The 53,608-nt window shown below is 71.2% G+C and carries 62 protein-coding genes and 1 pseudogene (2 of these 63 running past the window's edge); 34 read left to right on the forward strand and 29 right to left on the reverse strand.

Annotated elements, in window-relative coordinates:
• Positions 1-298, forward strand: partial view of a GH92 family glycosyl hydrolase gene (locus ACERZO_RS44475; RefSeq protein ID WP_372672021.1) — the final stretch only. 2,942 nt of this gene lie to the left of the window's left edge; 298 of the gene's 3,240 nt are visible here — the last part of the coding sequence; the start codon falls outside the window, past its left edge; the stop codon is at positions 296-298.
• 42 nt (positions 299-340) lie between these two features.
• On the opposite strand, the gene ACERZO_RS44480 is transcribed toward ACERZO_RS44475, so the two are convergent.
• The 5 genes from ACERZO_RS44480 to ACERZO_RS44500 all read right to left on the reverse strand — a co-directional run bounded on the left by ACERZO_RS44480 (position 341) and on the right by ACERZO_RS44500 (position 4,072).
• Entirely contained in the window at positions 341-601 is a 261-nt protein-coding gene (locus ACERZO_RS44480) for a hypothetical protein (RefSeq protein WP_003105220.1), read from the reverse strand.
• Positions 601-1,566, reverse strand: a complete 966-nt coding sequence (locus tag ACERZO_RS44485) for a TNT domain-containing protein (RefSeq protein ID WP_372672022.1) — start codon at positions 1,564-1,566, stop codon at positions 601-603. The genes ACERZO_RS44480 and ACERZO_RS44485 overlap by 1 nt, the downstream gene beginning before the upstream one ends.
• A 109-nt stretch (positions 1,567-1,675) precedes the next feature.
• Positions 1,676-2,605, reverse strand: a complete 930-nt coding sequence (locus tag ACERZO_RS44490; RefSeq protein WP_372672023.1) for a hydroxymethylglutaryl-CoA lyase — start codon at positions 2,603-2,605, stop codon at positions 1,676-1,678.
• Positions 2,605-3,189, reverse strand: a complete 585-nt coding sequence (locus ACERZO_RS44495; RefSeq protein WP_372672024.1) for a PH domain-containing protein — start codon at positions 3,187-3,189, stop codon at positions 2,605-2,607. The genes ACERZO_RS44490 and ACERZO_RS44495 overlap by 1 nt, the downstream gene beginning before the upstream one ends.
• 85 nt (positions 3,190-3,274) lie before the next feature.
• Positions 3,275-4,072 (reverse strand): biotin--[acetyl-CoA-carboxylase] ligase, encoded by a 798-nt coding sequence (locus ACERZO_RS44500; protein ID WP_372672025.1) that lies wholly within the window; start codon positions 4,070-4,072, stop codon positions 3,275-3,277.
• Between the two features lie 81 nt (positions 4,073-4,153).
• On the opposite strand from ACERZO_RS44500, the gene ACERZO_RS44505 reads away from it, so the two are divergent.
• The 3 genes from ACERZO_RS44505 (at position 4,154) to ACERZO_RS44515 (ending at position 6,546) form a co-directional block, all read left to right on the forward strand.
• Positions 4,154-5,179 carry a C40 family peptidase gene (locus ACERZO_RS44505; RefSeq protein WP_372672026.1) on the forward strand — a complete coding sequence of 342 codons (1,026 nt, stop codon included), beginning with the start codon at positions 4,154-4,156 and terminating at the stop codon, positions 5,177-5,179.
• A gap of 95 nt (positions 5,180-5,274) precedes the next feature.
• Complete coding sequence (locus ACERZO_RS44510) at positions 5,275-5,739, forward strand: hypothetical protein (protein WP_372672027.1); 465 nt, start codon at positions 5,275-5,277, stop codon at positions 5,737-5,739.
• Positions 5,740-5,751: 12 nt separating this feature from the next.
• The gene (locus ACERZO_RS44515; protein ID WP_372672028.1) at positions 5,752-6,546 is read left to right on the forward strand and encodes a hypothetical protein; all 795 of its coding nucleotides are present in this window, start codon (positions 5,752-5,754) and stop codon (positions 6,544-6,546) included.
• On the opposite strand, the gene ACERZO_RS44520 is transcribed toward ACERZO_RS44515, so the two are convergent.
• The gene (locus tag ACERZO_RS44520; protein ID WP_372672029.1) at positions 6,509-7,180 is read right to left on the reverse strand and encodes a response regulator; all 672 of its coding nucleotides are present in this window, start codon (positions 7,178-7,180) and stop codon (positions 6,509-6,511) included. The two genes, ACERZO_RS44515 and ACERZO_RS44520, sit on opposite strands and share 38 nt — an antisense overlap.
• The gene (locus ACERZO_RS44525) at positions 7,177-8,271 is read right to left on the reverse strand and encodes a sensor histidine kinase (RefSeq protein ID WP_372672030.1); all 1,095 of its coding nucleotides are present in this window, start codon (positions 8,269-8,271) and stop codon (positions 7,177-7,179) included. The genes ACERZO_RS44520 and ACERZO_RS44525 overlap by 4 nt, the downstream gene beginning before the upstream one ends.
• Before the next feature lie 186 nt (positions 8,272-8,457).
• Here ACERZO_RS44525 and ACERZO_RS44530 point away from each other — a divergent pair, with 186 nt between their 5' ends.
• Positions 8,458-8,775 (forward strand): DUF6223 family protein, encoded by a 318-nt coding sequence (locus ACERZO_RS44530; RefSeq protein WP_372672031.1) that lies wholly within the window; start codon positions 8,458-8,460, stop codon positions 8,773-8,775.
• 16 nt (positions 8,776-8,791) lie between these two features.
• Here the strand turns inward: ACERZO_RS44530 and ACERZO_RS44535 are convergent, their stop codons facing one another.
• The 3 genes from ACERZO_RS44535 to ACERZO_RS44545 are packed head-to-tail and all read right to left on the reverse strand — an operon-like array spanning position 8,792 to position 9,619.
• Positions 8,792-8,965 (reverse strand): hypothetical protein, encoded by a 174-nt coding sequence (locus tag ACERZO_RS44535; protein WP_372672032.1) that lies wholly within the window; start codon positions 8,963-8,965, stop codon positions 8,792-8,794.
• Between the two features lie 19 nt (positions 8,966-8,984).
• Positions 8,985-9,248, reverse strand: a complete 264-nt coding sequence (locus ACERZO_RS44540) for a hypothetical protein (protein WP_372672033.1) — start codon at positions 9,246-9,248, stop codon at positions 8,985-8,987.
• Complete coding sequence (locus ACERZO_RS44545) at positions 9,212-9,619, reverse strand: oxidoreductase (RefSeq protein WP_372672034.1); 408 nt, start codon at positions 9,617-9,619, stop codon at positions 9,212-9,214. Before ACERZO_RS44545 ends, ACERZO_RS44540 begins: the two co-directional genes overlap by 37 nt.
• Before the next feature lie 64 nt (positions 9,620-9,683).
• Here ACERZO_RS44545 and ACERZO_RS44550 point away from each other — a divergent pair, with 64 nt between their 5' ends.
• A complete protein-coding gene (locus ACERZO_RS44550) occupies positions 9,684-10,535 on the forward strand; it encodes a sigma-70 family RNA polymerase sigma factor (protein ID WP_372672035.1) in 852 nt (283 codons plus the stop codon).
• On the opposite strand, the gene ACERZO_RS44555 is transcribed toward ACERZO_RS44550, so the two are convergent.
• Positions 10,519-11,112, reverse strand: coding sequence for a dihydrofolate reductase family protein (locus ACERZO_RS44555; protein ID WP_372672036.1), 594 nt, complete (start codon positions 11,110-11,112; stop codon positions 10,519-10,521). The two genes, ACERZO_RS44550 and ACERZO_RS44555, sit on opposite strands and share 17 nt — an antisense overlap.
• Positions 11,113-11,303: 191 nt before the next feature.
• Between ACERZO_RS44555 and ACERZO_RS44560 the strand changes: the two genes are divergently transcribed.
• The 3 genes from ACERZO_RS44560 to ACERZO_RS44570 all read left to right on the forward strand — a co-directional run bounded on the left by ACERZO_RS44560 (position 11,304) and on the right by ACERZO_RS44570 (position 13,925).
• Entirely contained in the window at positions 11,304-12,122 is an 819-nt protein-coding gene (locus ACERZO_RS44560) for a class I SAM-dependent methyltransferase (protein ID WP_372672037.1), read from the forward strand.
• Between the two features lie 10 nt (positions 12,123-12,132).
• Positions 12,133-12,744 carry a TetR/AcrR family transcriptional regulator gene (locus tag ACERZO_RS44565; RefSeq protein ID WP_372672038.1) on the forward strand — a complete coding sequence of 204 codons (612 nt, stop codon included), beginning with the start codon at positions 12,133-12,135 and terminating at the stop codon, positions 12,742-12,744.
• A 281-nt stretch (positions 12,745-13,025) separates the two neighbouring features.
• A complete protein-coding gene (locus ACERZO_RS44570; protein ID WP_372672039.1) occupies positions 13,026-13,925 on the forward strand; it encodes a LysR family transcriptional regulator in 900 nt (299 codons plus the stop codon).
• A 26-nt stretch (positions 13,926-13,951) separates the two neighbouring features.
• On the opposite strand, the gene ACERZO_RS44575 is transcribed toward ACERZO_RS44570, so the two are convergent.
• Positions 13,952-14,950, reverse strand: coding sequence for a GlxA family transcriptional regulator (locus ACERZO_RS44575; protein ID WP_372672040.1), 999 nt, complete (start codon positions 14,948-14,950; stop codon positions 13,952-13,954).
• Between the two features lie 71 nt (positions 14,951-15,021).
• On the opposite strand from ACERZO_RS44575, the gene ACERZO_RS44580 reads away from it, so the two are divergent.
• Entirely contained in the window at positions 15,022-15,798 is a 777-nt protein-coding gene (locus ACERZO_RS44580; RefSeq protein WP_372672041.1) for an NAD(P)H-dependent oxidoreductase, read from the forward strand.
• Here ACERZO_RS44580 and ACERZO_RS44585 read toward each other — a convergent pair.
• Positions 15,782-16,522, reverse strand: a complete 741-nt coding sequence (locus tag ACERZO_RS44585) for an SDR family NAD(P)-dependent oxidoreductase (RefSeq protein ID WP_372672042.1) — start codon at positions 16,520-16,522, stop codon at positions 15,782-15,784. The two genes, ACERZO_RS44580 and ACERZO_RS44585, sit on opposite strands and share 17 nt — an antisense overlap.
• A complete protein-coding gene (locus tag ACERZO_RS44590) occupies positions 16,519-17,370 on the reverse strand; it encodes an NAD(P)-dependent oxidoreductase (protein WP_372672043.1) in 852 nt (283 codons plus the stop codon). The genes ACERZO_RS44585 and ACERZO_RS44590 overlap by 4 nt, the downstream gene beginning before the upstream one ends.
• Before the next feature lie 82 nt (positions 17,371-17,452).
• On the opposite strand from ACERZO_RS44590, the gene ACERZO_RS44595 reads away from it, so the two are divergent.
• Entirely contained in the window at positions 17,453-17,818 is a 366-nt protein-coding gene (locus ACERZO_RS44595) for a winged helix-turn-helix transcriptional regulator (protein ID WP_372672044.1), read from the forward strand.
• Here ACERZO_RS44595 and ACERZO_RS44600 read toward each other — a convergent pair.
• The gene (locus ACERZO_RS44600; RefSeq protein WP_372672045.1) at positions 17,784-18,974 is read right to left on the reverse strand and encodes an FAD-dependent monooxygenase; all 1,191 of its coding nucleotides are present in this window, start codon (positions 18,972-18,974) and stop codon (positions 17,784-17,786) included. The genes ACERZO_RS44595 and ACERZO_RS44600 overlap by 35 nt on opposite strands.
• Positions 18,975-19,047: 73 nt before the next feature.
• On the opposite strand from ACERZO_RS44600, the gene ACERZO_RS44605 reads away from it, so the two are divergent.
• Positions 19,048-19,623 (forward strand): TetR/AcrR family transcriptional regulator, encoded by a 576-nt coding sequence (locus ACERZO_RS44605; RefSeq protein ID WP_372672046.1) that lies wholly within the window; start codon positions 19,048-19,050, stop codon positions 19,621-19,623.
• Here the strand turns inward: ACERZO_RS44605 and ACERZO_RS44610 are convergent.
• Positions 19,613-20,173 (reverse strand): flavodoxin family protein, encoded by a 561-nt coding sequence (locus tag ACERZO_RS44610; protein ID WP_372672047.1) that lies wholly within the window; start codon positions 20,171-20,173, stop codon positions 19,613-19,615. The two genes, ACERZO_RS44605 and ACERZO_RS44610, sit on opposite strands and share 11 nt — an antisense overlap.
• Before the next feature lie 78 nt (positions 20,174-20,251).
• Between ACERZO_RS44610 and ACERZO_RS44615 the strand changes: the two genes are divergently transcribed.
• The 7 genes from ACERZO_RS44615 to ACERZO_RS44645 all read left to right on the forward strand — a co-directional run bounded on the left by ACERZO_RS44615 (position 20,252) and on the right by ACERZO_RS44645 (position 26,077).
• On the forward strand, positions 20,252-20,668 hold the full coding sequence (locus ACERZO_RS44615) for a MarR family winged helix-turn-helix transcriptional regulator (protein ID WP_372672048.1): 417 nt from the start codon (positions 20,252-20,254) through the stop codon (positions 20,666-20,668).
• Between the two features lie 31 nt (positions 20,669-20,699).
• Positions 20,700-21,491, forward strand: a complete 792-nt coding sequence (locus ACERZO_RS44620; RefSeq protein WP_372672049.1) for an SRPBCC family protein — start codon at positions 20,700-20,702, stop codon at positions 21,489-21,491.
• A gap of 35 nt (positions 21,492-21,526) precedes the next feature.
• Positions 21,527-22,630: a sensor histidine kinase gene (locus ACERZO_RS44625; protein WP_372672050.1), complete on the forward strand. Its 1,104-nt coding sequence runs from the start codon at positions 21,527-21,529 to the stop codon at positions 22,628-22,630.
• Entirely contained in the window at positions 22,630-23,277 is a 648-nt protein-coding gene (locus ACERZO_RS44630; protein WP_372672051.1) for a response regulator, read from the forward strand. Before ACERZO_RS44625 ends, ACERZO_RS44630 begins: the two co-directional genes overlap by 1 nt.
• Before the next feature lie 88 nt (positions 23,278-23,365).
• Positions 23,366-24,049 carry a hypothetical protein gene (locus ACERZO_RS44635; RefSeq protein ID WP_372672052.1) on the forward strand — a complete coding sequence of 228 codons (684 nt, stop codon included), beginning with the start codon at positions 23,366-23,368 and terminating at the stop codon, positions 24,047-24,049.
• A gap of 175 nt (positions 24,050-24,224) precedes the next feature.
• Positions 24,225-25,862 carry an acyl-CoA carboxylase subunit beta gene (locus tag ACERZO_RS44640; protein ID WP_372672053.1) on the forward strand — a complete coding sequence of 546 codons (1,638 nt, stop codon included), beginning with the start codon at positions 24,225-24,227 and terminating at the stop codon, positions 25,860-25,862.
• Positions 25,859-26,077: an acyl-CoA carboxylase subunit epsilon gene (locus ACERZO_RS44645; protein ID WP_372672054.1), complete on the forward strand. Its 219-nt coding sequence runs from the start codon at positions 25,859-25,861 to the stop codon at positions 26,075-26,077. Before ACERZO_RS44640 ends, ACERZO_RS44645 begins: the two co-directional genes overlap by 4 nt.
• Here ACERZO_RS44645 and ACERZO_RS44650 read toward each other — a convergent pair.
• From ACERZO_RS44650 to ACERZO_RS44660, 3 genes are all read right to left on the reverse strand, one after another.
• Complete coding sequence (locus tag ACERZO_RS44650; protein WP_372672055.1) at positions 26,074-27,453, reverse strand: hypothetical protein; 1,380 nt, start codon at positions 27,451-27,453, stop codon at positions 26,074-26,076. The genes ACERZO_RS44645 and ACERZO_RS44650 overlap by 4 nt on opposite strands.
• A gap of 70 nt (positions 27,454-27,523) precedes the next feature.
• Entirely contained in the window at positions 27,524-27,976 is a 453-nt protein-coding gene (locus ACERZO_RS44655; protein WP_372672056.1) for a MarR family winged helix-turn-helix transcriptional regulator, read from the reverse strand.
• Between the two features lie 9 nt (positions 27,977-27,985).
• A complete protein-coding gene (locus ACERZO_RS44660; protein WP_372672057.1) occupies positions 27,986-28,879 on the reverse strand; it encodes an LLM class flavin-dependent oxidoreductase in 894 nt (297 codons plus the stop codon).
• Between the two features lie 165 nt (positions 28,880-29,044).
• Between ACERZO_RS44660 and ACERZO_RS44665 the strand changes: the two are divergent.
• From ACERZO_RS44665 to ACERZO_RS44685, 5 genes and pseudogenes are all read left to right on the forward strand, one after another.
• Positions 29,045-29,299: pseudogene (locus ACERZO_RS44665) on the forward strand (TROVE domain-containing protein); the annotation flags it as partial.
• A 588-nt stretch (positions 29,300-29,887) separates the two neighbouring features.
• Positions 29,888-30,514: a PadR family transcriptional regulator gene (locus ACERZO_RS44670; RefSeq protein ID WP_372672058.1), complete on the forward strand. Its 627-nt coding sequence runs from the start codon at positions 29,888-29,890 to the stop codon at positions 30,512-30,514.
• Positions 30,495-32,108, forward strand: coding sequence for a DHA2 family efflux MFS transporter permease subunit (locus ACERZO_RS44675; protein WP_372672059.1), 1,614 nt, complete (start codon positions 30,495-30,497; stop codon positions 32,106-32,108). Before ACERZO_RS44670 ends, ACERZO_RS44675 begins: the two co-directional genes overlap by 20 nt.
• A 305-nt stretch (positions 32,109-32,413) precedes the next feature.
• Positions 32,414-33,043: a Maf family protein gene (locus ACERZO_RS44680; protein ID WP_372672060.1), complete on the forward strand. Its 630-nt coding sequence runs from the start codon at positions 32,414-32,416 to the stop codon at positions 33,041-33,043.
• 99 nt (positions 33,044-33,142) lie between these two features.
• Positions 33,143-34,495: a dicarboxylate/amino acid:cation symporter gene (locus ACERZO_RS44685; RefSeq protein ID WP_372672061.1), complete on the forward strand. Its 1,353-nt coding sequence runs from the start codon at positions 33,143-33,145 to the stop codon at positions 34,493-34,495.
• A 7-nt stretch (positions 34,496-34,502) separates the two neighbouring features.
• On the opposite strand, the gene ACERZO_RS44690 is transcribed toward ACERZO_RS44685, so the two are convergent.
• Positions 34,503-35,228 carry a hypothetical protein gene (locus ACERZO_RS44690; RefSeq protein ID WP_372672062.1) on the reverse strand — a complete coding sequence of 242 codons (726 nt, stop codon included), beginning with the start codon at positions 35,226-35,228 and terminating at the stop codon, positions 34,503-34,505.
• Between the two features lie 130 nt (positions 35,229-35,358).
• Between ACERZO_RS44690 and ACERZO_RS44695 the strand changes: the two genes are divergently transcribed.
• The 7 genes from ACERZO_RS44695 to ACERZO_RS44725 all read left to right on the forward strand — a co-directional run bounded on the left by ACERZO_RS44695 (position 35,359) and on the right by ACERZO_RS44725 (position 41,395).
• On the forward strand, positions 35,359-35,634 hold the full coding sequence (locus ACERZO_RS44695) for an SAV_915 family protein (protein WP_086673790.1): 276 nt from the start codon (positions 35,359-35,361) through the stop codon (positions 35,632-35,634).
• Positions 35,635-35,740: 106 nt separating this feature from the next.
• Positions 35,741-37,534 carry an acetyl/propionyl/methylcrotonyl-CoA carboxylase subunit alpha gene (locus tag ACERZO_RS44700; RefSeq protein ID WP_372672063.1) on the forward strand — a complete coding sequence of 598 codons (1,794 nt, stop codon included), beginning with the start codon at positions 35,741-35,743 and terminating at the stop codon, positions 37,532-37,534.
• Positions 37,535-37,592: 58 nt separating this feature from the next.
• The gene (locus ACERZO_RS44705) at positions 37,593-38,135 is read left to right on the forward strand and encodes a DUF1707 SHOCT-like domain-containing protein (protein ID WP_372672064.1); all 543 of its coding nucleotides are present in this window, start codon (positions 37,593-37,595) and stop codon (positions 38,133-38,135) included.
• A gap of 7 nt (positions 38,136-38,142) precedes the next feature.
• Positions 38,143-38,532 carry a DUF1707 SHOCT-like domain-containing protein gene (locus tag ACERZO_RS44710; protein WP_372672065.1) on the forward strand — a complete coding sequence of 130 codons (390 nt, stop codon included), beginning with the start codon at positions 38,143-38,145 and terminating at the stop codon, positions 38,530-38,532.
• A gap of 21 nt (positions 38,533-38,553) precedes the next feature.
• Positions 38,554-39,708: a sensor histidine kinase gene (locus ACERZO_RS44715; protein WP_372672144.1), complete on the forward strand. Its 1,155-nt coding sequence runs from the start codon at positions 38,554-38,556 to the stop codon at positions 39,706-39,708.
• 76 nt (positions 39,709-39,784) lie between these two features.
• Entirely contained in the window at positions 39,785-40,804 is a 1,020-nt protein-coding gene (locus tag ACERZO_RS44720) for a hypothetical protein (protein WP_372672066.1), read from the forward strand.
• 60 nt (positions 40,805-40,864) lie between these two features.
• The gene (locus ACERZO_RS44725) at positions 40,865-41,395 is read left to right on the forward strand and encodes a GNAT family N-acetyltransferase (protein ID WP_372672067.1); all 531 of its coding nucleotides are present in this window, start codon (positions 40,865-40,867) and stop codon (positions 41,393-41,395) included.
• A 265-nt stretch (positions 41,396-41,660) separates the two neighbouring features.
• On the opposite strand, the gene ACERZO_RS44730 is transcribed toward ACERZO_RS44725, so the two are convergent.
• On the reverse strand, positions 41,661-43,394 hold the full coding sequence (locus ACERZO_RS44730) for a glycerol-3-phosphate dehydrogenase/oxidase (protein ID WP_372672068.1): 1,734 nt from the start codon (positions 43,392-43,394) through the stop codon (positions 41,661-41,663).
• 235 nt (positions 43,395-43,629) lie between these two features.
• On the opposite strand from ACERZO_RS44730, the gene ACERZO_RS44735 reads away from it, so the two are divergent.
• A complete protein-coding gene (locus ACERZO_RS44735) occupies positions 43,630-44,379 on the forward strand; it encodes an MIP/aquaporin family protein (protein WP_372672069.1) in 750 nt (249 codons plus the stop codon).
• 34 nt (positions 44,380-44,413) lie between these two features.
• Positions 44,414-45,928: a glycerol kinase GlpK gene (gene glpK / locus ACERZO_RS44740; RefSeq protein ID WP_372672070.1), complete on the forward strand. Its 1,515-nt coding sequence runs from the start codon at positions 44,414-44,416 to the stop codon at positions 45,926-45,928.
• A 101-nt stretch (positions 45,929-46,029) separates the two neighbouring features.
• Here the strand turns inward: glpK and ACERZO_RS44745 are convergent, their stop codons facing one another.
• The 5 genes from ACERZO_RS44745 to ACERZO_RS44765 form a co-directional block, all read right to left on the reverse strand.
• Positions 46,030-46,833, reverse strand: coding sequence for a VOC family protein (locus tag ACERZO_RS44745; RefSeq protein ID WP_372672071.1), 804 nt, complete (start codon positions 46,831-46,833; stop codon positions 46,030-46,032).
• Positions 46,834-46,922: 89 nt separating this feature from the next.
• Positions 46,923-47,558, reverse strand: a complete 636-nt coding sequence (locus ACERZO_RS44750) for a class F sortase (protein WP_372672072.1) — start codon at positions 47,556-47,558, stop codon at positions 46,923-46,925.
• Between the two features lie 76 nt (positions 47,559-47,634).
• On the reverse strand, positions 47,635-48,198 hold the full coding sequence (locus ACERZO_RS44755; protein ID WP_372672073.1) for a hypothetical protein: 564 nt from the start codon (positions 48,196-48,198) through the stop codon (positions 47,635-47,637).
• Positions 48,199-48,385: 187 nt separating this feature from the next.
• Complete coding sequence (locus tag ACERZO_RS44760; RefSeq protein ID WP_372672074.1) at positions 48,386-48,844, reverse strand: hypothetical protein; 459 nt, start codon at positions 48,842-48,844, stop codon at positions 48,386-48,388.
• 72 nt (positions 48,845-48,916) lie between these two features.
• Positions 48,917-50,317: an NAD(P)H-quinone dehydrogenase gene (locus ACERZO_RS44765; RefSeq protein WP_372672075.1), complete on the reverse strand. Its 1,401-nt coding sequence runs from the start codon at positions 50,315-50,317 to the stop codon at positions 48,917-48,919.
• A gap of 127 nt (positions 50,318-50,444) precedes the next feature.
• Between ACERZO_RS44765 and ACERZO_RS44770 the strand changes: the two genes are divergently transcribed.
• The gene (locus ACERZO_RS44770) at positions 50,445-50,897 is read left to right on the forward strand and encodes a gamma-glutamylcyclotransferase (RefSeq protein ID WP_372672076.1); all 453 of its coding nucleotides are present in this window, start codon (positions 50,445-50,447) and stop codon (positions 50,895-50,897) included.
• A 413-nt stretch (positions 50,898-51,310) separates the two neighbouring features.
• Here ACERZO_RS44770 and ACERZO_RS44775 read toward each other — a convergent pair whose 3' ends face one another.
• The 3 genes from ACERZO_RS44775 to meaB form a co-directional block, all read right to left on the reverse strand.
• Positions 51,311-52,612, reverse strand: coding sequence for an amidohydrolase (locus ACERZO_RS44775; protein ID WP_372672077.1), 1,302 nt, complete (start codon positions 52,610-52,612; stop codon positions 51,311-51,313).
• Between the two features lie 197 nt (positions 52,613-52,809).
• Complete coding sequence (locus tag ACERZO_RS44780) at positions 52,810-53,115, reverse strand: hypothetical protein (protein ID WP_372672078.1); 306 nt, start codon at positions 53,113-53,115, stop codon at positions 52,810-52,812.
• 49 nt (positions 53,116-53,164) lie between these two features.
• Positions 53,165-53,608, reverse strand: partial view of a methylmalonyl Co-A mutase-associated GTPase MeaB gene (meaB, locus tag ACERZO_RS44785; protein WP_372672079.1) — the final stretch only. 552 nt of this gene lie beyond the right edge of the window; 444 of the gene's 996 nt are visible here — the last part of the coding sequence; its start codon lies beyond the right edge, outside the window; it ends in the stop codon at positions 53,165-53,167.

Genomic DNA, 53,608 nt, shown 5'->3' on the forward strand with positions numbered 1-53,608 from the left:
CACGGTGACGGTCACCTACACCGACGGCTCGACGCAGCAAGCGCCGTTGGGCCTGTCGGAGTGGTTGCTGCGGGGTGGCGAGGAGACACCGCAGTTCGGCAACTCGGTCGTCGCGACGGTGCCGTATGTGAACTCGGGATTCCCGCGGTACATGTTCCGGCTCCAGCGGCCGTACACGTCATACCTGTTCGCGACGGCGCCGGTGGCCCTCGACCCGGCGAAGCAGGTTCGCAGCCTCACCCTGCCCACGTCCACCGGCGCGGGTCAGGCGCACATCTTCACCTTCGCGGTGGGCTGAGTGGTCGTGAGTGTGAAACAGGGTCAGAACCCTGTTTCACACTCACGACCCGGGCAGCAGGCCGACGGCGCCGCGGGCGACCTGTGCCCAGGCCAGCCGGCCGAAGAGGTAGTGGCACGCCACCTGTTCGCTGGTGAACCGCGCCCAGTCGTAGCGGTTGCCCTGCTCCCGCCAGAAGACCTCCCACGCCTCGTCCTCGCCCTGCATCAGGCACCAGGCGTTGTCGACCTCGGCGCCGAGCGAGACGACCTCCGGCGGCACGCCCAGCACGCCGAGCCAGCGCTGGATCGACTGCGTGTTCATCAGTCATCATCCCCCTTGGCCTCGGCGAGGTAGCCGAGGGTCACCAGTTCGTCGGCCGCCAGCAGCGCACGGTACCGGGTGCCGCCACCGACCTGGCCGAACCAGTTCGCCGTCTCCGACCGCCACATCGGCACGGCGCGCACGACGACGTACCGGCGGTACTCGGCGTCCAGCATCCCGGGCGGCAGCGAGCGTTCCGCGAAGGGCGTCCCGTCGGCGAAGAACACGCGGCCGTACGCCGGGCCGAAGCGGTCGAGCACGGTGTTCATCGGGACCATCACCGGCTCGGCGTGGTCGACGCTGCCCTCGGGGTAGTAGTCGCCCGGCGGCCACGCGTACTCGGGTCCGAGGTCGCTGTGCCCGACGACGAACCGGCGGATCCACACCGCCTGCGTCGCGTGGGCGTACGGCACGTACCCGTCGGTCAGGTGCCGCGGCACCGGCCGCGACGGCGCGGTCGGCGAGCGGCGGAACCCGGCGGTGACGTTGGTGAGCGCCTGGTCGTCGAAGATCAGCCGGGCGTCCGGGTGGTCGTTCGGGCCGAAGCCGTCCGGGTCGTCGGGCAGCGGCAGCTGCAGCGCCGGCTTGTCCATGGCCACCGGGAGGTGCCCGATCGGGAACATGTGCACCAGGAACAGCGCGACAACGCTTTCCCGTTCCGTGCGCGGCGACCCGAGCGGCGGCAGCGGCGACGGCGCACCCGGGCTGAGCGGCGGGCCCGCCACCGGCGGCGGCGGCGCGACCGGCGCGGGAGCCGATACCGGGGCCGGCGGGGCCGGGGGTAGCGGGAACGGCGGCAGCAGTGGCGACACCGCGTGCGGCCACGCCGCCGGGTTGCCCGAGGGCGGGGTCGGTGCCTCCTCGAAGGCACCGGAATCCGTCAGCCCGTAATCGGGCAGCCGGATCGGCCCCGTGTCGAGGTCGGCCTCGACCGGTTCGGAGCCCGCCTCGGAAGGCTCGGTCACACCCATCCTCCGGCTCGGTCGGTGCCCGCGGGCACGTGCTGGTCGACGCGGCCGCGGTGCTGCCGGTCCCCCTTGATACCGCACCCCTCTGGCGCGGGCGCGGGCGAGGTCAGCTCAGCGCGGCGACCACGCGGGACGGGCTCGGGCGGCCGAGCTGTCCCGCCATCCACGTGCTGGCCGCCACCAGCGCGTCCAGGTCGGCTCCGTGAGCGATACCCAGCCCGTCGAGCATCCACACCAGGTCTTCGGTGGCCAGGTTCCCCGTCGCCGACTCGGCGTACGGGCAGCCGCCCAGCCCGCCCGCCGAAGAGTCCACAGTCGACACTCCACATCGGAGCGCGGCCAGGGTGTTGGCGAGAGCCTGACCGTAGGTGTCGTGGAAGTGCACGGCCAAAGTACCGACATCGCCGAACAGCCCGATCAGGTTCTCCACCTGGCCCGCGGTCGCGACGCCGATGGTGTCGCCCAGCGAAAGCTGCGAGCACCCCATGTCGAGCAGGCGGCGGCCGGCGTCGGCGACCTGCTTGGCCGGCACGGCGCCCTCCCACGGGTCGCCGAAGCACATCGAGAGGTAGCCGCGCACGTCCAGACCGGCTTCCCGGGCCCGCGTCACGACCGGCTCGAACATCCCGAACTGCTCGTCCAGCGAGGAGTTGAGGTTCTTCTGCGCGAACGTCTCCGTCGCGCTGGCGAAGATCGCGATGTGCTCGACGCCGGCGTCGAGGGCCCGGTTGAGGCCCTTTTCGTTCGGCACCAGCACGGGGTAGCGGACGCCGTCGCGGCGGTCCAGCCCGGCGAGCAGCTGCTCCGCGTCGGCCAGCTGCGGCACCCACTTCGGGTGCACGAAGCTCGTCGCCTCCAGCGTCGTCAGGCCCGCGCCCGCGAGCCGGTCGAGGAACTCCAGCTTGACCTCGACCGGGACGATCGTCTTCTCGTTCTGCAGGCCGTCCCGCGGGCCGACCTCCCAGATGGTCACCCGCTCCGGCAGTTCCCCCGCCGAGGGGACCCGCTCCGGCAGGCCCAGTTCGCGCGTACCCATCAGCGCCGGCGATCGCCGCGCGGCGGGTGCCCGCCCTGGGGCGGCAGCGGCTCGGTCCGCTGGGGCTGCTGGGTGCCCGGGCGGTAGTCGTCGTACGGGTTGTCGTTGACCTCGCGGTAGATGACCGTGTGCACCTTCTCGACGTGCGGGATGTCCTCGAACCGCAGCGGCTCGTCCGACGCCGACTCGATGATCAGGGTGCCGCAGCCGAAGACCCGGTCGAGCAGGCCGTGCTCGAACTGGACGCTGTTGATGCGGCCCATCGGGATGTCGATGCCGGTGCGCTTCAGCACGCCTTCGCGGGCGATGAGGCGGTCGGTGGTCACGATGAAGTGGGTCGTCCGCCAGCGGACGAGCGGCGCCAGGAACAGCCACACGATCAGCACGAGGGCGACGACCGCGATGGCGATCAGCCCGACCGTGTTCCACGGCGAGCCGGCGTCCTTCGCGAGGATCGCCAGCCAGATGCCGGCGCCCAGGGTGACCAGGAACGCGAGCGTCGGGAAGATCAGCATCTTGAAGTGGGGGTGACTGTGCACCACGACGTGCTCTTGCTCGCTGAGCAAATCGTCCGGATAAGCCACGGCGGACGCTCCCAAGGTCGGTGCGGCGGTGTCGCTTCACCGTACCGGCGAGACGCCCGGCCGGTGAGTGCAACGCCCCGAAGAATCAGGCCGGGCGGACGTGCACCACGTCACCCGCGAACACGGTGTGCCGCTGGCCGCCCACCATGTCGACCTGGAGCTGGCCGGCGGCGTCGATGTCGGCGGCGCGCCCGGTGAGCGACGTGCCGTCCGGCAGCTGCACCTCGACGTCCTGGCCGAGGGTCGCGCAGTGGGCGCGGTACTCGCCGAGCAGGCCCGCCTCGGTGAGGTCGCCGCCCGCGAGCCGCCAGCGCTGCTCGAGCTCGTCGAACTCGGTGAGCAGCGCGATCGCGACGTCCGTGCGATCGGTGTTCGTGGCGCCGAGCTCGGCGAGCGACGTCGCGGGCAGGCCGCCCGGCCCCGGCTGGACGTCGCCGAGCGGCAGGACGTTGAGGCCGATGCCGAGCACGATCGACGGCGGGTTCCCGGCGACGGCCTCGGCGAGGATCCCGGCGCACTTGGCGCCGCCGGAGAGGACGTCGTTGGGCCATTTGAGCGTGGCGTCGACTCCGACGGAGGCCGCGGCCGCCCGGACGGCGAGCCCGGCGACGACGGAGAGTGAGCCCAGCGCCGTGAACGGGACGTCCGGCCGCAGCGCGACGCTGAGGTACAGCCCGGCGCCCTTCGGGGAACTCCACTGCCGGGCGCGCCTGCCGACGCCCGCGGTCTGCTCCTCGGCCAGCAGAACGGTCCGGTCCGCGGCGCCGTCTTCGAGGGCTTTCCGCAGGTCGGCGTTGGTGGAGCCGGTGCGCTCGACGACGTCGATCTGCGCGTACCGATCCTTGAGCGCCGCACTCAGGCGGGCAGCGTCGATCTCAGTCATGTGTCCACCATATGAGAGTCCCCCTAACGTGCAAGCTACTCAGTCGTTCAGTAAGAGGTGCGCTCTTCTAAGTTGGAACCCGTGACGACCAAGCCGACCTCCTGGGCTCGTGGCGCGGCCCTGCGCGGGCTCGTCGCGCTGCCGCTCGTCGCGGGCCTGGTCACCGCGGGCTGGCTGCTGGCCGACCGGTCACCCGACCCCGCGCCGGTAGCGGCGCTCCCGGTTGCGCGCGACGCGGCGTCGGGCCCGTCGGTCCTCGAAGTCAGCGCACCGGTGAAGGCGCAGGAGCCGGGCCAGGGCGCGTCCGGTCAGGGCGGCAAGAGCCCGCTGCAGCAGTGGGCCGACCAGCTGGCGGGGCCGTTGGACATCCCGGCCGACGCGCTGATCGGCTACGCGAACGGCGAGCTGGCGCTGCGGAGCGAAGACCCGTCGTGCCACCTTTCGTGGGTCACGTTGGCGGGCGTCGGCTCGGCGGCGTCGAACCACGGCCGCGGCGGCGGAAACCTGCTGGGTCTGACGTCGGCGCAGGCCAAGAAGTACGGCGGCGAGGCCCCGATCGCGGCCGGCCGCGCGCTGTGCGCGGGCGGCACGGACCTGGGCGCGGGCCCGGGCTGGTGGAAGGCGATCGCGGCGTACCACCCGGGCAGCGACACGGAGCTGTTCCGCCAGCGCATCCTGGGCATGGCCCAGCTGTACGCGACGCTCTCCCTGGACCCGGCGTCGGCGTCCTCACCGCGGGTCCAGGCGACCCGGTTCGCGTTGGGCCAGCTCGGCCTCCCGTACGTCTGGGGCGGCAACGGCCCGGACGCGGGCGCGGCGGGCTTCGACTGCTCGGGCCTGACGAAGGCGTCGTACGACAGCGCGGGGGTGGCGTTGCCGCGGACGGCGGACAGCCAGTTCCGCGCGCTGCCGCCGGTCCCGGCGACGCAGGAGCCCCGCCTGGGCGACCTGGTGTTCTACGGCAGCCCGGCGACGCGCATCCACCACGTGGGGCTGTACCTGGGCAACGGCTTGATGATCAACGCGCCGACCGAGGGCCAGGCGATCCAGATCCACACGTACCACTCGAAGGGCGACGACTACGCTGGCGCGGGCCGCCCGGCCTGAGGAGCTGTCCGCGTCGCTGGGGGTCGTGAGCCATCAATTCGTCCGCGTAAATGAACAATCGGCGCACGGCCTCCCGCATACGAAGGGGAGATCGTATGTCCAGTCGCGCGAAGAGGTATTCAACTCGAATCATTCTCGCCATCGCAGTGCTCGTACCGGCGGGGTTGCTGCTCCCGTCCACGGCAATTGCGGCGCCACGGAAAGTGTCCTACGCGGACGCCGTTCCCGGCCTCGCGCCGCCGGGAGCGCCGGGTGTCGGCGGGTCCGGAAAGGACTCGCGCACACCGGAAGCGCTGGTCTGCACACCGGATACCTACGCCGACAACCCGCATCTGTCGTCGACCCCGGGAGTCATTTCCGGGCACGGTACGGCGAGCGGCATCTACCCCGGCGGCGGCAGCGCCAATCGTTCCGCGGCCAACCGGCCGTGCGATTCCCAGGGACAGGCGATTTCGTGGCGCAACCGCGTCGATGTCGACGTCGAGGGTGAATGGGACACTTCGGAGGTGTTCGAACGGCAGGCTGATGTATCCTGCGTGATCACCGGAGCCGATCAGTAGCGAGGAAATCCGTTGGTCAGCGGCGAGGCTCACCCCGGTTCGGCGCCGGGTTCCCGCGGTATCGCGGGAACTTTGTTCGCCGCGCTTTACGGTGAGCTGACGCCGCGCCCGGACCGCACGCCGGGCACCGGTCGCGACCCCTACATCCAGTTCCACGACCGCGCGCGGGCGATGGGCTGGCTCGACAGCCTGTGGAGCATGAACGACGCCGGCCGGGAGCATCCCCTCGCCGTACCGGGGTCTTCGCTGGTCTCGTGGTTCCAGGCGGGGGTCGATCCGGTGCCCGGCGACCGGCCGTTGCCGGTGCAGCAGTTCCTCCGCTGCGCCGGCGACGTCACGGCCCGGCTCGGTGCGCTGGAGCTTCGGACGGCGCAAGTGCTGGTACCGGCGCAGAACCTGGACGTCTCGGCGCGGCCCCAGCACGCCCGGATGCCGTCGCTGTCCACCGCGGCCTGGTTCGACGACGTGGAGGCCGCGACGCCGGTGCACGTCACACTGGACAGCGGCCAGGACCCCGCCATTCCCGCTGCGGCGCAACGAATCCGCCACTGGCTGGGCGAGCTGCCGCAGAACGTCTTCCGCTCCGGGGCCCCGGCCGAGCGAGCTCCGCTGCCCCCGCCGCTGCCCGACGCACTCTGGGCCGGTCCGCCGCGGCACCGCGTGACGTTCGAAGGCACGCTGAGCGAGTGGTCGCTGGACGCGATCGGCTGGCTCGGCGGGTTCCTCGCCGACCTGGCCGCCCGGGAGGGGGCGGGTGTTCCGCTGCTGCTCACCGTGAGCCGGTCGACGGATTCGCCGGCGAGCTGAGGCCCGACTCGTAGGCGAACACGACCAGCTGCGCCCGATCCCGCGCCCGCAGCTTCACCATGGCCCGGTTGACGTGCGTCTTCGCGGTCGACGGGCTGATCACCATCCGCGCCGCGATCTCGTCGTTGGACAGCCCCCGCGCGACCAGCGCGACCGCCTCCCGCTCCCGGTTGGTCAGCTCGGCCAGCCCCGCCCCTGGCACCGGCGGCTGCGTCACGTACCGGTCGATCAGCTTGCGGGTGATCGACGGCGCGAGCAGCGCGTCGCCCCGGGCCGCGACGCGCACCGCGTGCAGGAAGTCCTCCGGGCGGATGTCCTTCACCAGGAACCCCGCCGCGCCGGCGCGCAGGGCTTCGAAGACGTACTCGTCGAAGCCGTAGTTGGTCAGGATGACGACGTGCACCGCGGCCAGCGCGGGGTCCGCGGCGATCCGGCGGGTCGCTTCGAGGCCGTCGACGCCCGGCATCCGGACGTCGAGGAGCACGACGCCCGGCAGGTGCTGCAGCGCGAGCGTCACGGCTTCGCCGCCGTCGGCGGCTTCGGCCACCACCTCGACGTCGGCCTCGGCGTCGAGCAGCGCGCGGAACCCGCTGCGGATGAGGGGCTGGTCGTCGGCCAGCAGGACGCGGATCATGCCGGGTGGTCCACGGGCAGCTCGGCTTGGACGCTGAAGCCGCCTTCGCGACGTGGTCCGGCTTCGAGCCGGCCACCCAACGCCGTGACGCGTTCGCGCATCCCGGTCAGGCCGACGCCCGGCTTGCTGTCCACTGTGGACTTGCCGTCGTCGTCGACGCGGACCACGAGCGTGCCGGGCCGGTGGTCGATCCGGACCGACGCGGTGGCCGCGGCGGCGTGCCGGGCGACGTTCGTCAGCGACTCCTGGACGATCCGGTAGGCGGTCCGGCCGACCGCCGCCGGCACGTCGTCGCACCGGCCTTCGATCGTCAGCCGCGCGTCGAGACCGCCGGAGCGGGCCCGGTCCACCAGGTCCGGGACGTCGTCGAGCCCGTGCGGCGGGTTCTTGCCGTCGTCGCGCAACGCCTCGAGCGTCGCCCGCAGTTCGCGCGCCGCGTCACGGCCCGCGTCGCGGATCGCCAAGAGTGCTTCCGGCACGTCTTCGCCGCGCTTGGTCGCCAAGTGGACGGCCACTTCGGCCTGCAGCTTGATGACGGAGATCTGGTGGGTGAGCGAGTCGTGCAGCTCACGCGCGATGTGCAGCCGTTCCTCGTCGGCACGCCGTCGCGCGGTCTCCTCGCGCGTTCGTTCGGCCTCGTCGGCGCGGCGCTCGGCCTGGCGCAACGCCTCCCCCGCGGCGCCGGCGGCGATCAGCCACGCGATCTGGAGGACGTCACGGGACTGCGTGAACGCCTGGGCGGTGTCGTGCAGGCCGGAGGCCAGGATCGCGAGCGGAACCGCCCCGAGCATGAGCACCGAAGCGACCACCGCGGCAATCCGGTGTCCCGCCCGGACGGCGGCGTACACCGCGAACAGGTAGGCGACGACGGGAACTTCGAACCCGGCGGCCTGGTAGCCCAGCGCGCACGCCGCGGTCACCGCCAGCACGACGACCGGTGCCCGGCGGCGCGCCACCAGCGCCAGCCCGCCGGCCACGAGGAGCGCGTAACCCAGCACGTCGAGGTCCGTGGGCGCGTGCTGCGCCGAGAGCCCGGCGACCAGCAACGCCGCCGCCACCCCGGCGGCGACCACTCCGTCCACGACCCGCATCCCCGCACCCTAACCGGATGTCCCGGACGGCGAATCCGGCTCGGAGAGCATTCGAGGACTACCGCGAGCGCAGTACATCCGCCGTTCCTGCGCCGGCCGCGGCAGTGCGAAGTGCCCGCGTCCGCACGACGACGGGCGGCGGGTCCGGCGGACATGCTTCCCGGACACCGAAGATGGGAGTACGCCATGACCCTTGCCGCTGTCAGTACTTACGCCCTTACGCCAGGGCGCGTGTGGTCCGTGGTCGCCGCGGTGGTGGGAGTGGCCGGCGTCGTCGCCGGCGTGCTGGCCATGACCCGCGGCCGCGGAGCCGTCGTCGCGCTGGGCACGGGGATCGCCGGCGCGGCCGGCGGCGGGATCGTCGTCGCCATGGCCAAGGGCGGTCCCGGCACCGGGTACGGGATCGTCGGGGGCTGGGCGGCCCTGGTGATCGGGCTGGCCGCCGCCGCGCTGGGCGGCCTGGCACTGGCTCGCTCGCGCGGTTTTGTCGGTGGTCGCCGCTAGCCTCGAGGCGACCGCTCTACCGGGACACCGCGGCCGCCTGCTCGACGTAACCGGCGGCCCCACCGCCGTAGTAGGTCGCGGGATCCCCCGCATCCAGCGGCAGCCCGAGCGCGAACCGCGTCACGAGGTCGGGGTTCGCCACGAAGTGCCGGGCGTACGACACCGCGTCCGCGATCCCGGCCGCAACCACAGCATCCCCCGAGTCGCGATCAAAACCGTTGTTCACGATCAGCGAGCCGCGAAACAGCCGCCGATACATCGAGTGAAGCCACCAGCTCGTCGTACTCGGCGCGCACCGGTTCGTCCACAGTGAACAGTCCGCCGGCCCACCACGGCGAAAGCCATACCCCGACGGCGATCCCGGCCGCGCGCACAGCGTCGACGACGTCCAGCAGCAGTTTGCGCCGCGACCGGCCGTAGGCGTCGGTTCGGCGGTTCAGCCGTGGGTGCAGGAACTGCGCGAGCAGGTACACGCCGTTGGCGCGTCCTGGATTTCGGCCGCGCTCAGCTCGCGCGGGGTCACGGTCGGCTGCCGGCCCGAGGCGGTGTACACGGTTTCCTCCGGATCGACCGCCGACGGCCCGGCCGGCCGCTCGCCGAGGAAGTCCGGGTGGGACACCGCGCCGGTGTGCCACAGCTGCGCCACGATCCGGGCGCCGAGCGCGTGCACGACGTCGGTGACCGGCCGCCACCCGGCGACCTGGTCGTCGGTGTACAACCCGGGAACGCCCTGGAAGCCGACGGCCCGTTCGCTCACCCAGGTGCCCTCGGTGACGATCAGCCCGGCGCCGGCGCGCTGCGCGTAGTAGGCGGCCTGCAGGTCGACGGGGGTCAGCAAGGTCATCGGTCACCTCTGGTCGCCGGGATTCGTCGGGAGTGCGACGGTGGGTGCGGGCGAAAGGTGACCGATGGACGAGCTGGCCGGGGAGTTCGAGGCCGAACGCGGCAGGCTGCGCGGGCTGGCGTTCCGGATGCTCGGCTCACTGACCGAGGCCGACGACGCCGTCCAGGAGGCCTGGCTGCGCCTGAACCGCGTGGACTCGGTCGACAACCTGGCGGCCTGGCTGACGACGGTCGTCTCCCGCGTCTGCCTCGACGTCCTGCGTTCGCGGAAGGCCCGTCGCGAGGACCCGTTCGAGGTCCTGCCGGAGCCGGCGGGCGACGCGGACCCGGCCGCCGAGGTCGAGCTGGCCGATTCGGTGGGCCGCGCGCTCCTCGTCGTGCTCGACGCGCTGGGCCCGGCCGAGCGGATCGCGTTCGTGCTGCACGACCTGTTCGCGGTGCCGTTCGAGCGGATCGCGCCGGTGCTGGACCGCACGCCGGTCGCGGCGAAGAAGCTCGCGAGCCGTGCGCGGCAGCGGGTCCGGGGCACGTCCCCGCTGCCCCCTGCCGACCTGGCGAGGCACCGCCGGGTGGTCGACGCGTTCCTCGCCGCGGCCCGCGGGGGCGACCTCGACGAGCTCCTGGAGGTGCTGGCCCCCGACGTCGTCCGCCGCGCCGACGCGGCCGCGTTGCCGGTCGGAGCGGCCCTCGAAGTGCGCGGGGCGCGGAGGGTCGCCGAGGAGACGCAGGTGTTCGGGAAACGGGCTCACTTCGCCGAAGCGGCCCTGGTGGACGGCGCGGTCGGCGTCGTCGTGGCCCCGTGCGGCCGGCTGCTGCTCGCGCTCGCCGTGGCGGTCGAAGGCGAGCGGGTGGCGGCGTACGAAGTGGTCGCCGATCCCGCCCGCCTGGCCGCGCTGCACGTCACGCTCCTCGCGTGACCCGGTAGGTCAGGTGCGTCACGCCGGTGCCCTCGACGACCTCGGGGCCGGTCAGCGTGATGGTGGCGTCGAGGTTGTCGAAGAACCGGACGCCTTCGCCGAGCAGCACCGGGATCAGGTCGACCTGGATGCCGTCGAGCAGCCCGAGGTTGAGGCACTGCTGCGCGATCGTCGTGCTGGCGACGGCGACGTTCTTGTCGCCGGCGACCTTCTTGGCCTGCTCGACGGCGCTTTCGAGGCCGTCGGTGACGAACGTGAACGGCGCGTCGGGGTGCGGCCAGTCCGCGGGCTCCTCGTGGGTGACGACGAAGACCGGCACGCCCATCGGGTGCGCGCCGCCCCAGCCCTGGGTCAGGTTGAACAGGCGACGGCCGGTGATCAGCGCCCCGACGTTGGCCATGGCGTCGCGCAGCATCTCGGCGCTGGCTTCGGAGGTCTTGAAGGTCGCCCACTCGACGGCGGTCGGGACCTCGACGTCGCCGTTGCCGAACCACCCGAACAGGTGGTCGATGCGGTCCTCGGAGTCGGCCACGAAGCCGTCGAGGGACATGGACATGTTGGCGATGACGTCGGCCATTGCTAGCTCCTTTGTGCTGGTGGGAGGCGGTTTGCCTCGCTGAAGGGAAGTCTTCCGCCCTTCCCCGGCCGGAAGATCTGCCACCTGGCCGACTTCCCGCTCCGGGGTGGCCGATGCCTTGACAGGTCCTGCGGTTCCCGGGACGATGAACAGGTGTTCATGAACGCGTGTTCACTACGGAGGAGATGGGGATGACCGGGATCGTCAACACCGCGCAGGCCGAGGCGTGGAACGGGTACGAAGGGGAACACTGGGCGTCGCACGCCGATCGGTACGACGCCGTGAACAGCGGGTTCAACGGCTACCTGCTCGACCGGGTCGGCGCCGACGACCGGGTGCTCGACATCGGCTGCGGCAACGGCCAGCTGACGCGGCTGGCGGCGGCCCGGGCCCGGTCAGCGACCGGGGTCGACCTGTCCGGGCCGATGCTGGCGACCGCGCGGGCCCGGGCGGCGGACGTGCCGAACGTGACCTTCGAGCAGGGGGACGTCCAGGTGCACGCGTTCGCCGAAGGCGCGTTCGACCTGGCGGTCAGCCGGTTCGGGGTGATGTTCTTCGCCGACCCGGTGGCGGCGTTCGCCAACGTCCGGCGGGCCCTGAGCCCCGGCGGGCGGCTGGCGTTCCTGTGCCTGACGGCACTGGCGAGCACCGACCTCGGCCGGGTGTTCGGCGCGCTGGCCGAGTACCTGCCCCAGCCGACCGGTCCCGACGGCAGCGGGCCGACGTCGTTCGCGGACCCGGACCACACGACGGCGATCCTGACCGAAGCCGGTTTCTCGGACGTGGTGTGCACCCGCGTCGAGGCCGACCAGGTCTGGGGTCGCGACATCCCGGACGCGGCCCGGTTCATCGGCGACTGGGGCCCGGTCCGCCACCACCTGGCCATGGTCGACGGCGAGACCGCGGCCAAGGCGATCGAGGCCCTGACGGCGACACTGGCGCCGTACGCGGGCCCCGACGCGGTCCGCCTGCGCGGAACGGCGTGGCTGGTCACGGGGAGGAGGCCATGAGGCCCTTACGATGGCGGTGATGTCACCGAGGAAAGCCGCGGCGCAGCGGGACGGCCAGTCGCTGCACGACCTGCTGGTCGAGACCGCCCAGAAGATGATCGCCACGCACGGGACGACCGGGATGACCGTGCGCGAGATCGCGCGCATGGCGGGCGTCGCCGACGGCGTGCTCTACAACCACTTCTCCGACAAGGAGGAGCTGGTGGCCCGGGCCTTGCTGGAGCACGTGCGCACGACGGAAGCGGAACTGGGCGACCTGCCGGTGGCGGGCGAAGGCACCGTCGAGGGGAACCTCCACCGCCACCTGGAGTTCGGGCTGGCGCTGCACAAGGTGATCGTGCCGGCGTTCAGCGGCCTGCTCGGTCAGCCGAGGGTGCTGGAGCGCTTCGCGGAGATCAGCGAGCGATCGGGGTACTGGCGCGACCGCCTGCTGGTGTACCTGAAGGAGGAGCAGGCCCTCGGCAGGCTGCGCCCGGAGTCCGAAGTGGACGCGGCAGCGGCCATGCTGGTCGGCTACTGCCACGCGTCGGTGCTGGCGGCGGTCTTCCCGCACACGGGCCCCCTCGACCCGCCGACACCGGAGTCGGTGGTGCGGGCGATGCTCGAGGGCATCGCGCCGTAGCCCCCGGACCCCGCTCCCCCGGCCCGATCCGGCCGAGCTCTTCGGCCCCGGCTCGCGCCGGTCGCGCCCACCGGACCGGCCACTCGCGTTCGGGCCGCCGACCCGCGCCGTGTCCCAGCGCTCGACGATCCGCCCGTCCCGCACCCGCATCGCGTCCGCCACCACGCTCCTCCGCGGCCGCGACCCACCGTCCGTCCTTTGTGGAGTTCTCGACACCAACCCCACCATCCGCCGAGAAAGAAGGGAAAGACCGATGGACTCTGCCGCGATACCCTCGCGGTATGGACGACGTCGAGGTCCGTGAGCTGCGGTACTTCCGCGCGGTCGCCGAGGAGCTGAACTTCTCCCGCGCCGCCGAGCGGCTCGGGATGGCGCAGCCACCGCTGTCCCGCGCGATCCGGTTGCTGGAGCGGCGGCTGGGCGTCCAGCTCTTCGAACGCACCAGCCGGCACGTCGAGCTGACGCCGGCCGGGAACGTCCTGTTCGCCGAGTCGGCGAAGGCACTCGACGCGGTCACGAACGCCGTCCGGCGCACGCGGCGGGTGGCTCAGCAGCCGCCGGCGCTCGTCGTCACCGCGAAAACCGGTGTGGCCACCGAACTGCTGCGGCGGATCGCCGACGGGTTCCCGGGCCCGGTCGAGATCCGGACCAGCGGGCTCGGCGAGCAGACGAGCGTGCTGCGTGACGGCCGGGCCGACCTGGCCCTGCTCGGCTGCCCGGGCGACCACGGCGACCTGGACGTCGAGGTGCTGTTCACCGAGCCGCGCGTCGCCGCGCTGTCCTTCCGGCACGAGCTGGCCGGCCGGTCGGCGCTGACGTGCGCGGACTTCGCCGGGCGGCCGACGCCGTGCTGGCCGGACACGTCGGCCGCGGACCGGGCCTACTGGTCGGGCCAGGACGTGACCGGCCGCCCGGTCACCCCGGGACCGGTGGTGCGCGACAGCGCTCAGCTGCTGGAGACGGTCGCGCTCGGACAGGCGATCGCCTTGCTGCCGGTGTCGTTCGCGGAGTGGCACCAGCGGGCGGACATCGTCTACCGGCCGGTCACCGACGCGACGCCGTACTCGCTCGCCCTCGCCTGGCCGGCGGGCGCGCGAGACCTGCGGATCGCGCGGTTCGTGCGGACCGCCGTCGAGGTCAGCGAAGCACAGCCCCGACGGGGAGCCGTCCCGGCGGGGTGACCGATCGGCTCACCGGCGGCGGAACTTCAGCCCGCCTGCGCCGCCAGTTCGCCGCGGAACGTCGACCGGTACGCGCTCGGCGACACCCCGAGCGCGGCCTGGAAGTGCTGGCGCAGCGAGGCCGCCGTGCCGAAACCGGCTTCGGCCGCCACGCGGTCGACCGGGAGGTCCGACTCCTCCAGCAGCTGGCGGGCGCGCTCGATCCGTTGCTGCGTCAGCCATTGCAGCGCCGAGATGCCGACCTCCTCGCGGAAGCGGCGGGTGAACGTCCGGGTGCTCATCGCCTCGCGGGCGGCGAGCTCGCGCAGCGTCAACGGGCGGTGCAGGTTCTCCAGCGCCCACGCGCGGGCCGCCTTCGTCGACGACGTGCGCGGCTCCGGCACCGGCCGCCGGACGAACTGGGCCTGGCCGCCTTCGCGGTGCGGGGAGACGACCGTGCCGCGGGCGACCTCGTTGGCGACGGCCGCGCCGTGGTCGTGGCGGATCATGTGCAGCACCAAGTCGATGCCCGACGCGACGCCGGCGGACGTCAGGACGTTGCCGTCGTCGGTGTAGAGGACGCACGGATCGACTTCGACCGCCGGGAACCGGTTCTGGAGCTCGTCGGCGGAGCGCCAGTGGGTGGTCGCGCGGCGGCCGTCGAGGAGGCCGGCCGCGGCGAGCACGAACGCGCCGGTGCAGATCGACGCGATCCGCGCGTCCGCCGGGATGCGGTCCATCGCAGCCGCGAGCGGTGGGGTCAGCACGTGCGCCAAAGGTTCGTATTCGGCCCGGGACGCGGGGACGATCACTGTGTCGGCCTCGGCCAGCACCTCGGGCCCGCGGTCGATCGGGATGGTGAAGTCCGAGTCGGTGCGGACCGGGCCGGGTTCGAGGGCGCAGGTCACGACCTCGTACAGCGGCTCGCCCGACGCCGAGCGCGCCTGCCCGAACAGCCGGTGGACGATGCCCAGCTCCATCACCAGCATGCCGTGCCTGACCAGCACGGCGACGTGGTGACGGTCCGGGTGCGCGAATTCGGCCATGGCTCGATTCTTACACATGTTGGCTATCAGGCCACTCGATCGAACGAGTGGCCGGCCTGACCATCGAGGTCATGAACGTGTTGTGGGTTTTCGCGCATCCCGAGCCACGCTCGCTGAGCAGTGCCCTCCGCGACGACGGCGTCCGGACGCTCCGCGAACTCGGTCACGACGTCTGCGAGTCGGACTTGTACGCGATGAAGTGGAACCCGGTGGTCGACGCGGCCGACTTCGGCGCGGAGGCCGGCGACGAGCGGCTGATCATCGGAGCGACGTCGGCCCGCGCGCACGCGAACGGCGAGCTGAGCCCGGACATCGTGGCGGAGCAGGAGAAACTCGACTGGGCGGACGCGCTCGTCGTGCAGTTCCCGCTGTGGTGGTACGGCCTGCCCGCGATCCTGAAGGGCTGGTTCGACCGCGTGTTCGTGAAGGGTTTCGGCTACGGCGTCCGCGCCGAGGACGGCCGCACGGCACGCTACGGCGAAGGCCGCCTCGCAGGCAAGCGCGCGATGGTGGTGCTCACCGCGGGAGCCCGCGAGCCGGCCATGGGCCCGCGCGGGGTGAACGGCGAGCTGAACGAGGTCCTGTGGCCGCTGCACCACGGAACGCTGTTCTACGCCGGAATGTCAGTCCTGACACCGGTCCCGGTGTACGGCGCCGACCGGCTGCCGGCCGAGCAGTTCGCCGAAGCGAGGGAAAGGCTGCGCACGCGCCTGAGCACGCTGGAGACGGCGCACCCGATCCCGTTCCGCACGCAGAACGGCGGCGACTACGACGACGACCTGGTGCTGCGCCCCGAGCACGCCGCAGGCGCGACGGGCTTGGGAGTTCACCTCAGGCCGGCAGGGTGAGCCGCTGGCCCAAGCCGCCGTCCACTGGCAAGTCCGCTCCCGTTGTGAACGTTGCCTCGAACGCCAAGAACAACACCGCCGCCGCCACTTCCTCGACCGTCGCGTGCCTCTTCAGCGGCGTCACCTCGTCGCCCGCTTGCTTGAACGCCGCCAGTACCGAAGCGGGCACTCCCGTCACGCCCATCGTCGGGGTGTCCGTGTAGCCCGGGCTGACCACGTTCACCCGGATCCCGCGCGGTGCCAGCTCGGCCGCGTACGTCAGCGCGAACGACCTGACCGCCGCCTTCGCCGCCGAATACGGGCCCATCCCTGCTATTCCCGCCCCGGCCGCCACCGAGGTCGTGAACACGAAAGATCCGCCGGGCCGGACCAGCCCCGCCAGCCGTTGGGCCGTGAAGTACGCGCCCTTCGCGTTCACGTCGAACGTGCGGTCGTAGATCTCCGGCGTTGCCTCGGAATACGGCGTCAGTGTGGCGAACCCGACGTTGATGAACACCAGGTCCACCGCCCCGAGCCGGTCGAGAGCGACCGTGGCCAGCGAGTCGATGTCCGCCAGCGACGCAGCGTCCGAGGACACCAGGTGCGCCCCCGGGATGTCCAGGCCCGAGACGTCGCGGCCCGTCGCCAGGACCTCCGCGCCGCCGTCGAGCAACGCGCGCACCACCGCCAGGCCCATTCCGTGCGTGCCGCCCGTGACGACCGCCTTCTTGCCCGAATACCTCACCGGATCTCCTCGATGACGCTCGCGATCGCGTGCGCGCCGTGGCCGGAAGCCACCGCGCGATCGAACAACTCCTGCACCGCCGCGGGTACCGACGCCCCGATGCCCTGCGCGCGGCTCGTCTCCACCAGCAGCCCCAGCCCGGCCGCGTTGATGTCCAACGCCGACACATCCGTTTCGTAATCACCGCTCGCCACCTGCGCACCGATCCCCGGCAGGAATCCTTCGACCGCCGAAAGCCACGACAACGCCATCGGCGTGAACGTCGACGGCGCCACGCCTTCCGTGCCGACCAGCGCCAGCGCGTGCAGGTACCCGGCCATCGTCGACCACATGATGCCCAGCAGCGCCAGGTCGTACAGCGCCGCCAGCCCGGCGTCTTCGCCGAGGAACACCGGCTCCCCCAGCACCGTCAGCACGTCGCGCTGACCGTCGAACGTCGCCGGCGAACCGGAGTACAGAACTCGCGCGGCGGGAGTCCCGATGCCCTGCGGGACGGCCATGATCACGCCGTCCACGTACTCGATACCCGCCGACGACGCCCACGAGGCGGCCGAGCGAGCTTCCGCGGGCGTCCCCGAAGTCAAGTTGACCAGCACCTTCGGCGAGGCCACTTCGAGCACCGGCCGTTGAGTGTCGTATGTGGACAGACAGCTGAGGACGACGTCCGCCGAGGCCACCTCCGCGGGCGACGCCGCGAGACGCGCGCCGCGGTCGAGCAGCGGTCCCGCCTTGAGCGGCGACCGGTTCCACACCACGACGTCGTGGCCCGCCCCCAGCAGCGCTCCGGCGAGGGCGGCGCCCATCCGCCCGAGGCCGAGCACGCCCACCTGTTTCTTGCTTTCTCCCATGGCGATCATGCTGCTGACGCGCTTTACGATGGACAAGTACCGACTAATAAGTCAGGTACCCACCAAAACGTAAGGATCCTGGATGCTGGCGAGAACCTACCGCTGCGGACTGGACGCGGCGATCGACGTGGTCGGCGGCCGCTGGAAGGCGCTGATCCTCTGGGCGCTGCACGCCGAGCCGCTGCGGTTCGGCGAGCTGAAGCGGAAGGTGGCCGGCATCAGCGAGAAGATGCTCATCCAGGCGCTGCGGGAGCTGGAGGCGGACGAAGTCGTGCACCGCGAGGTGTTCCACGAGATCCCGCCGAAGGTCGAGTACTCGCTGACCGAGCTGGGTCAGCGGCTGAACACCGCGCTGCTGCCGCTGGGCGACTGGGGCGAGGAGAACATGACCGGCATCGCGAAGCGCCGCGGCGTCACACCGGCGCCCCCGCATACTCCTTCAGCGTGATCGCGTTGCCCGCCTTGAGCGGCAGCTGCTCGATCACCTTGCGCCACGGCAGGTACGGCAGCAGCCTGTAGTTGAGGTTGCGCAGCCGGATCCAGCCGCGGGTCGGCGGGACGAACCACTTCCCGTTGCCCTGGGCCAGTTTCTGGCACGCGTCGACGAAGCCGCGCATCTCGGTTTCGTACGCGCGGAACGCCATGACGTGGTCGCCCCGAGCCGCCGCCAGCTCGCCCGCCAGCACGTACGCGCCGACGATCGCGAGGCTCGTCCCCATGCCCGAAAGCGGCGAGGCGCAGTACGCGGCGTCGCCGACCAGCGCGACGCGGCCGCGTGAGTACGTGTCGAGCACGATCTGGCTGGCCGAGTCGAAGTAGAAGTCCGGTGCCTCACGGAGAGCGGCGAGCAGCGTGGGCGTCTCCCACCCGACGTCGCCGAACTTCTCCTCGACGATCCGGCGCTGCTGCGCGACGTCGCGGTGGTCGTAGCCGAGCGAGTCCGCGCCGAACCAGAACAGCGCCTTCGCCTCGGCGTTGTCCCGCGCGCTGTAGACGCCGACCGTGCGGTTGGGCTCGTTGTAGAACCGGCCGGCGTGGTCGAGGCCGAGGTGGTTCGGCACCGTGCCAATGGAGACGTAGTAACCGAGGTCGCGGCGGTACCAGGATTCGTCGCCGAACACCAGCGAGCGCACGGCCGAGTGCAGCCCGTCGGCGCCGACGACCAGGTCGAACTCTCGCGGCGCGCCGTTTTCGAACGCGACCGTGACGCCGTCACCGCGCTCGGCGATGCCCGTGATCGAGTCGCCGAAGACGTACTCGACGTCGTCCTTCGTGGCGTCGAACAGGATTCGCGTCAGGTCGCCGCGCAGGATCTCCAGCTCGCCGCTCTGGAAGGACGCCGGCGTCACGGCCAGCGGCCGGTCGGCACCGTCCACATAGGTCACTTCGCCCATCCGGGTCGCCGCCGCTTCGACCTGCGCCAGCAGGCCCATCCGATCGAGGACCCGCAGCGACGCGCCGCGGAAGTCGACCGCGTAGCCGCCGTCGCGCAGGCCGGAGACGCGCTCGACGACGGTCGGCGTGAAGCCGTGGCGGCGCAGCCAGAAGGCAAGGGCGGGGCCGGCCACGCCGGCGCCGGAGATGAGGACTCGTCGGTTCGTCATGCCGAGAACCATAACCGCGATTTGGGCGATCGCGCAAGACGATCGCCTAAGGCGTTCGTGCTAGGCTGTCGGCATGGGCAACAAGGAAGCACTGCTGGCCGGCGCGAAGCGCTGTCTCAACGACAAGGGCTACGCCCGCACGACCGTGCGCGACCTGGCCTCCGCAGCGGACGTCAGCATGGCCGCGATCGGCTACCACTTCGGCTCACGGGAAGCCCTGCTCAACACCGCGCTGATCGAAGCGAACGAAGAGTGGGGTGAGACGCTGGCCAAGGTGCTGCAGGTCGAGACGCCCGCGGGCGCGTCACCCGCCGAGCGGTTCGAGCTGATCTGGCGCCGCGTCATCGAGTCGTTCGAGCAGCACCGCCGGATGTGGGCGGTGAGCATGGAGGCGTACTCCCAGCCGGACCTGGACCCCGAGGTGCGCGCGCAGCTGGCGAACGCACTGGAGCTGGCCCGCTTCGGCCTGGCGAACCTCTTCCAGGGTCTCGACGACGGGAGCGACGAGGCCCGGGCCGTCGGCACCGTGCACCAGGCCCTGCTGTCGGGCGTGATGCTCCAGTGGCTGATCGACCCGGACCGCGCCCCCTCGGGCGCCGACCTGGTGCGCGGCCTGCGCCTGATCGCGCAGGACGTCCTTACGCGGTGACGAGGTCCGCACCGGCGAAGAACGTCGAGGCCGCCGACATCGCGTCGGCGTCGAGGAGCACGTCGCCGGGACGGCTGCCGTTGCCCAGGAGCACCCCGCCCCAGTTCATGGCCAGGTACTCCGCACACAGCTCCAGCGTGCCGATCAGCGGCTGGGCTTCGCGCGCCGTCTCGCTGAGGACACTCACGCCCCACAGCGTCTTGCCGCGCATCTTCGGCTTGAACTCGACCGGCAGCCGCATCCAGCCGGACCAGTAGTCCAGGTAGAGCTTCACGCTCGCCGCGACCGAGTACCAGTACACCGGCGACACGATCACGAGGTCGGTCGCCGCGAAGGTCGCGTCCATCAGCAGCTGCTCGTTCTCGCCGGGCGCCGGGTGCGAGCCGGCGCCGTGGCGGCGGTCCTCGAACGGCGGCAGCGGCAGCTCGGGCAGCCGGAGCCACCGCTGCTCGACGTCGGAGGGCAGCTCCTTCGCCGCCCGCCGGGCCAGCATCTCGGTGTTCCCGCCGGCCCGCGCCGCGCCGACCAGGAAGAGGAAGTTCCGCGTCATCGTAGATCCCCTCAGTTACTTGCATGTACATATAAAGACTGCCCATGGACTATCCTGGCGTCAAGAGGAGGGCGGGAAATGACCGTCGACGAACAGTCCTGGGGCCGCATGCTCGTGCTGCACGCCCGCATCGAGCAGGAACTGGGCAAGGCGCTGCAGCGGCGCCACGGGCTCGGCCTTTCCGAGTACCGCGCGCTCGGCAAGCTGGTCGCGGGCCCGCGCGGCGGCCTGCGGATGCAGGAGCTCGCCGAGGCGATCGGGCTCAACCAGAGCTCGGTCAGCCGGATGTGCGCGCGCCTCGAGGACGCCGGCCTGACCATCCGCGACCTGTGCGAAGACGACCGCCGCGGCGTCTACTCGGTGATCACCGACGCCGGCCGCAAGCGCTACGCCGAAACCGAGCCCACGTACTGCGCGGTGCTGCGGACCTCGCTGGACAAGGCCGCGAGCGACCCGGAGCTCACCGCCGCGGTCGCCGCCGTCCGCGGCGCTTGACCCGTATATGCCTCGGTGGTTATATACAGGCATGCCCGCGAAACTGCTGACCGACGAGGAACGCCCCGCCCTCCGGCTGGAACGCCGGCTGAAGCACGCGCCCGAGCAGGTCTGGCGCGCCATCACCGACCCGGGCGAGCTCGAGCACTGGTTCCCGGCGAAGGTCGACGTCGAGCTGCGGGCCGGCGGCGCCATCCGGTTCACCTTCCCCGGCGAGGACACCTCGACGACCGGCCGGGTCGTCACGGCCGAACCGCCGCGCGAGTTCACCTTCGTCTGGAACGACGACACCCTGCGCTGGCTCATCACCCCGGACGGCGACGGCAGCCTCCTGGAGTTCACGCACACCTTCGGCCGCGGCGAACCGGCGATCGCGAAGCTGGCCGCGGGCCGCACCGCCGCCGGCTGGGACGTCTGCCTCGACGCGCTCGACGCGCGGCTGTCCGGCCGGGACGCCGAGCAGCCGACGGACTGGCACGCCCGGATGGCGTCCTATGTGGACGAATTCGGTCTCGGCTATGGGGAAGTGCTCGGCGACGGGACGATCCGCTTCCGCCGTGATCTGGTCTGGAAGCCGGTGGAGGAAGTCCGCGCGCTGCTGCCGGACGAGCCCGGCTGGCACGTGCTGCAGGATCCCCTCGACGGCACCCGCGTCGAACTCACCGAAGCGGCGGAAGCGGACGTCCCCGCTCAACTGGCGCGGCGGCACGAGCAGCTCGACAAGCTGTTCGCCGCGACGCACGGCGTCGACCTGCCGGACTGGCCGGCCGACCGCGTCGAGGCCGTGAAGAAGCACTACGCGGAGCGTCCGACCCAGGGTTGACGCGGGGCGCGCGCGTGGCGCATTACGTTCGGTCCATGCGAATTCGCGTGGCGCTGGACGCGCTCGCGGTCGTGGTGCTGGCGTTCGGGGCCGGCGGCAACCTCGCCGCCGGGGCGTGGGCGCTGCCGCCGTGGCTGCCCGGCTGGCTGGGCTGGACGATCCTGCTGACGAGCGTCAGCCCGATCCTGCTGCGGCGCTGGTGGCCGCGGCCCGCGTACATCCTCTCCCTCGTGCTGACCGCGGCGGCCATCCCGATCGGCGGGCCGGTGCTCGCGGTCGCCGTCGTCGGGGCCGGGTGCGCGCTCTACACGTTCGTCGTCGCGCGGGGCAGCCGGGCGTCAAGGGTCGGGTTCGTGGCCGGGTTGCTCGCGGTCGGCCTGCTCGGCGTCGCGGTGCCGAACCCGAGCGTCGCCACCACCGTGAACTTCGGGGTGTCGGCGCTGATCGTCGGGTTCGCGCTCGGCATCGCCGTCCACGGCCGTCGCGAATACGCCGCGGCCGAGCGGGAAAACCACGCGCGGGAGGCGGTTTCGGCGGAACGGCTGCGGATCGCGCGCGAGATGCACGACGTCGTCGCGCACAGCATGAGCCTGATCGCGGTGAAGGCGGCGGTCGGCAACCACGTCGCGCTGGAGCAGCCCGCCGAAGCGCGCGAAGCGTTGCGCGTCATCGAAGACACCAGCCGCGAGACCCTGGCCGAGCTGCGGCGGATGCTCGGCGTGCTGCGCGACGGCACCGGCGTCCCGGCCCTGGCGCCCGCCCCGACGCTCGACGACCTGCGCGCGCTCACCGAACGCGCGGAACAGGCGGGTGCTTTGGCCGTCGCCCTCGCCGTCGACGGTCTCGAGGAACTGCCGGGCGGCGTCGGCCAGTCGGTGTACCGGATCGTCCAGGAGGCGCTGACCAACGTGGTCAAGCACGCGAGCGCGGCGACGTGCCACATCCGCGTCACCGGGTCCGACGGCGAGGTGACGATCGAGGTCCGCGACGACGGCCGCGGCGGATCCGCGACGCCGGGCCACGGGCTGATCGGCATGCGCGAGCGCGTGGCGGTCTACGGCGGCGAGTTCTCCGCCGGCCCGGCCGACCCCGGTTTCCGCGTGTTCGCACGGCTCCCCTACGAGACGGCGGTGGCTTGATGACCCGCGTCCTGATCGCCGACGACCAGGCGTTGCTGCGCGGAAGCTTCCGCGTGCTGGTCGACAGCGCACCGGGCCTGGAGGTGGTCGGCGAGGCTTCGGACGGCGTCGAGGCGGTGGCGCTGGCCCGGCGGTTCGCCCCGGACGTCGTGTTGATGGACGTCCGCATGCCGTCGATGGACGGCATCGAGGCGACGCGCCGGATCTGCGCCGGGTCGGAGGTCCGGGTCCTGATGCTGACGACGTTCGACCTGGACGAGTACGTGTACGCGGCGTTGCGCGCGGGGGCGAGCGGGTTCCTGCTGAAGGACACGCGGCCGGCGGACCTGCTGTCGGCGATCTCGATCGTGGCGTCCGGCGAGGCGCTGTTGGCGCCATCGGTGACGCGGCGGCTGGTGGCGGAGTTCGCGCGGCTGCCGACGGGGCCGGTGAAGCGGCTGGAGGGGGTGACGGCGCGGGAGCAGGAGGTACTGGCGTTGATCGCGCGCGGGTTGTCGAACGACGAGATCGCGGCGCGGCTGCACTTGGGGATCGCGACGGTGAAGACCCACATCGGCAGGCTGCTGCACAAGCTGGCGGCGCGGGACCGGGCGCAGCTGGTGATCGCGGCGTACGAGTCGGGATTGATCAGACCCTCGGCGCAGTAACGGGAGTGTTTCCATTCGGCTGTCAGCGGAGTAAATGACGTAACCGCGATCGCGCCGCGGGCGACTCACCGGCACACGAGATATCGAGGTGCCGGCCATGAACATTCCACCGAACAGCGAAACCCTGCGGTCCTACATCGCCAAAACGTACTACGCCTTGCGTTGGGGAATGGCGGGTATCGCCTTCCTGCTCCCCTTTTTCCTGCTCTTCGTCGGCCCGCTGACCGACAGCCTCCCCCAGCCGGACTCGATCAGCGGCTACTACCACACGCCGCTGCGGGACGTGTTCGTCGGCGCCCTGGTCACCACGGGGACCTTCATGGTCCTGTACAAGATTTTCACCCCACTCGAGAACTGGTTGCTGAACGTCGCGGGGGTCAGCGCGGTCCTGGTCGCCATGCTGCCGTGCGCGGTGCCCGACGGCAGGCCGCCCGCCGAGTTCACCTTCCCGGTCGGCCACGCGGTCTTCGCGATCATCACCTTCGTCTGCATCGGCTTGACCGCCATTTTCTGCGCGAACAACACGATCGGCTTGCTCCCGCCGGGTAAACGGAAGGTCTTCCGCATCACGTACCGCACGATCGGCGTGCTGATGATCGTGCTGCCCGCCTTGATCGGCGTTTTCGACTTGGCCGGCTGGGTCAACCTTTTCTGGGTGGAAGCCGCCGGGCTTTGGGTGTTCAGCGCCTACTGGATCGCGAAGACGATCGAATTCGGCATCACGGGCGCGGAACAGGCCGCGATCACGGGAACCCCCGAGCCCGCCCTCTAGCCCAGACCAGGCGAGGTGCCGGCCGTCCCGGGCGCAGCCCGCGCTCCCGACCCCAAGTCGGTGAGCCCTGGCGCAAGCGTTTGCGCCGCGATCGCGCCGCTCCCAGCGTCCGGATCTCCAGGGACGTTGCCTACGCCACACGCGAAGTGACCGGCAAGTAGCTAAGCTCCCGGGAATGAGCAGTGCGACGGAGCCGCTCGGGACGCCGCCCGAGGATGAACCGGACATCCACACCACGGCCGGCAAGCTGGCCGACCTGTATCGCCGTTACGACGAGGCGGTGCACGCCGGCTCGGCCCGTGCGGTGGAGAAGCAGCACGCCAAGGGCAAGAAAACCGCACGGGAACGCATCGAGCTGCTGCTCGACGAGAACTCGTTCGTCGAGCTCGACGAGCTCGCCCGGCACCGCTCGACCAACTTCGGCCAGGAGAAGAACCGGCCCTACGGCGACGGCGTCGTCACCGGCTACGGCACCGTCGACGGCCGCCCGGTCTGCGTCTTCAGCCAGGACGTCACCGTCTTCGGCGGCAGCCTCGGCGAGGTCTACGGCGAGAAGATCGTCAAGGTCATGGACCTGGCGATCAAGACCGGCCGCCCGATCATCGGCATCAACGAGGGCGGCGGCGCGCGCATCCAGGAGGGCGTCGTCTCGCTCGGCCTCTACGGCGAGATCTTCAACCGGAACGTCAAGGCGTCCGGCGTCATCCCGCAGATCTCGCTGATCATGGGCGCCAACGCCGGCGGGCACGTCTACTCCCCCGCGCTGACCGACTTCGTCGTGATGGTCGACGAGACCTCGCAGATGTTCATCACCGGCCCGGACGTCGTCAAGACGGTCACCGGCGAGGACGTCACCTTCGAGGAGCTCGGCGGCGGCCGCACCCACAACACGAAGTCCGGCGTCGCGCACTACCTCGGCAACGACGACGAAGACGCCATCGCCTACGTCAAGGAACTGCTCTCCTACCTGCCGCAGAACAACCTCTCCGACGCGCCGGTGTTCGAGCCCTCGGACGCGCCCGCCGGGTTCTTCGACGACGTGACCGACGCCGACCGCGAGCTCGACACGCTCATCCCGGACTCGCCGAACACGCCGTACGACATGCACGAGGTCATCAACCGCGTGGTCGACGACGGCGAGTTCCTCGAGGTCCACGAGCTCTTCGCGCCGAACATCATCGTCGGCTTCGGCCGCGTCGACGGCCAGAGCGTCGGCGTCGTCGCCAACCAGCCGACGCAGTTCGCCGGCTGCCTCGACATCGACGCCTCCGAGAAGGCCGCGCGGTTCGTCCGCACCTGCGACGCGTTCAACATCCCGGTGCTCACCTTCGTCGACGTCCCGGGCTTCCTCCCGGGCACCGACCAGGAGTGGAACGGCATCATCCGCCGCGGCGCGAAGCTGATCTACGCCTACGCCGAAGCCACGGTCCCGCTGGTCACGATCATCACGCGCAAGGCGTACGGCGGCGCGTACGACGTCATGGGCTCCAAGCACCTCGGCGCCGACATCAACCTGGCGTGGCCGACCGCGCAGGTCGCGGTGATGGGCGCCCAGGGCGCGGCGAACATCGTGCACCGCAAGACGCTCGCCAACGCGGCGAACGAGGGCAAGGACGTCGACGCCCTCCGCGCACAGCTGATCCAGGAGTACGAGGACACGCTGCTCAACCCGTACGCGGCGGCCGAGCGCGGCTACGTCGACTCGGTGATCGTGCCGGCGCACACCCGCGGCCACGTCGCGCGGGCGCTGTCGCTGCTGCGCAACAAGCGCGAGTCGCTGCCGCCCAAGAAGCACGGGAACATCCCGCTGTGAGCGAGGAAAGCAAGCCCCTGCTGCGGGTGGTCCGCGGGAACCCGAGCGACGCCGAACTGGCGGCGCTGACGGCGGTCGTCGCCGCGGCGTCGGTCGCGAAGGCGCCGGAGAAGCCGAAGCCGCGTACGTCGTGGTGGGGCGATCACGCTGCTTCGCTGCGTAGACCGCTCCACCCCGGCGAAGGTGCTTGGCGCGCTTCGGGCTTCCCCAGCTAGCTCACGGTGACGGCGGTGTCGTCGACGACGAAGGACGTCTGCAGCTGTGAGCCTTCTACGCCGCTGAAGCTGAGCGTCACGGACTGGCCCGCGTACGCGGACAACGAGAAGCTTCGCTGCTGATACCCGCTGGCCGCATTGAGGTTGCTGTACGTCGCCAACGCAGTGCTGCCCGCCTTCACGGTCAGCTTGTCGTACGCGGTCGTGCCCGTCTCCGCCGTGTCGATGTGCAGCCAGAACGAGAACGTGTACGCCGCACACCCGCTCGGCAGCGTCACGGTCTGGCTCACGGTGTCCGTGTGCGCCGAGCCGTAGCCGTCGAGCCAGGCGCTCCACGTCCCGGTGCGGGCGGGTTCGTCGGTGCCGTGCTGGCCGATCACGCCCGAGGACGCCGTCCACGTCGTCGCGCCCGACTCGAAGCCCGGGTTGCCGAGCAGCTGCCCGGCGGTGCAGGTACCAGGCGGCGTGGTGGTGCCGCTGCCCGCGAGCCACGCGGTCGCGTTGAGGCCAAGGGCCGCGTTGTCGGCCGTCGAGTCCGTCCAGCCGTTGTAGAGCGTGTTGCCGGACTGGCCGGTGCCGTCGTCGATCGTCGAGCTGTCGCCCCAGATCGCGACGCGGCCGGAGCCGAACGTGCTCGTCACGAAGAAGGCGTTGGAGTTCCCCGGCGACGACGTGCTCAGGTACGCGAGGCCCTTGACGTTCGGGTTGTCGGCCGGCTTGAGGGTGAACGTCGTGCCGTTGGCGATCAAGCTGTGCTTGACCGTGCCGAACGCGCCGTTGAGCACGGGGTTCGTGGTGTCGCTGATGGCCACCGGGTGGTCGCTGGAGATGTTCTTCAGGTCGACCGAAAAGCCGAACGGATCGGTGTTGTCGACGCCGTTGTTCGTCATCAGGTCGTTGATGATCTCCGGGGAGTCCCAGCCGTCGTTGTTGCGGTCGCTGCCGGTGTGGTCGGAGATGAGGAACAAGCCACCGCCGTTCTGGACGAACCGCATGACGGCGGACTTTTCGGCCGCGCTCAGCACGACGTTCGGTTCGGGCAGCACGAATTCGTCGAAGTTCTGGAGGTCGAGCGCGCCGCCCGTGCCGTAGGTGATGGTGTTGCCGGCCGGCAGCGTCTTGACGCTGTACTGCCCGGTCTTCTGCAGCGCGACACCCCACGCCGAGAGCGCGCCGGTCCAGTCGGTTTCCTTCTGCGGCGCGGAGTTCTGCGCCGTCGGGTCGGGCTGGGACGTGCCGACGATCCAGTCGGCGTTGCCGGCGGTCTCGGCTTTGGTGTTGTCGAACAGAACGCGGTGCACGGCTGCGGCGTGCGCGGGAGGGGCGAGGAATCCGGCGAAAAGGGCAGCGACGGCGAACGGGATGAGGCGCTTCATGGTGCTCCTCGGCGGCAGGGAAACCGGGCGCTCCCACTGTCACCCGGCGACGGTCCGACGAAAGTCGGGATCAGATGACGTCGAGGAAAACAGTCGGAACCTCGTTGTCCCGCACCACCCGGCCCAGCAGCGCCGCGAGCCGGTCACGGTCCGATGCGGGCAGGCCGGCCGCCAGTTCGTCCACGCGCCGGCACGTCGCCGCGTAGAACTCCTCCGCCAGGTCGCGCCCCTCCCCCGTCAGCACCACGTGCACCGCGCGGCGGTCGTCCGGGTCGGGCTCGCGGCGGACGAGCCCGCGCCGGACCGCGCGGTCGACCAGGCCCGTCAGGCTGGATTTCTCCAGGCCGAGCGTCGCGCCGAGGTCGCCCATGCCGTACGGCCGGCCCATCAGCACGCACAGCAGCTGCCCCTGCTGGACGGTCAGCCCGTACTCGCGGGCCGACTCGGCGTAGACGGCGTTCACCAGGAACGACGCCCGCACGAGCCCGGCCACCACGCCGAGGTCCTCCCCGTGTTTCCCCATCGCACCAGCCTACTTCGCGACGGCTTCCCGCACGGCGGGCACGATCTCGCCGGCCCAGCGCGCGGCCGACACCGCGTCGGGCGTGCTGCCGCCGGGACCGAAGAGGACGAACCCGGCGGCGTCGTGCTCCACGACCGCACCGGTCAGCTCCTCGATCCACTGGTCCGGCGAGCCACCGATCCAACGTCCGTCTTCGGTGCGGGTCTTCGGCAGCGGCGCGTCGGTGATGCGGCCGGGGAAGTTGTAGACGGTGGCGATGTCGGCGGGATCGCGCCCGGCGTCGACGGCGGCCTTGTCGATCAGCGGCCGCGAGGTGCGGAAGCGCTCGCTGAGCCAGTCGGCGGCGTGCCCGGGCATCCACCCGTCGGCGACCCGCCCGGTGACGGCGAGCGACTTCGGCCCGACGGACCCGGTCCACACCGGCGGTACCGCTTCATTTGCCGGTGCCAGGTCGGTGACCTGGTGGAACTCGCCGTCGAAGGTGACGGGGTCGCCGCCTCCGCCGAGCATTTTGACGAGCCGGATGCCCTCTTCGAAGGCCCGGACGGCCTGACCGGGGGTCAGCTTGGTGAACCCGAGCCGCGCGATGTCGTCCCAGAGGCCGCCGACGCCCATCCCGAGCACGATCCGCCCGCCGGTGAGCGCGGACAGGCTGGTGATGGTGCGCGCGAGCATCGGCGCCGGGCGCGTCGGCAGGTTGGTGACGCTGACCAGGCCGGAGATCCGTTCGGTACGCCCGAGCAGAACGCCGATTTCGGCGTACGCGTCGAGCCGGTCGGCGTGGTAGGGGTGATCGGAGACGGTGAGCAGGTCCAAGCCGGCGCGATCGACCTGGACGCCGAGGTCCAGGGTGCTCGGGACGGCGGCGACCGCGGTGGAGACGCCGATGCCGAAGTGCGTCATGATTCCTCCCAGTGGTAGTTCGTGCTGCGAACTGACTATACATAGTTCTTAGCACGAACTAACGCCCGCTCGCCAGATGGCCAGCCGGATATTCGGTTTCGCCCAGGCGCCGCGGCGGCTGACGTTGCTCTCGCCCGGTGCGCAGGCGAGAAATCAGGGGGAGAAATGAGCAAGTTCAACACCGCACGCGCGCCCGCCGCGACTTCACCCGTCCGCAGCGACGCGCCCGGGGTCACCCACGAGGGTGGCGCCGGTTAAGCGCGCGACACGCGGTACACCGCGCTCGTCCGCGCCGCGACGCTCGAGGATCCACAGTGGACCGCTCGGTTCCTGCGCTGGCTGCGCTCCGGGGCGAACCTGCGGACCGCGTCGCTCGTCGGTGCGGCCGAGTTCGCCAAGGCCCGCCTCGACGCCGGGCTCGTCGTCGGTGACCGCATCCCGGCTCCGCTCACCGCCTCCTGCTTCGGCACCGAGGGCGACGCCTGGGACGGCTACTTCGTCGGGGCGATGCTCGGAGATGGCGGCATGACATCCGTGACGCCCCGAGTTCCACGGCGATCCCGAATACGGCGGTTTCATGCGCGATTACGCCGGCAAGCACGGCTGCGGGGTCCGCGAGTACCCGAACGGCAAGGCCGTGCGGATGCGGTTTCCGTTCAAGCGGTGGCAACGCAACCCGCTGACCGACGTGCTGCGCGCCTACGAGATCTGGGGGAAGCGGGTGGAAGTCAAGGCGTTCCCGGAACGCCAAGCAGACATACCACGCGTCGCGGCACGTGTTCGGCGGCCTGACCGACCAGGGCTTCCGGATGATTCCCCTGCTCGAGGCGGGGACGAACGCCGACTGGCCGTTCTGAGAGAAGCCGCGGAGGCCCCCATGACGGGATCATGGGGGCCTCCGCGCTGTGTACGGACCGTCACAGGATTGGCCGTGGACCGGACACTGGCCTGCGCCGTATAGTCCACGTGGAATAAACGACCTGGAGTCATCCGAAGGGACCAATGATCATGGCCTCGGCCAAGCTGACCCCGCTCGGTCTCGCCGTGCTGGAGCTGCTCCACGAGAAGCCCATGCACCCGTACGAGATGGCGTCACTGATGCGGGAGCGGTACGTGAGCATCCGCGTCAACGTGAAGGCCGGGTCGCTCTACCACACCGTGGAACGCCTGCAGCGCAGTGGTTTCATCGAGGTCGTCGACACCCAGCGCGACGGCAGGCGGCCCGAACGGACCGTCTACGGCATGACGCAGGCCGGCCTGGACGAGTTCAGCCAGCGCGGCCGCGAACTGCTCGGCGACCTCGTCGAAGAGTTCCCCGCGTACCTGTCCGGGCTCGCCGTGATCGACGAGCTCGGCAAGGAGACGTCGCTGATCGAGCTCGAACACCGGATCATGCGGCTGCGCGCGGCCGTCGCGGCCGACCAGGCCGTGTTCGAGCGCCTCGCCGAGGACCAGACGCCGCCGATCTATTGGCTCGACTGGCGGTACAAGTGCGACCAGCGGAAGTTCGAGCTCGAGTGGACCGAGCGCCTGCACGAAGACCTCGCGTCCGGACGGATCCCGTTCCAGGACTGCGAACAACCGAAACTCACGCTCATCACCCGGGAAGACGACGATGAACGCAAGACAAGCTAACCCCTGGGCGGCGCTCGGCGCGCTGTGCCTCGGCTTCTTCATGATCCTGCTCGACACGACCATCGTGTCGATCGCGATCCCGACCATGCTGCGCGAGCTGAACGCCGGGCTGAACTCCGTCGTCTGGGTGATCAGCGTCTACCTGCTCACCTACGCCGTGCCGATGCTGTTCACCAGCCGGCTCGGCGACCGCTTCGGCCCGAAGCGGGTGTTCCTCGCCGGGCTGGTCGTGTTCACCGGCGCGTCGCTGTGGTGCGGCCTGTCCGGCAACGTCGAAATGCTCATCGCGGCGCGTGCGGTGCAGGGGCTCGGCGCCGCGCTGATGACGCCGCAGACGCTGGCGTTCATCACGCACCTGTTCCCGCCGGCCAAGCGCGGCCCGGCGATGGGCATGTGGGGCGGCGTCGCCGGCCTGGCGACGATCGCCGGCCCGCTGCTGGGCGGCGTGCTCGTCGACCACTTCGGCTGGGAATGGATCTTCTACGTGAACGTGCCGATCGGCGTGATCGCCATCGGGATGACGCTGGTCCTGGTGCCGGACTGGCAGCCGAAGCACTCGCACTCGTTCGACCTGCTGGGCATCTTCCTCTCCAGCGCGGCGCTGCTCTGCATCGTGTTCGGCGTCCAGAACGGGCAGCAGTACGACTGGGGCACGGTCTTCGGCGGGATCACGGTGTTCGAGATCATCGGCGCCGGCGTGCTGCTGCTGATCGCGTTCCTGGTGTGGCAGAAGTACAACAAGCGCGAGCCGCTGCTGCCGCTGCAGGTGTTCGCGAACCGCAACTTCTCCGCGGGCACGCTGACGGCGACGACCGTCGGCTTCGCGATGACCGGCATGTTCCTGCCGCTGGTGATCTACATCCAGTCGGTGCTCGGGCTGACCCCGACGATGGCGGGCCTGCTGACCGCGCCGATGTCGCTGCTGTCGGGGATCGTGGCGCCGTTCGTCGGGAACCTGTCCGACAAGGTGAACGGCAAGTACCTGGTGATGTTCGGCCTGGCGGCGCTGGCGGCCGGGCTGGGGATCATCGCGCTGCAGGCGTCGCCGGACAGCAGCCCGTGGAGCTTCGTCCCGGCGCTGCTGGTGTGCGGCCTGGGGATCGGCTGCATCTTCTCGCCGATGAGCAACATGACGATGGGCTCGGTGGAACCCCGGCTGGCCGGGACGGCGTCGGGCATCTTCAACACGTCCCGCCAGGTCGGCGGCGTGCTCGGGTCCGCGGCGATCGGCGTGCTGCTGCAGGCGCAGGTCAGTTCGTCGATCGCGGACGAAGCGGCGAAGGCGGCGACGCAGCTGCCGGAGCAGTACCGGGCGCCGTTCGCCGAAGGGATCGCGAAGGCCGCGGCGAGCACCGGCGAGTTCGGGTCGGCCGGCGGGCCGTCGCCGATGCCCGGGCTGCCGGCCGAAGTCGCAGCGCAGGCCGGCAAGCTGGCCACCGATGCGGTCCACAGTGGACTCACGGACGCGGCCCGTGTGACGATGCTGCTGCCGATGGTCGTGCTGCTGCTCGGGGTCATCTCGGCCGCGATGCTCCGGCGGGTCAAGCCGCGCTGGGCGACCCCGGCGCCGGCCCCCGAGGTCGCCGCGGCGTAAACCGGGCGAGCCTCCGGTGGTCGGGTACCGGAGGCTCGCACGGACCGCGGGAGCGGTGGTTCTAGCGCGCGGTCTTCGGCGTCGACGCCGCGTCCGCACGGAGGGTCTCGCGCCCCTTCGGAGTCCGGAGCCTGGCCCACCACAGCGGCTGCGACCTGGTGGCTGACGTGGCCGTCACCCGTACGGTCATCGGTCACCTCCGAGCATCCCGGTGCCATATGTTGCGAGCAACAACAAACTAACTCCGTTGCGGAGTGGCGCCGGTCACAATTCGGTCACGACGGGCGCCCGGGTACGTTCACCCCGTGCAGTTCGTCCTCGCCTCCCAGTCCCCCGCCCGCCTCGCCCTGCTGCGTTCCGCGGGCCTCGATCCGGCCGTGTTCGTCTCCGGCGTCGACGAGGACGCCGTCGCGGCTTCGCTGACCGACCCGTCGCCGTCGGAGCTGGTCGCCGCGCTCGCGGCGGCCAAGGCCGAAGCGGTCATCGACCAGGTCGCCGCGGTCCACCCGGACGCCGTCGTCGTCGCCTGCGACTCGATGCTGCACATCGGCGGGCGGATGGTCGGCAAACCGGCCGATCCGGACACCGCGCGGCAGCGCTGGGCCGCGATGGCCGGGTCATCCGGTGAACTCCTCACCGGGCACGCGATCGTCCGGCTCGACGGCGGGACGCGCGCGAAGGAGACCAGCGGCTGGGAATCGACCACCGTGCGGTTCGGCACGCCCAGCCCCGAGGAGATCGACGCCTACGTCGCCACCGGCGAGCCGCTGCACGTGGCCGGCGGCTTCACGATCGACGGCTTGGGCGGCTGGTTCGTCGACGGGCTCGACGGCGGTCACACGAGCGTCATCGGCCTCAGCCTGCCGCTGACGCGCCGGCTGCTCGCCGAGGTCGGCGTGAGTGTCGTGGATCTCTGGCGACGTTCCGCATCCTGAGAAAGGCGCCACACGAACGGGTGATCCGGAAGAGTCCTGCCTTGCCTAACGTTCTTTTGACGAGGCAAGACAGGAAATTTCGAGCACCGGAGTAGCCCCGTGTCTTTCGTACGGACATACACCAAGCCGCGGGTGTTCGCGGCCGCGGTTCTCGGCTCCCTCGTCGTCGGCGCCCTGCTCGGCGTCGTCGCGCGGCAGACCGAGGCCGGCTGGCTGACCGATCTCCTCGACCAGATCGGCACCATCTTCACCACGCTGCTGCAGATCGCGGTGATCCCGCTGGTCTTCACGGCGATCGTGGTCGGCATCAACAGCCTGCGGAAGCTCGGTGGCGGCCGCACCGCCGCCCGCCTCGGCGGCAAGACGGTCCTGTGGTTCGCGATCACGTCGTTCATCGCTTCGCTGATCGGCATCGCCGTGGGCCGGATCTTCAACCCCGGCGCGGGCGGGCTCGGCGGCGTCACGGCGACCGCCAAGAACGCCGACAAGGCCGCGGCCAGCGTCGACCACTGGGGCTCGTGGAGCGCCTTCGTGAACGGCCTGCTGCCGGAGAACTTCATGAAAGCGTTCGCCGACGGCGAGACGCTGCAGGTGCTGTTCCTCGCGCTGGTGATCGGCGCGGCCGCGTACAGCCTGGGTGACAAGGCGAAGCCGTTCGTGGACTTCACGACGAGCGTGTTCGAGATCATCCAGCGTTACCTCGGCTGGATCGTCCGGCTGGCCCCGATCGGCATCATCGGCCTGATCGGCGCGGCCGTCTCCAACTACGGCGACGCACTGTTCCGCCCGCTCTTCTCGACGACGCTCGCGGTCTACGTCGGCTGCCTGCTCGTGCTGTTCGTCGTCTACCCGATCCTGCTGCAGTTCGTGGCGAAGGTCAGCCCGCTGAAGTTCTTCGCGAAGGCCGGCACGGCGATCCAGTTCGCGTTCGCTTCGCAGTCTTCGGCCGCGACGCTGCCGCTGACCCGCCAGTCCGCGGTGAACCTCGGCGTCCAGCCTGCGTACGCGGCGTTCGCGACCCCGCTCGGCAGCGCGACGAAGATGGACGGCTGCGCGGCGGTCTTCCCGGCGATCGCGGCGATCTTCGTCGCGAACATCGCCGGGGTGTCGCTGAACTTCTGGCAGTACGCCGGCATCGTGGTGGTCGCCGTGGTCGGCGCGCTGGCGACGGCCGGGACCACCGGCTGGCTGACGGCGTTCACGCTGACGACGTCGTTCATCGGCCTCGACGCGAAGCAGGTGGCGATCGGCCTGGCGCTGATCTACTCGGTCAACCCGATCATGGACATGATGCGCACGGCGACGAACGTGGCCGGCCAGATCGTGGTCCCGACGATCGTGGCGCGCGGCGAGGGCCTCCTCGACGACGAGGTCCTCAACGCGCCGACCGACCGCCCGCAAACCACCGACGACGGCTCGGCGGCGCGGCACACGGAACCCGCCCCCGCCTGACCCGCTTTCAGGTGCTGGGGCAGGTGCGGAGGTCGGCGCGGGTGAGGCGGATGTCCGGCCAGCCGCGCAGGTCCGACGGCGAGGTGTACCGGCGTGTGCAGCCGACCGACTTGCCCGTCAGGTCGTACACCTGCCCCAGCACCGGGGCCGCGTCGCACTTGGCCGTGCCCGAGTCCGCGCCCCGGCAGTCGTGGCGGACCACGATCACGTCGGGGCGCCCGTCGGCCGTGACGTCGTAAAGGGACAGCGTCCCCGCGTCCGCGAAGTACGGCTTGCCCGGCGCGCGCCACACCCCCGCGCTCGCCACGAGCAGCTCGCCGTACGCCGCTTTGCCCTCGTCGCCGACGTCGCCGCGGACCAGGCACGTCGGTGCCGCGCCGTCGATGCAGCGCAGCGAGTTCTGGTCCAGCCGGACGCCCAGCTGGGCGATCGTCAGCTCGAACACCGTCCCCGGCTCGGCTCCGACGCGCACCCGCGCCGCCCCGCCCGCCGCGTCGGTGAGCAGCACGACCGGCGTCCCGCCGACCGTCACGGCCGCGAGCTGGCGGCACGGGCCGCCGCCGCACGTCGCCACCGCGGACACCGGGGCCGCCGCGGGCTCGGCCGCGCCGGACGGCGCCTCCGGCCGCGGGCGCAGCAGGAACACCGCGCCGATCGCGCCGAGCGTCACCACCGCCGCCAGCACCGCGGTGAGCAACGCCGACCGAGGCGTCCGCGCTGCCGAAGTCCGCATGAGACAGAGCGTAAGCCGCTTCGCGACTGTGTGTGGGCGGCGCCCCGGCGGGGTGTGGCCGAAATCCCCCGGCCGGGCACCCCACCAGGTCAACCCGGCCTAACGGACCGTGTCCGTCTATGTTGTCCGGGTGACCAACCCGAATCTTCCTCCCGCCCTGTACCTGCCCACCGGCCCGGCCAGCGCCGAGACCGAGGGCGCGTCGATCGAGCTGCGCCGCACGCCCGACGGCCGCACCGCGCTGGTCGCCTTCACCGCGCTGGACCGGCTGATCGACTGCTGCGGCGAGCACCAGCCGTGGGTGCTGGTGAACACCGAGCACCTGCCGAAGGTGCACGCCGCGAACCCGTACGACGTCATCGTGCTGGACTCGCCCCTGCCCCAGGAGCTGCGCCACCACGTCTGAGCGTGGTTCAGCTCTCACTCAAGGGACTCCCGACGCCATATCCGTAGACTTCCCCGTACCGCGAAAGCGGTCAGCAATGCAGCTGTCGGGACGCAGGAGGTGCGGGGTGGCCGAGCAGGTCGGCGAATCGACCGGTGGTCCGGTGACCAAGATCCTGGTCGCCAACCGGGGCGAGATCGCGGTACGCGTGATCAGAGCGGCCAAGGACGCCGGCCTGGCCAGCGTCGCGGTGTACGCCGACCCGGACCGCGACGCACCGCACGTGCGCCTGGCCGACGAGGCGTTCGCGCTCGGCGGCACGACGGCCGCCGAGAGCTACCTGAACTTCGACAAGCTCCTCGACGCCGCCAAGCGCGCGGGCGCCGACTCGGTGCACCCGGGCTACGGCTTCCTCTCCGAGAACGCGGACTTCGCCCAGGCCGTCCTCGACGCCGGGCTGACCTGGATCGGGCCGAGCCCGCAGGCCATCCGCGACCTCGGCGACAAGGTCACCGCCCGCCACATCGCGATGCGCGCGGGCGCGCCGCTGGTGCCGGGCACGAAGGAGCCGGTGAAGGACGCGAGCGAGATCATCGCGTTCGCCGACGAGCACGGCCTGCCGGTGGCCATCAAGGCCGCGTTCGGCGGCGGTGGCCGCGGCCTCAAGGTCGCGCGCACCCGCGAAGAGATCCCCGAGCTGTTCGAGTCGGCCACCCGCGAGGCGGTCGCCGCGTTCGGCCGCGGCGAGTGCTTCGTCGAGCGCTACCTGGACAAGCCGCGCCACGTCGAGGCCCAGGTCCTGGCGGACATGCACGGCACCGCGATCGTCGTCGGCACCCGCGACTGCTCGCTGCAGCGCCGTCACCAGAAGCTCGTCGAAGAGGCGCCCGCGCCGTTCCTGAGCGACGAGCAGCGCAAGCGCATCCACGAGTCCGCGAAGGCGATCTGCAAGGAAGCCGGGTACTACGGCGCCGGCACGGTCGAGTACCTCGTCGCGACCGACGGCACGATCTCCTTCCTCGAGGTCAACACGCGGCTGCAGGTCGAGCACCCGGTTTCGGAGGAAACCACCGGTCTGGACCTGGTGCGCGAGATGTTCCGCATCGCGCGCGGCGAGAAGCTGCGGATCACCGAGGACCCCGAGCCGCGCGGCCACTCGATCGAGTTCCGCATCAACGGCGAGGACGCCGGCCGCGGCTTCCTGCCCGCCCCGGGCACGGTGACGAAGTTCGTCGCGCCGAGCGGGCCGGGCGTGCGCGTCGACTCCGGGGTCGAGTCCGGCAGCGTGATCGGCGGCCAGTTCGACTCGATGCTGGCGAAGCTGATCGTCACCGGCTCGGACCGGAACAACGCCCTGGAGCGCAGCCGCCGCGCGCTGGCCGAGATGGTCGTCGAGGGCATGGCGACGGTGCTGCCGTTCGACCGCGTGATCGTCGACGACCCCGCGTTCATCGGCGACGAGAACGGCTTCAGCGTGCACACGCGCTGGATCGAGACGGAGTTCGACAACCGGATCGAGCCGTTCGTCGCGCCGGACGTCGAGACGCCCGAAGAGTCGCCGCGCCAGAACGTCGTGGTCGAGGTCGGCGGACGCCGGCTCGAGGTGTCGCTGCCGGGCGGGTTCGCGCTCGAAGGCGGCGGCGGGGGCGGCACCGCCGTCAAGGCGAAGCCGCGCAAGCGCGCCGGCGGCGGCAAGGCCGCGGTGAGCGGCGACGCCGTCACCGCGCCGATGCAGGGCACCATCGTCAAGGTCGCCGTCGAAGAGGGCCAGAGCGTCGAAGCCGGCGAGCTGATCGTCGTCCTCGAGGCGATGAAGATGGAAAACCCGGTCACCGCGCACAAGGCGGGCACGATCACCGGCCTGTCGGTCGAAGTCGGCGCCGCCGTGACGCAGGGCACGCAGCTTCTCGAGATCAAGTAGGGCAGTTCGTTACAGATGTCGTGGTGGGCCGCCCCCAAGGCGGCCTACCATCGACTACGTGACCGAAGTCCCGTCTCCGCAGCTGCGGATCAGCGACCAGAACCGCGAGTCCGCGCTGTCCGCGCTCGGTGAGCACATAAGCGCGGGGCGGATCGACATCGACGAGTACGGCGAGCGCTCGGCGCGGATCACCGCGGCCAAGACGCGCGGCGAGCTCGTCGAGATCTTCGCGGACCTGCCCGCGCCGCACCCCCGGTACGAAGAGGTCCAGCAGGCCGTCGCGGCGCCCGAGCCGGCCTCGGCACCCGTGCCGGCGCGGCCGGGGACGCCCGAGAACTGGTCGCCGCCGCAGCGGTTCCTCGCCGCGATCGTGCCGCTGGCCTTCATCGCCGCGATCGCGCTGATCGCCACGGGCACGCTGGCCTGGCCGATCATCTTCGTCCCGATCGGGCTGACCGTGTTCGGCAAGTCGATGTGGGGCCACGACTGGAACCACGACCAGCACCACCGCGACCGCCACGACCGGCACCTGCGCGACCGGGAGCGCCGGCGCGAGCTGCGCGACTCGTTCCGCGACCACCGGCGCGGCCTGGACCGCTGAGCCCGCCGTGAGCGACATGCGGTTGAGCGACGCCGAACGCCAGGACGCCCTGGACGTCCTCGAAGAGCACGTCCGCAGCGGACGGCTCGACATCGACGAGTACGGGACCCGGTCCGCGAAGGTCACCGCGGCCAAACGGGTCAGCGAGCTCGTCCCGCTGTTCGACGACCTGCCGTCGCCGCGCCCGAGCGCCCTGCTCAACGGGGCCACCGCACCCCAGGTGCCGGTGCTCTCCGGCGACAGCCCGCTGGTCACGTTCCTGACGCGCGGCGCGGTCCCGATCGCGATCGTCCTGGCGATCGTGGTGCTCATCCTGTCCCGCGGCCGGCTGCTGATCGTCTCGGTCGCCCTGCCGCTGGTGATCGCGATGCTCGCGGGGGCCCGCAGGCGGCGCTGAGCCTGCGAGAATCGGCCCGTGATGGGCGTGGTTCCGGGCGCGCTGGACGCCCGAGGCGAACGGCTGGCGGGCCCGATCTTCACCGGGGTCGGCCTGGCCGCGCTCGCCGCGTGCGTGGTCTGGGGTCCCGGGATCCGGGGTGCCACCCTGGTCGTCGTCGTGCTCGCGGCGGGGTGGGTGCCGCTGCTGGTCCCGCTGTTCCCGCACCGGCGGACGCACCCGTGGCTCGCCGCGGGCTACTACGCCGGGGTGCTCGCGGCGGCGACGGTGCTGGTGGCGCGCGATGACACGTTCATGGGCTTCGCGTCCTTCGGCTACCCACTCGCCTTCGTGCTCTTCCCGGCGCGCTGGGGGTTCTTCGCGGTGGCCGCGACGGCGACCGTGCCGCTGGTGGTCGCCAACTCGGATTCGCCCAGCCCGACCTGGGTGCTGGTCCTGTCGATGGCCGGCCCGCTGCTGTACGCCGCGTGGTTCGTCGGGGTGGAGAGCGAGCAGCGGCGGAAAGCGACCGTCCGGCTGGAAGCCGCGCTCGAGGAGAACGCGGACCTGCACGCCCAGCTGGTCGTCCAGGCGCGGGAAGCCGGTGTGCTCGACGAACGGCAGCGGCTGGCCCGCGAAATCCACGACACGCTCGCCCAGGGCCTGACCGGGATCGTCACGCAGCTGCAGGCCGCCGACGGCCCGGACCGGGAGCGGCGGCTGGCGCAGGTCCGGACGCTCGCCCGCGACAGCCTCGACGAAGCGCGGCGCGCGGTGCAGGCGCTGCGGCCGGAACCCCTGGATTCGGCCCAGCTGCCGGAAGCGCTTTCCCGGCTGGCCCGGCGGGTCTCCTCGACGTCCGGGGTCGCGGTGCGCGTGGAGACGACCGGCGACGCCCGGCCCTTGCTGCCCGAGCTGGAGGAAGCACTTTACCGCGTCGCGCAGGAGGCACTGGCGAACGCGGAGAAGCACGCGAAGGCGTCCCGCATCGGGGTGACACTGTCCTATTCGGACGACCTGGTGCTCCTCGACGTCGTCGATGACGGCGTGGGCTTCCGGCCCGGCGACCGCGGTGACGGCACCGGCTTCGGCCTGGAGGCGATGCGCCAGCGCGTCCGGCGGGTGGCGGGGACGCTGACGGTCGAGAGCGAGCCGGGCGGCGGCACGGCGGTGAGCGCCCAGGTCCCGGCGCTCTGAGATTGCTCCATTCGCGGGGCAACCGGTTCCCCTTCCCGGACGTGGTGAGCACGCAGGTCGGGGGAAAGGGGACGAAATGAAGAAGACGTGGTTGCGGGCGGGGGTGCTCGCCACCGTGGCGATCGCCGTCACCGCGCTGGGGGTTCCGGCGCAGGCCCAGGCGGGGCGGCTGTCGTGGAAGCCGACGCTCCTGCCGTTGGCGGACGGCCCGAACTCGCTGGGGTACCTGACCGGGTCGGACGGCCATGGCGAGTACACCGGTTCGTTCCAGGTCGCCGGCAAGTTCCAGGTCGTGAGCTGGCGTGGCGGCAAGCCGGTGCTGCGCGGCGTGCCGGAGGGCTACGAGTGGGCGATGGCCGAGGACGAAAACAGCGCCGGCACGATCGTCGGCACGGCGACCGACTACGACACGAGCGTCACGCGGGCGTTCGTGCTCGACTCCTCCGGGTTCCACCTGCGTGAGACGCCCGCCGGCTACAAGGAGACCCAGAGCAGGGCGGTCAACTCCCGCGGCGACGTGCTCGGCCAGGTCTTCCACGAGGACCCCGCTCAAGACGGCGCGATCGTCTGGCCGGCGGACGGCAGCGCGCCGGTGATCATCCCGATGACCCACGAGTTCGAGTTCCCGATGGACATCGACGAGGACGGCACCGTTCTCTTCTCCGTGTACGGAGGCACGCTGCTGTGGAAGAACGGCAGCTACCGGCAGCTCACGGCCCCGGGGTTCGCCTACGCCAACGGGTACGCGATCCGCAACGGCGTGGTGGTCGGCTCGGCCTCGGACGGGACGGTCGAGGGCTCGCGAGCCGCGCGGTGGGATCCGGCGGGCGCCATGACGCCGCTGCCCGGCGGAGACGGCGCGTACGCGCTGAACCGGGCCGGCCTGACCGCCGGCACGGCCCCGGTCCCGGGGTCGTTCCGCGGTAAGCCGATCGCGTGGCGCGGCAGCACGCCCGGCGGCGAACTGAAGCAGCCGGGGACGTACGCCAACTTCCAGGCCCGCCTCGTGAGCGACGACGGGACGTTCGCCGGCACCGCGTCGAACGGCCCGCTGGACGAAGGCGGGGTGCCGGTCGTCTGGCGCTTCGCGCCCTGATCGGAGCCTTGATCACCGGGCCGGGAGCGGCCTGCTCCCGGCCTGGCTAGGCTGGGCGGAGTGGAACCGGTGGAGATCAACGCGGGCACGTACTACCTGCGCCAGCTGCGCGCCGACCGGCACATCGACGACCGCCCGCTGCTGATGGAGGCGTTCGCCGACCCGACGCACCGCAAGTACGTGCTGAACTACCGCTTGCGCACGCTCGACGAGGCCACCGAGTACGTCGCGCTGCGGGCGGCCCAGTGGGCGGGTGACGAGCGCTGCTCGTGGGCGATCGCGGAACCGACGTCAGGCCGGCTGCTGGGCGAGGTGGGACTGCGCGAGCTGGACCTGTCCGCCGACTACGCCGAGGCGACGATCTGGGTCCACCCGGCCGAGCGCGGCAAGGGCATCGCGACGACGGCGTTGAACGCGGCCCTGCGCTTCGGCTTCGGCGGGCTGGGGCTCACCGAGGTGACATACCGGTACGAAGAGAGCAATGCGGCCTCGGCGATCGTGGCGGAGCGCTGCGGGTTCACGCTGGTGGGCCCGGAGGCCGAGCGAGCCCCGACCGGCGAGCGGCTGATCCGCTGGCACCGGACGGCCTGAAGCAGCCCCCGCCACTCCCAGGCAGGGCCCCGGCAAAGCCGCCCGGCTCAGCTGTCCCGGCGCGGCGGCCCACCGTCTTGAATGAGTCATTCAAGACCTCCTACGCCCTGAATGACTCATTCAAGACAACCGCCGGCGAGGCCACCGACCTGCGTCCGCCGGAATCCGCCGACCTGCGCCCGCCCGCGCCCCCGGACAAACCCCGTTTCCGGTCGGCCGGAAGCCGTCGTTGTCCACAACCCGCGGGGGCTGGGGACAACCTCCCTCAGCTCACCGGCTCCACGATGCCCGCGCGGGCCTCCGGGGCCGCCGACCGCAGGGCGTCCGCCGCTTCGTCGCTCGGCTGGGACTGCGACTCCCGCTCCGCCTCCACCCGCGCGTTGTAGACCTCGATCTCGCGCTTCACCGTTTCGGGTGACCAGCCGAGGACTTCACCCACCAGGGCCGCCACCTGCTCGGCGCAGTCGACGCCGCGGTGGGCGTACTCGATCGAGATCCGCGTCCGGCGGGCCAGCACGTCCTCCAGGTGCAGCGCGCCCTCGTGCGAAGCCGCGTACACCACCTCGACGCCCAGGTAGTCCGGTGCGTGCTCGATCGGCTTCAGCAGCTCCGGGCGGCCGCTCGCCGTCGCCAGGACCTCGTTGACCAGCGAGCCGTAGCGGTCCAGCAGGTGGCGCACCCGGTAGGGGTGCAGGCCGTGCTCGGCGGCCAGGTGGTCGGCCTGGTTGACCAGGGCGTGGTAGCCGTCCGCGCCCAGCAGGGGCACCTTGTCCGTGATCGACGGCTGCGAGCGCCCCGGCAGGTCGACCGCCGCCGCGTCGACGGCGTCGGCCGCCATCACCCGGTACGTCGTGTACTTGCCGCCCGCGATCGCGACCAAGCCCGGTGCCACCCGCGCCACCGCGTGCTCGCGCGACAGCTTCGACGTCTCTTCGCTCTCCCCCGCCAGCAACGGGCGAAGGCCCGCGTACACGCCTTCGATGTCGTCGTGCGTCAGCGGCGTCGCCAGGACGCTGTTGACGTGCTCCAGCAGGTAGTCGATGTCGTGCTTCGTCGCCGCCGGGTGCGCCAGGTCGAGGTTCCAGTCCGTGTCCGTCGTCCCGACGATCCAGTGGTTGCGCCACGGGATCACGAACAGCACCGACTTCTCGGTGCGCAGGATCATCCCCGACTCCGACACGATCCGGTCGCGCGGCACGACGATGTGCACGCCCTTGCTGGCGCGCACGCGGAATCGCCCGCGACCGCCCGACAAGCGCTGCAGCTCGTCGGTCCAGACGCCGGTGCAGTTGATCACCGCGGCCGCCGAGATCTCCGTCTCGCGGCCGTCCTCGACATCGCGCACGCGCACGCCGGACACCCGGTCGGCCTCGCGCAGGAAGCCGACGACCTGGGTCGACGTCCGCACGACCGCGCCGTAGTGCGCCGCCGTCCGCGCGACGGTCATGGTGTGGCGGGCGTCGTCGGACTGCGCGTCGTAGTAGCGGATCCCGCCGATCAGCGCCGACCGCTTGAGCGCGGGCACCATCCGCAGCGCGCCCGCGCGGGTGAGGTGCTTCTGGCCCGGGACGCTGCGGGCGCCGCCCATCGTGTCGTACATCAGCAGGCCGGCCGCGGTGTACGGCCGTTCCCACACGCGGCGCGTCAGCGGGTAGAGGAAGCTGACCGGCTTGACGAGGTGCGGCGCGATGGTCGTCAGCATCAGCTCGCGTTCGCGCAGCGCTTCCCGGACCAGGCCGAACTCGAGCTGTTCCAGGTAGCGCAGGCCGCCGTGGAACAGCTTGCTCGACCGGCTCGAGGTCCCCGAAGCGAGATCCCGGGCTTCGACGAGCGCGACGCGCAGCCCACGGGTCGCGGCGTCGAGCGCCGTGCCCGCGCCGACCACACCGCCGCCGATGACGACGAGGTCGAAGGTCTCGTTGCCGAGCCGCTGCCAGGTCTCTTCCCGCTTGGCCGGGCCCAGTCGAGCCGGGTTCGTCTCCGCTGCGTGCTGCGCCACGTGACAGTCCTCCTCGTGCTGGCGAGGCTTCCAGCATCGCACGACCCGGTGATCCTCCGCCCGTTCGCGGATGACACGTGTGGCGTAACCCCCCACGATCTTGAAAAGATTCGGCTGCCCGGCGCCTGGAATGATCTTCGGCACACCGGTAACGTCCCCTCGACGTGGGTCGGCAACGGTGCCGTGGCACGCCGTGATCGACCCTGCGCAGAGTGTCCAGTGTGGAGGTGCAGCGGTGAGTGCTGGGGCAATAATCGTCTGGGAACTACTGGGAACGGCCGCGCTGATCCTGCTCGGCAACGGTGTGGTCGCGAACCACGTGCTCCGCAAGAACAACGGGCACCAAGCGGGCTTCCTGTTCATCAACTTCGGCTGGGCGTTCGCCGTCTTCACCGGCGCCAGCATCGCCGCCCCGAGCGGGGCCCACCTCAACCCGGCCGTGACGCTGGGCCTCGCGATCGCGGACAAGACGCCGTGGAAGGACGTGCCGTTCTACTTCATCGGGCAGTTCGCCGGCGCGATCATCGGCGCCGTGCTCTGCTGGGCCGCCTACAAGCTGCAGTTCGACGACCACCCCGAGCCCGAGAACACGCTCGGCATCTTCTCCACCGCACCGCAGATCCCCAACACCGTCTGGAACCTCGTCACCGAGGTCATCGGCACGTTCGTGCTGGTGGCCTGGATCCTGCTCAGCCCGGTCTTCGCGGCCGGCGACGGCGGCACCCCGAACTTCGGCAACTCCGCACTCGGCTACGCGGGCGTCTCGTTCGTCGTGCTGGTCATCGGCGCCTCGCTCGGTGGCCCGACCGGGTACGCGATCAACCCGGCACGTGACCTCGGCCCGCGCATCGCGTACGCGTTCCTGCTGCCGATCCGGAACAAGGGGAACGCCAACTGGGGCTACTCGTGGATCCCGGTCGTCGGCCCGCTGGTCGGTGGCGCGCTCGCCGCGCTGCTCTACCTCGTCGTGCACAACCTGACCTGATCGCCCGTCCGAAAAGAAATTTCCTGGAGCACACATGACTTCGTACGTAGCCGCGATCGACCAGGGCACGACCTCGACCCGGTGCATGATCTTCAACCACGAGGGCCGCGTGGTCTCGGTCGACCAGCGCGAGCACGAGCAGATCTTCCCGAAGGCGGGCTGGGTCGAGCACAACGCCGAGGAGATCTGGGAGAACACGCGCCGGGTCGCCGCGGGCGCGCTCGCCAAGGCCGACCTGACCGCCAAGGACATCGCCGCCGTCGGCATCACCAACCAGCGCGAAACCGCGCTCGTCTGGGACAAGACGACGGGCAAGCCGGTGTACAACGCGATCGTCTGGCAGGACACCCGCACCGACCGGATCGTGACGGAGCTCGGCAACCTCGGCGGCGGCCAGGAGCGCTACCGCGACAAGGTCGGCCTCCCGCTCGCGACGTACTTCTCGGGGCCGAAGGTCAAGTGGATCCTCGACAACGTCGAAGGCGCGCGCGAAAAGGCCGAAGCCGGTGACCTGATCTTCGGCAACATGGACACGTGGGTGCTGTGGAACATGACGGGCGGCGCCGACGGCGGCGTGCACGTCACGGACCCGACCAACGCGTCGCGCACGATGCTGATGGACCTCGACACCCTGCGGTGGGACGAGGGCATCGCCGGCGAGATGGGCATCCCGCTGTCGATGCTGCCGGAAATCCGGTCGTCGTCCGAGGAGTACGGCAAGGTCCGCGAGAAGGGCGCGCTGGCCGGCGTGCCGATCGCGGGCATCCTGGGCGACCAGCAGGCCGCGACGTTCGGCCAAGCCTGCCTCTCGCCCGGCGAAGCCAAGAACACCTACGGCACCGGCAACTTCATGCTGCTCAACACGGGCACCGAGAAGGTGATGTCGCAGAACGGCCTGCTCACGACGGTCTGCTACAAGATCGGCTCGAACGACACGGTGTACGCGCTGGAAGGTTCCATCGCGGTGACGGGGTCGCTGGTGCAGTGGCTGCGCGACAACCTGGGCATGATCACGACGGCGGCCGAGATCGAGGAGCACGCGCGCAGCGTCGAGGACAACGGCGGCGCGTACTTCGTCCCGGCGTTCTCGGGTCTGTTCGCTCCTTACTGGCGGTCCGACGCCCGCGGCGCGATCGTCGGGCTCACCCGGTTCGTGAACAAGGGGCACCTGGCCCGGGCGGTCCTGGAGGCGACGGCGTTCCAGTCCCGCGAGGTGATCGACGCGATGAACGCCGACTCGGGTGTCCCGCTGAAGTCGCTGAAGGTCGACGGCGGCATGGTGGTCAACGAGCTGCTGATGCAGTTCCAGGCCGACATCCTCGGGGTGCCGGTGATCCGCCCGGTGGTCAACGAGACCACGGCGCTGGGCGCGGCGTACGCGGCCGGGCTGGCGGTCGGGTTCTGGGAGTCCGAGGACGACATCCGCACCAACTGGGCGCAGGACAAGCAGTGGGACCCGTCGATGGACGACTCCCGCCGCGAGCGCGAGTACCGGAACTGGAAGAAGGCCGTGACGAAGACCTTCGACTGGGTGGAGGACGAGGACTGACCGCGAGCGGGTCGGGGGCGCCGGTGGGCGCCTCCGACCCCGCTCGGGCTTGGCCGCGCGCGACCAAGCCGGGCGACCGGCCGGCCTCCCCAACCGGCCCCTCAGTCCTCCCAGCCCTCCGGTTTCCCGGACTGCTCGTTGGGCGCGATGACCAGGAACGGGACCCCCTGGTCGTCCAGCACCCGCACCTGCCGCCCGTACGGCGAATCGAACGGCTGGTCCAGCACGCGCCCGCCCAGCTCGGTCACCCGGGCCGCGCTCGCGTCCGCGTCCGCCACCGAGAAGTACGTCGACCAGTTCGACGGCACCTCCGCCGGTACGGAATCCGGCAGCGCGCCCAATCCTCCGACCGGGCGGCCGTCGATCAGCAGTACCGCGTACGTGAAGTCGTCATTCGACAGGTCCTGGAAGCCGTAGCCGAACACCTGCTCGTAGAACGCCTTCGCCGCCGGGTAGTCGCGGCTCATGCACTCGTTCCACGCCAGCGTGCCCGGGGCCGCCGTCACCTGCGTGCCCAGGTGGTGGCCCGGCTCCCACAGCCCGAACACCGCACCCGCCGGGTCGGCGGCCACCGCCATCCGGCCTTCCTTCATGACTTCCATGACCGGCATGACGATCTGCCCGCCCGCCTCGGTGATCGACGCGGCCGTCTTGTCCACGTCGGACACCGACAGGTACGTCGTCCACACCGGAGGCAGGTTCTGTCCCGGCGGGATCTGGCCGATGCCGGCGACCGGCCGGCCACGCAGCTCCGCCATGCCGTAGAAGCCGGTCTCCTCGCCGCCCGTCTGCACGTCCCAGCCGAACAGGCCGCTGTAGAACGCCACCGCCTTCGCCTGGTCGGGCACCATCAGGTCCACCCAGCTGGGCGTGCCGTCAGGCCACCGCTCGTCCCGGAACAACATGTCGACTCCCAACCCTCGTCCGCGCCGCCTCGGGTGACGGCCGACACAGTCTGGCACCCACCACCGACAAAACCAGGGCCGAAAAACTCTCAACGCCCGATGAGGTGGGCGTACACCACGATGTTGTCGACGTAGTTGTGCGCGCTCCGGTCGAAGACGCCGCCGCAGGTGATCAGCCGCAGCTCGGGACCGGCCGTGTCGTCGTAGACGCCCTCCTTCTCGAACTCCTGCTTCGGCACCTGGTGCACCTTCGTCACCTCGAACAGCGCCGTCGTGCCGTCCGCGCGCGCGATCGAGACGCGGTCGCCCGGCGTCAGCTCCTTGAGCCGGAAGAAGATGCCCTTCTGGTGGTTGCCGTCGACGTGCCCGAGGACGATCGCCGGGCCGACCTCGCCCGGCGTCGGCGCGTACGTGTACCAGCCCGCCTGCAGCGGCGTCGTCACCGGCGGCACCTGGATCGTGTTGTCCGCGTTGACGCCCAGCGGGACCAGCGACGAGTGCGCGCCGATCTTCGGGATGTCGATCGACACCGGGTCCGACTTCGGCAACGCCGCCACGGCGTCGGCGGGCTCCGGGTTCACCGCGACCGGTTGCGCGGGCGGCGGTTGCGCGGTCGTCGGCTCGGGGCCGCCGCCGAGCGTCAGCGCCAGCACCACCAACGCGGCCAGCAACGCCACGATCAGCGCGATCCAGTACCCCCGGCGGCCGGTGGTCCTCGTGGTCATGTGCACCCCCTCGTGCCGGTTACCCGTCCGGGCGACCCCCGTTCAGGGGCCGCCCGGACGCTACCCCCTCCCCCGGTCAGCGGCGCCGGGCCCGCCGGGCCAGCACGAGACCACCGCCGCCGACCGCGAGCACGCCCATGGCCGCCGCGGCCGCGAGCGGCGTGCCGGAGTCGTCGACCGGGCCGTCCGTGCCGCCGGTCTGCGGCGCGCCCGCCGGCACCTTGGTGACCTGCTTCGCCGCCGACGCGCCCAGCACGGTGAACTTCGCACTGATCTCCGCGCCACCGCAGGAGAACGACACCGGGTAGACGCCCGGCTTGACCTGCTTCACGACGGCGGTCGCGACGGCGGCCGGCGCCGTCGCGGGGTCGGTCTGCGGGCCGGTGCGACGCAGCGTGCTGATCGTGAGCGCCGGCGACGTCAGGCCCTGCGTGCTCTCGGGGGCGCAGCCGAGGCGGATCTCCACCTTGGCACCCGGCCGGGCGACCTTCGGCAGCACGCGGAGGTACGCCTTCGGCACGCCCGCCTGCTCCGAGACGGGTTCCGGCGCGGCGGCCGGCGTCGTGCTCGCGAGCGCCGCACCGGGCGCGAGGACGAGGAAAGCCGCGGCGACACCCGCGGCTACAGCGGTCTTCTTCATTCTTTTCTCCCCTGTGGAATGATTCGGCACGGCAATTCCCGCCGGCGCCGTTCGCAGTTCCCCCTGCCTCGGCGTCGCCCGCTTGCCTATACCTCCCAAGACGCCGCTACCTGCGGAAGGTTGCGCCCGCAGAAAAACAAAACCGCCCCGGAGGCGATCTCCGGGGCGGTTCGGTGCAATAGCGGAATCAGCCGGCCATGCTGCCGTCGCCGGCTTTCGCGGCGCCGGAGGGCACCTTCGAAACCTGCGGCGCGGGCACGGTGAACTGCGTGCGGTACGTCTGCCCGCCGCACGTGACGGTCAGCGGGTACGTCCCGGCTCCGATGCCCGGCTTGAGGGCGGCGTCGGCGCTGATGTTCGCGTCGGCGCCCATGAACGGGCCGGGCGTGTAGTTGAAGAACGTCAGCGCCGGCGAGGAGAACGCGGGCGAAGCGCCTTCGCACTTCGCGAGCGCGACGTTCGGCGCGTCCCGGACGTACTTGTCCACGAGGGTCTGGTTGATCGCGGTGTTGACGTTGAGCTGGACGCTGCCCTTGGCCGGAGCGCTGCTCGGCGCCGGGACCGTGCTCTGCTGCGCCGAGGCGGGCCCCGCCAGCGTCGTCGCTCCGATCACCGCTGCCACAACGAAAACCACCGTCTTGCGCACCTTCGCACCCTTCGCGTCCTTCAGCCGTACAACCGACAAGACGCGACGGGGCGCGACGGGTTGCCTACCGATCTAGTCCAGATCGTCGTGGCGCATGAGCTGCCGCCCGGCCTCGGTGATCGAGCCCGAGAGCGACGGGTAAACGGAAAATGTCAGTGCCAGGTGGTCCACTGTGAGCTGGTTCTGGACGGCGAGCGCGATGGGAAGGATGAGCTCGCTCGCCTGCGGCGCCACGACGACACCACCGACGACCACGCCGGTGGCGGGGCGGCAGAACAGCTTCACGAAGCCTCGGCGGAGGCCCTCCATCTTCGCGCGCGCGTTGGTGGCCAGGGGCAGCATGATGGTGCGCGCGGGCACCTCGCCGGAGTCGATCGCCTGCTGGCTGATGCCGACAGTGGCGATCTCCGGGTGGGTGAACACGTTGGCGGCGACGGTCTTGAGCTTGATCGGCGCGACGCCCTCGCCCAGCGCGTGCCACATCGCGATGCGGCCCTGCATGCTCGCCACCGAGGCCAGCATGAGCACGCCGGTGCAGTCGCCGGCGGCGTAGATCCCGGGAACGGAGGTGCGCGAAACGCGGTCGACGGTGATGAACCCGCCGGGGCCGGGCGAGATGCCGACCTTGTCGAGGCCGATGTCCTTGGTGTTCGGGACCGACCCGACGGTCATCAGCGCGTGGCTGGCTTCGATCACGCGGCCGTCGGCGAGGAAGATCTCGACGCCCTTTTCGGTGCGCTCGACGCGGTCGGCGCGCGCCTGCTTCGCGACGGTCGTGCCGCGCTGCGAGAAGACCTCTTCGAGCACCGCGGCGGCGTCGGCGTCCTCGTGCGGGAGAACGCGGTCGCGGCTGGAGACGACGGTCACCTTGACGCCCATCTCGGTGTAGGCGGACGCGAACTCGGCGCCGGTGACGCCCGAGCCGATCACGGCGAGGTGCTCGGGCAGCTCCTGGAGCTCGTAGAGCTGGCGCCAGTCGAGGATGCGCTCGCCGTCGGGCACCGCGCCGGGCAGCACGCGCGGGGTGGCCCCGGTGGCGATCAGGACGACGTCGGCGGGCAGCTTCTCGGTGCCCTCGGCCGTCGTCACGGCGACCTTGTGGGTCGCCAGGCCGGGCTCTTCGTCGCAGAAGCGGGCTTCGCCGATGAGGACGCGGACGCCTTCGCGCTGGACGCGGGCGCGGATGTCGGCGGACTGGGCGAGCGCGAGGCCCTTCACCCGGCCGTGCACGGTCGGGAGGTCGATGCTGGTGTCGGCCAGGTCGGTGTTGATGCCGAGCTCGCCGAGGTCGTGCATCTTGGCCAGCGCGCCGGAGCTGGCGATGAACGTCTTCGAGGGGACGCAGTCGTAGAGGACGCAGGCGCCGCCCAGGCCGTCCTTTTCGACGATCGTGACGTCGGCTCCGTGCTGGGCTGCCACCAGCGCGGCTTCGTAGCCGGCCGGGCCTCCGCCCATGATCACGATCCTGGTCACCTGGGTCCTCCTCAAGGCAGTCCGTGCGGTGCTCTCACCGTACGCGGCGCAGGTGTCCGGACACTGAAGTGGGCGAACACGGCGAGTGCGTCCACTCGGGTCAGCCAGGTGTCGCTACGCTGTCGGCGTGCCGTTGTATGCCGCGTACGGATCGAACATGGAGCCCGCCCAGATGCTGGAGCGCGCGCCGCACTCTCCGATGGCCGGCACCGGCTGGCTGGAGGGGTGGCGCCTGACCTTCGGCGGCGAGGACCTCGGCTGGGAAGGTGCCCTGGCGACGATCGTCGAGGACCCGGGTTCCCGGGTCTTCGTCGTGTTGTACGACGTCACGCCGCTGGACGAGACCGGGCTGGACCGCTGGGAAGGCGGCGAGCTCGGGATCCACTCGAAGATCCGGCTACGGGTGCAGACGATGGACGGCTCGGCGCTGGCCTGGCTGTACGTCCTGGACGCCTACGAGGGCGGCCTGCCGTCGGCGCGGTACCTGGGCGTGCTGGCCGACGCCGCGGAGGCCGCCGGAGCGCCCGCGGACTACGTCGACGACCTGCGGACCCGCCCCTGTTCGGGCATCACCGGCTGACTCCACACCCTGTGGACAACTCGGCCGCCTGAGCGCTACCACGACCCCTTGCCGGCCGGCACCGGCACCCCCGCGACCACGCGCCCCCAGGCCGTCGCGCGCGCTTCGACCCGCCGTCACGCGAACGTGATTCACGTTGCCGCACAAGGAAAACCGCAGGTGGACCGGGCTCTTCGAGCCAGGCCGCCGTCCAGTCTGCCGCCATGATCGCGGGCACGCAAAACGACCCTCCCCCGATCAGGGGAAGGACCGGTTCACGACCTGTGGACAACTGCGAAAAGCTGTGGACAACCCCGCGCCCGGCAAACGTCTTGAATGACTCATTCATGTCGTCGGACGACATGAATGAGTCATTCAAGACACTCACCAGGGCCAGAAGCGGCCGCGGCACCCGGCTTCGCCGGCCCCGCCGCTCAGGCGAGGGACGTCAAAGCGGTGTGGACCAGGGTCCGGACCCCGCACAGCAGGGCTCGCTCGTCGAGGACGAAGGTCGGGCGGTGGATGTCGGACTGGGGGTCCGGCTCGCCGGGCCAGACACCCAATCGGGCGAACGCGCCCTGGACGTGCTCCAGGTACCAGCCGAAGTCCTCGCCGCCGGACGACTGCTCCGTCGGCGCCACCGCGCCCTCGCCCAACGCCGCTTCCGCGCCCGCGCGCATCAGGGCCGTCGAGTCCGGATCGGACACCACCGGCGGCACGCCGCGGCGGTAGTCGAGCGAGAAGCCGACGCCCGTGGGCGCCAGCAGGGACTCCACCGACGACGCCACCAGCGGCTCCAGGGCCGTCCAGACCTCGTGGTCGGCGGTCCGCAGGGTGCCGCGCAGGACGCCGTCCTGCGGGACCGCGTTGGCCGCCTGGCCCGCGTGGACCGCGCCCCAGACCAGGACCGTGCCCGAGCGCGGGTCGACCCGCCGCGAGAGCAGCGCGGGCAGCCCGGTGATCACCGTGCCCAGCGCGTGGACCAGGTCGGCCGTCAGGTGCGGCCGGGACGTGTGCCCGCCCGGCGAGGTCAGGCGCAGCTCGATCAGGTCCGCCGCCGACGTCAGGGCGCCGACGCGCATGCCGATCTTGCCGACCTCGAGCCGCGGGTCGACGTGCAGGCCGTAGATCCGCTCGACGCCGTCCAGCGCACCGGCCGCGATCATGTCCAGCGCGCCGCCGGGCATGACCTCCTCGGCGTGCTGGAAGACCAGCCGGACGCGGCCGGGCAGCTCCGGCGCGCCGGCCAGCGCGCGGGCCGCGCCCAGCAGGATCGCGGTGTGGGCGTCGTGGCCGCACATGTGGGCCGCGCCTTCGACGGTCGACGCGTAGGGCAGCCCGGTCGCTTCGGTGAGCGGCAGCGCGTCCATGTCCGCGCGCAGCGCCACGCACCGCTCGCCGCTGCCGATGTCGCAGACGACGCCGGTGCCGCCGGGCAGCACCCACGGCTTGAGCCCGACCGAGCGCAGCAGCGTGACGATCAGCTCCGTGGTCGCGAACTCGTGCCGCGACAGTTCCGGGTGCGCGTGGATGTGCCGGCGCCAGGCGAGCACGTCGGTCGCGTTGGCGCGCAGCCAGTCGTCGAGCCAGAACGGGCCGCGGCCCGCACCAAGGTCCTCCACGGGAGCCATGCTTACGCCGGCTTCGGAAATGAGCGCTTCGGACCCCTCCATGGGGTTGATGATGCGCCCATGGGGGTCGCCTGGAACGTCCGGTCGTGAGTCCAACACCGTCACGCCGCACCTCCTCCCGCAACACGGGTAACCCGGGCAGCGGCTGGGGTCACGCAACGTGCCGATCGATCTGTCGTACGCATTTGCAGACGATCGTGCACCATGCAGGCGGCAACGCGCGCCTCGAAAACGGCCGTCCTAGATGGCCGGTACCGGATCTGCGTTGAACGGCGTGCACCACTTCGGCAGACCCGAACGCGTCAGGAGCTCTTGGCCTTCTTCGAACGGATCCGCCGTCCCCAGATGACGATGCCGAGCAAAGCGACGGCGACGACGCCCGCGATCAGCTTGTTCTTCGTCTTCTCGGTGTTCGCCTTGTCGGTCTGGGCCGGGTCGAGGACCGGGCCGGGCGGCTGGGTCTGCGCCAGGACCGGCCCGACGGCCGCGTGCGCCACCGCCACTGCCACCGCGTTGTCCGAACGCACCGGTTCGGCGGCCGCCGGCGACGCGGTGAACAGCACCGCGCCCAGCACTCCGGCCAGGACCAGACCCCGCAGCTTCGCCATGTCATCCCTTCGCCGCCACCAGGCATTCTGCCCGCGGACCGCCCGGGCGTCAGCCACCAGCGGGTGGATTGAACGCGTCGAGGATCCGCTGAGCACCGAGGGTAGCCGTCAGTTCACCGTCCCGCACCGCCCGTTCGACGTCGGGAACGACCGTTCGCACGTCCGGATGCGCCGCCAGGCGACTCAGCAGCTGTTCGCGCACCATCGCCCACGTCCAGTCGACCTGCTGCTGCCGGCGGCGCGCGGCCAGCTCACCGGACGCCGTGAGCGCTTCGCGGTGCTGCTCGATCGCGCCCCAGACCTCGTCGAGACGCAGGTTGTGCAGGCCGCTGCAGGTCAGCACGGGCGGGGTCCACGACGCTTCGGGCCCGTAGATCATCCGCAGCGCGCCCGAAAGCTCTCGCGCCGCCCGCTTGGCGTCTCGTTCGTGGTCGCCGTCGGCCTTGTTGACGGCGATGACGTCGGCGAGCTCCAGCACGCCCTTCTTGATGCC

Origin of the sequence: Amycolatopsis kentuckyensis (genome assembly GCF_041679295.1) — a bacterium.
GTDB classification, from domain to species: domain Bacteria; phylum Actinomycetota; class Actinomycetes; order Mycobacteriales; family Pseudonocardiaceae; genus Amycolatopsis; species Amycolatopsis kentuckyensis_A.

Bases quoted from the DNA above. Each gene is read 5' to 3' on its own strand.
- ACERZO_RS44480 (WP_003105220.1), bottom strand. From the start codon at position 601: ATGAACACGCAGTCGATCCAGCGCTGGCTCGGCGTGCTGGGCGTGCCG.
- ACERZO_RS44490 (WP_372672023.1), bottom strand. From the start codon at position 2,605: ATGGGTACGCGCGAACTGGGCCTGCCGGAGCGGGTCCCCTCGGCGGGG.
- ACERZO_RS44500 (WP_372672025.1), bottom strand. From the start codon at position 4,072: ATGACTGAGATCGACGCTGCCCGCCTGAGTGCGGCGCTCAAGGATCGG.
- ACERZO_RS44510 (WP_372672027.1), top strand. From the start codon at position 5,275: ATGTCCAGTCGCGCGAAGAGGTATTCAACTCGAATCATTCTCGCCATC.
- ACERZO_RS44520 (WP_372672029.1), bottom strand. From the start codon at position 7,180: ATGATCCGCGTCCTGCTGGCCGACGACCAGCCCCTCATCCGCAGCGGG.
- ACERZO_RS44525 (WP_372672030.1), bottom strand. From the start codon at position 8,271: ATGCGGGTCGTGGACGGAGTGGTCGCCGCCGGGGTGGCGGCGGCGTTG.
- ACERZO_RS44530 (WP_372672031.1), top strand. From the start codon at position 8,458: ATGACCCTTGCCGCTGTCAGTACTTACGCCCTTACGCCAGGGCGCGTG.
- ACERZO_RS44545 (WP_372672034.1), bottom strand. From the start codon at position 9,619: ATGACCTTGCTGACCCCCGTCGACCTGCAGGCCGCCTACTACGCGCAG.
- ACERZO_RS44550 (WP_372672035.1), top strand. From the start codon at position 9,684: ATGGACGAGCTGGCCGGGGAGTTCGAGGCCGAACGCGGCAGGCTGCGC.
- ACERZO_RS44555 (WP_372672036.1), bottom strand. From the start codon at position 11,112: ATGGCCGACGTCATCGCCAACATGTCCATGTCCCTCGACGGCTTCGTG.
- ACERZO_RS44560 (WP_372672037.1), top strand. From the start codon at position 11,304: ATGACCGGGATCGTCAACACCGCGCAGGCCGAGGCGTGGAACGGGTAC.
- ACERZO_RS44565 (WP_372672038.1), top strand. From the start codon at position 12,133: ATGGCGGTGATGTCACCGAGGAAAGCCGCGGCGCAGCGGGACGGCCAG.
- ACERZO_RS44570 (WP_372672039.1), top strand. From the start codon at position 13,026: ATGGACGACGTCGAGGTCCGTGAGCTGCGGTACTTCCGCGCGGTCGCC.
- ACERZO_RS44575 (WP_372672040.1), bottom strand. From the start codon at position 14,950: ATGGCCGAATTCGCGCACCCGGACCGTCACCACGTCGCCGTGCTGGTC.
- ACERZO_RS44580 (WP_372672041.1), top strand. From the start codon at position 15,022: ATGAACGTGTTGTGGGTTTTCGCGCATCCCGAGCCACGCTCGCTGAGC.
- ACERZO_RS44590 (WP_372672043.1), bottom strand. From the start codon at position 17,370: ATGGGAGAAAGCAAGAAACAGGTGGGCGTGCTCGGCCTCGGGCGGATG.
- ACERZO_RS44595 (WP_372672044.1), top strand. From the start codon at position 17,453: ATGCTGGCGAGAACCTACCGCTGCGGACTGGACGCGGCGATCGACGTG.
- ACERZO_RS44600 (WP_372672045.1), bottom strand. From the start codon at position 18,974: ATGACGAACCGACGAGTCCTCATCTCCGGCGCCGGCGTGGCCGGCCCC.
- ACERZO_RS44605 (WP_372672046.1), top strand. From the start codon at position 19,048: ATGGGCAACAAGGAAGCACTGCTGGCCGGCGCGAAGCGCTGTCTCAAC.
- ACERZO_RS44610 (WP_372672047.1), bottom strand. From the start codon at position 20,173: ATGACGCGGAACTTCCTCTTCCTGGTCGGCGCGGCGCGGGCCGGCGGG.
- ACERZO_RS44615 (WP_372672048.1), top strand. From the start codon at position 20,252: ATGACCGTCGACGAACAGTCCTGGGGCCGCATGCTCGTGCTGCACGCC.
- ACERZO_RS44620 (WP_372672049.1), top strand. From the start codon at position 20,700: ATGCCCGCGAAACTGCTGACCGACGAGGAACGCCCCGCCCTCCGGCTG.
- ACERZO_RS44625 (WP_372672050.1), top strand. From the start codon at position 21,527: ATGCGAATTCGCGTGGCGCTGGACGCGCTCGCGGTCGTGGTGCTGGCG.
- ACERZO_RS44630 (WP_372672051.1), top strand. From the start codon at position 22,630: ATGACCCGCGTCCTGATCGCCGACGACCAGGCGTTGCTGCGCGGAAGC.
- ACERZO_RS44640 (WP_372672053.1), top strand. From the start codon at position 24,225: ATGAGCAGTGCGACGGAGCCGCTCGGGACGCCGCCCGAGGATGAACCG.
- ACERZO_RS44650 (WP_372672055.1), bottom strand. From the start codon at position 27,453: ATGAAGCGCCTCATCCCGTTCGCCGTCGCTGCCCTTTTCGCCGGATTC.
- ACERZO_RS44655 (WP_372672056.1), bottom strand. From the start codon at position 27,976: ATGGGGAAACACGGGGAGGACCTCGGCGTGGTGGCCGGGCTCGTGCGG.
- ACERZO_RS44660 (WP_372672057.1), bottom strand. From the start codon at position 28,879: ATGACGCACTTCGGCATCGGCGTCTCCACCGCGGTCGCCGCCGTCCCG.
- ACERZO_RS44670 (WP_372672058.1), top strand. From the start codon at position 29,888: ATGGCCTCGGCCAAGCTGACCCCGCTCGGTCTCGCCGTGCTGGAGCTG.
- ACERZO_RS44675 (WP_372672059.1), top strand. From the start codon at position 30,495: ATGAACGCAAGACAAGCTAACCCCTGGGCGGCGCTCGGCGCGCTGTGC.
- ACERZO_RS44690 (WP_372672062.1), bottom strand. From the start codon at position 35,228: ATGCGGACTTCGGCAGCGCGGACGCCTCGGTCGGCGTTGCTCACCGCG.
- ACERZO_RS44715 (WP_372672144.1), top strand. From the start codon at position 38,554: ATGGGCGTGGTTCCGGGCGCGCTGGACGCCCGAGGCGAACGGCTGGCG.
- ACERZO_RS44720 (WP_372672066.1), top strand. From the start codon at position 39,785: ATGAAGAAGACGTGGTTGCGGGCGGGGGTGCTCGCCACCGTGGCGATC.
- glpK (WP_372672070.1), top strand. From the start codon at position 44,414: ATGACTTCGTACGTAGCCGCGATCGACCAGGGCACGACCTCGACCCGG.
- ACERZO_RS44745 (WP_372672071.1), bottom strand. From the start codon at position 46,833: ATGTTGTTCCGGGACGAGCGGTGGCCTGACGGCACGCCCAGCTGGGTG.
- ACERZO_RS44750 (WP_372672072.1), bottom strand. From the start codon at position 47,558: ATGACCACGAGGACCACCGGCCGCCGGGGGTACTGGATCGCGCTGATC.
- ACERZO_RS44755 (WP_372672073.1), bottom strand. From the start codon at position 48,198: ATGAAGAAGACCGCTGTAGCCGCGGGTGTCGCCGCGGCTTTCCTCGTC.
- ACERZO_RS44780 (WP_372672078.1), bottom strand. From the start codon at position 53,115: ATGGCGAAGCTGCGGGGTCTGGTCCTGGCCGGAGTGCTGGGCGCGGTG.